Origin of the sequence: Sutterella massiliensis, assembly GCF_016899755.1 — a bacterium.
In the GTDB taxonomy this organism is placed as follows: domain Bacteria; phylum Pseudomonadota; class Gammaproteobacteria; order Burkholderiales; family Burkholderiaceae_F; genus Sutterella; species Sutterella massiliensis.
Genome location: NZ_JACJJC010000015.1, coordinates 1 through 57671, shown reverse-complemented (window position 1 = coordinate 57671; position 57671 = coordinate 1). Strand labels below are relative to the sequence as shown.

40 protein-coding genes (1 of these 40 running past the window's edge) are annotated in these 57671 nt (G+C 61.1%); 22 read left to right on the top strand and 18 right to left on the bottom strand.

Annotation, left to right across the window (positions count from 1 at the left end):
• The 5 genes from H6A60_RS09300 to H6A60_RS09280 form a co-directional block, all read left to right on the top strand.
• A protein-coding gene (locus H6A60_RS09300; RefSeq protein ID WP_205103827.1) for a TatD family hydrolase crosses the window boundary here: on the top strand, window positions 1-495 show its 3' portion. It extends 285 nt beyond the left edge of the window; only the last 495 of its 780 coding nucleotides appear in the window; its start codon lies off the left edge, out of view; the stop codon is at window positions 493-495.
• A gap of 193 nt (window positions 496-688) precedes the next feature.
• Window positions 689-1504, top strand: a complete 816-nt coding sequence (locus tag H6A60_RS09295) for an ankyrin repeat domain-containing protein (protein WP_205103825.1) — start codon at window positions 689-691, stop codon at window positions 1502-1504.
• 179 nt (window positions 1505-1683) lie between these two features.
• Window positions 1684-3651: a peptidase U32 family protein gene (locus H6A60_RS09290; protein WP_205103823.1), complete on the top strand. Its 1968-nt coding sequence runs from the start codon at window positions 1684-1686 to the stop codon at window positions 3649-3651.
• Window positions 3652-3695: 44 nt separating this feature from the next.
• On the top strand, window positions 3696-4526 hold the full coding sequence (locus tag H6A60_RS09285; protein ID WP_205103809.1) for a DUF1266 domain-containing protein: 831 nt from the start codon (window positions 3696-3698) through the stop codon (window positions 4524-4526).
• A gap of 299 nt (window positions 4527-4825) precedes the next feature.
• A complete protein-coding gene (locus H6A60_RS09280) occupies window positions 4826-6397 on the top strand; it encodes an FAD-dependent oxidoreductase (RefSeq protein WP_205103807.1) in 1572 nt (523 codons plus the stop codon).
• A gap of 438 nt (window positions 6398-6835) precedes the next feature.
• Here H6A60_RS09280 and H6A60_RS09275 read toward each other — a convergent pair whose 3' ends face one another.
• From H6A60_RS09275 to H6A60_RS09260, 4 genes are all read right to left on the bottom strand, one after another.
• Entirely contained in the window at window positions 6836-7750 is a 915-nt protein-coding gene (locus H6A60_RS09275) for a tetratricopeptide repeat protein (RefSeq protein ID WP_205103805.1), read from the bottom strand.
• A 215-nt stretch (window positions 7751-7965) separates the two neighbouring features.
• Window positions 7966-9585, bottom strand: a complete 1620-nt coding sequence (locus H6A60_RS09270) for an ammonia-forming cytochrome c nitrite reductase subunit c552 (protein ID WP_205103803.1) — start codon at window positions 9583-9585, stop codon at window positions 7966-7968.
• Between the two features lie 487 nt (window positions 9586-10072).
• Complete coding sequence (locus H6A60_RS09265) at window positions 10073-11503, bottom strand: alanine/glycine:cation symporter family protein (protein WP_205103801.1); 1431 nt, start codon at window positions 11501-11503, stop codon at window positions 10073-10075.
• 174 nt (window positions 11504-11677) lie between these two features.
• Window positions 11678-12013 (bottom strand): RnfH family protein, encoded by a 336-nt coding sequence (locus H6A60_RS09260; RefSeq protein WP_205103798.1) that lies wholly within the window; start codon window positions 12011-12013, stop codon window positions 11678-11680.
• A 341-nt stretch (window positions 12014-12354) separates the two neighbouring features.
• On the opposite strand from H6A60_RS09260, the gene smpB reads away from it, so the two are divergent.
• The 7 genes from smpB to leuD all read left to right on the top strand — a co-directional run bounded on the left by smpB (window position 12355) and on the right by leuD (window position 20222).
• Complete coding sequence (smpB, locus tag H6A60_RS09255; RefSeq protein WP_205103872.1) at window positions 12355-12816, top strand: SsrA-binding protein SmpB; 462 nt, start codon at window positions 12355-12357, stop codon at window positions 12814-12816.
• Window positions 12817-12924: 108 nt separating this feature from the next.
• A complete protein-coding gene (locus H6A60_RS09250) occupies window positions 12925-13989 on the top strand; it encodes a FecCD family ABC transporter permease (protein ID WP_239477682.1) in 1065 nt (354 codons plus the stop codon).
• A 59-nt stretch (window positions 13990-14048) separates the two neighbouring features.
• Complete coding sequence (locus tag H6A60_RS09245) at window positions 14049-14876, top strand: ABC transporter ATP-binding protein (protein WP_239477681.1); 828 nt, start codon at window positions 14049-14051, stop codon at window positions 14874-14876.
• Window positions 14877-15279: 403 nt separating this feature from the next.
• Window positions 15280-16887, top strand: coding sequence for a 2-isopropylmalate synthase (gene leuA / locus H6A60_RS09240; RefSeq protein ID WP_205103796.1), 1608 nt, complete (start codon window positions 15280-15282; stop codon window positions 16885-16887).
• 199 nt (window positions 16888-17086) lie between these two features.
• Window positions 17087-18190 (top strand): 3-isopropylmalate dehydrogenase, encoded by a 1104-nt coding sequence (leuB, locus tag H6A60_RS09235; protein WP_205103793.1) that lies wholly within the window; start codon window positions 17087-17089, stop codon window positions 18188-18190.
• A 3-nt stretch (window positions 18191-18193) separates the two neighbouring features.
• Complete coding sequence (leuC, locus tag H6A60_RS09230) at window positions 18194-19597, top strand: 3-isopropylmalate dehydratase large subunit (protein WP_205103791.1); 1404 nt, start codon at window positions 18194-18196, stop codon at window positions 19595-19597.
• Window positions 19598-19613: 16 nt separating this feature from the next.
• Window positions 19614-20222, top strand: coding sequence for a 3-isopropylmalate dehydratase small subunit (leuD, locus tag H6A60_RS09225; RefSeq protein ID WP_205103789.1), 609 nt, complete (start codon window positions 19614-19616; stop codon window positions 20220-20222).
• 153 nt (window positions 20223-20375) lie between these two features.
• Here leuD and H6A60_RS09220 read toward each other — a convergent pair whose 3' ends face one another.
• From H6A60_RS09220 to H6A60_RS09190, 7 genes are all read right to left on the bottom strand, one after another.
• Window positions 20376-22172, bottom strand: coding sequence for an FAD-dependent oxidoreductase (locus tag H6A60_RS09220; RefSeq protein ID WP_205103787.1), 1797 nt, complete (start codon window positions 22170-22172; stop codon window positions 20376-20378).
• A 403-nt stretch (window positions 22173-22575) separates the two neighbouring features.
• Window positions 22576-23298, bottom strand: coding sequence for a gamma-glutamyl-gamma-aminobutyrate hydrolase family protein (locus H6A60_RS09215; protein WP_205103785.1), 723 nt, complete (start codon window positions 23296-23298; stop codon window positions 22576-22578).
• A gap of 178 nt (window positions 23299-23476) precedes the next feature.
• The gene (locus H6A60_RS09210) at window positions 23477-25735 is read right to left on the bottom strand and encodes an inorganic phosphate transporter (RefSeq protein ID WP_205103783.1); all 2259 of its coding nucleotides are present in this window, start codon (window positions 25733-25735) and stop codon (window positions 23477-23479) included.
• Between the two features lie 251 nt (window positions 25736-25986).
• Window positions 25987-27255 (bottom strand): C4-dicarboxylate transporter DcuC, encoded by a 1269-nt coding sequence (dcuC, locus tag H6A60_RS09205; RefSeq protein WP_205103781.1) that lies wholly within the window; start codon window positions 27253-27255, stop codon window positions 25987-25989.
• 54 nt (window positions 27256-27309) lie between these two features.
• A complete protein-coding gene (locus H6A60_RS09200; protein WP_239477680.1) occupies window positions 27310-28605 on the bottom strand; it encodes a M20/M25/M40 family metallo-hydrolase in 1296 nt (431 codons plus the stop codon).
• A gap of 169 nt (window positions 28606-28774) precedes the next feature.
• The gene (locus tag H6A60_RS09195) at window positions 28775-30358 is read right to left on the bottom strand and encodes an MFS transporter (RefSeq protein ID WP_338054856.1); all 1584 of its coding nucleotides are present in this window, start codon (window positions 30356-30358) and stop codon (window positions 28775-28777) included.
• Between the two features lie 492 nt (window positions 30359-30850).
• The gene (locus H6A60_RS09190; protein ID WP_205103779.1) at window positions 30851-31426 is read right to left on the bottom strand and encodes a hypothetical protein; all 576 of its coding nucleotides are present in this window, start codon (window positions 31424-31426) and stop codon (window positions 30851-30853) included.
• 191 nt (window positions 31427-31617) lie between these two features.
• On the opposite strand from H6A60_RS09190, the gene H6A60_RS09185 reads away from it, so the two are divergent.
• Together H6A60_RS09185 and H6A60_RS09180 are read left to right on the top strand one after the other, a co-directional pair.
• Entirely contained in the window at window positions 31618-32199 is a 582-nt protein-coding gene (locus H6A60_RS09185; protein WP_205103777.1) for a hypothetical protein, read from the top strand.
• A 26-nt stretch (window positions 32200-32225) separates the two neighbouring features.
• Entirely contained in the window at window positions 32226-33308 is a 1083-nt protein-coding gene (locus tag H6A60_RS09180; protein WP_205103775.1) for a tetratricopeptide repeat protein, read from the top strand.
• 45 nt (window positions 33309-33353) lie between these two features.
• Here the strand turns inward: H6A60_RS09180 and H6A60_RS13940 are convergent, their stop codons facing one another.
• The gene (locus tag H6A60_RS13940; protein ID WP_338054858.1) at window positions 33354-33587 is read right to left on the bottom strand and encodes an FAD-binding protein; all 234 of its coding nucleotides are present in this window, start codon (window positions 33585-33587) and stop codon (window positions 33354-33356) included.
• A gap of 906 nt (window positions 33588-34493) precedes the next feature.
• Between H6A60_RS13940 and H6A60_RS09170 the strand changes: the two genes are divergently transcribed.
• Complete coding sequence (locus tag H6A60_RS09170; protein ID WP_205103771.1) at window positions 34494-34769, top strand: HU family DNA-binding protein; 276 nt, start codon at window positions 34494-34496, stop codon at window positions 34767-34769.
• A 159-nt stretch (window positions 34770-34928) separates the two neighbouring features.
• On the opposite strand, the gene H6A60_RS09165 is transcribed toward H6A60_RS09170, so the two are convergent.
• From H6A60_RS09165 to H6A60_RS09155, 3 genes are all read right to left on the bottom strand, one after another.
• Window positions 34929-35747 carry an anaerobic ribonucleoside-triphosphate reductase activating protein gene (locus H6A60_RS09165; protein ID WP_239477679.1) on the bottom strand — a complete coding sequence of 273 codons (819 nt, stop codon included), beginning with the start codon at window positions 35745-35747 and terminating at the stop codon, window positions 34929-34931.
• Window positions 35716-35916 (bottom strand): anaerobic ribonucleoside-triphosphate reductase, encoded by a 201-nt coding sequence (gene nrdD, locus H6A60_RS09160; protein ID WP_205103770.1) that lies wholly within the window; start codon window positions 35914-35916, stop codon window positions 35716-35718. The genes H6A60_RS09165 and nrdD overlap by 32 nt, the downstream gene beginning before the upstream one ends.
• A gap of 260 nt (window positions 35917-36176) precedes the next feature.
• The gene (locus tag H6A60_RS09155) at window positions 36177-38213 is read right to left on the bottom strand and encodes a ribonucleoside triphosphate reductase (RefSeq protein WP_205103768.1); all 2037 of its coding nucleotides are present in this window, start codon (window positions 38211-38213) and stop codon (window positions 36177-36179) included.
• Between the two features lie 2099 nt (window positions 38214-40312).
• On the opposite strand from H6A60_RS09155, the gene H6A60_RS09150 reads away from it, so the two are divergent.
• A complete protein-coding gene (locus H6A60_RS09150) occupies window positions 40313-42169 on the top strand; it encodes an AMP-dependent synthetase/ligase (RefSeq protein ID WP_205103766.1) in 1857 nt (618 codons plus the stop codon).
• Window positions 42170-42279: 110 nt separating this feature from the next.
• Window positions 42280-44160: an AMP-dependent synthetase/ligase gene (locus H6A60_RS09145; protein ID WP_205103764.1), complete on the top strand. Its 1881-nt coding sequence runs from the start codon at window positions 42280-42282 to the stop codon at window positions 44158-44160.
• 123 nt (window positions 44161-44283) lie between these two features.
• Here the strand turns inward: H6A60_RS09145 and H6A60_RS09140 are convergent, their stop codons facing one another.
• The gene (locus H6A60_RS09140; RefSeq protein WP_205103762.1) at window positions 44284-45258 is read right to left on the bottom strand and encodes a radical SAM protein; all 975 of its coding nucleotides are present in this window, start codon (window positions 45256-45258) and stop codon (window positions 44284-44286) included.
• Window positions 45259-45770: 512 nt separating this feature from the next.
• Here H6A60_RS09140 and guaB point away from each other — a divergent pair.
• From guaB to H6A60_RS09115, 5 genes are all read left to right on the top strand, one after another.
• Window positions 45771-47240 carry an IMP dehydrogenase gene (guaB, locus tag H6A60_RS09135; protein ID WP_205103760.1) on the top strand — a complete coding sequence of 490 codons (1470 nt, stop codon included), beginning with the start codon at window positions 45771-45773 and terminating at the stop codon, window positions 47238-47240.
• Window positions 47241-47509: 269 nt separating this feature from the next.
• Window positions 47510-49081: a glutamine-hydrolyzing GMP synthase gene (gene guaA, locus H6A60_RS09130; RefSeq protein WP_205103758.1), complete on the top strand. Its 1572-nt coding sequence runs from the start codon at window positions 47510-47512 to the stop codon at window positions 49079-49081.
• A gap of 169 nt (window positions 49082-49250) precedes the next feature.
• Entirely contained in the window at window positions 49251-50369 is a 1119-nt protein-coding gene (locus H6A60_RS09125) for a homoserine dehydrogenase (protein WP_205103756.1), read from the top strand.
• A gap of 176 nt (window positions 50370-50545) precedes the next feature.
• Window positions 50546-51259 (top strand): TetR/AcrR family transcriptional regulator, encoded by a 714-nt coding sequence (locus tag H6A60_RS09120; protein ID WP_205103754.1) that lies wholly within the window; start codon window positions 50546-50548, stop codon window positions 51257-51259.
• A gap of 11 nt (window positions 51260-51270) precedes the next feature.
• The gene (locus tag H6A60_RS09115) at window positions 51271-55560 is read left to right on the top strand and encodes an acyl-CoA dehydratase activase-related protein (RefSeq protein WP_205103752.1); all 4290 of its coding nucleotides are present in this window, start codon (window positions 51271-51273) and stop codon (window positions 55558-55560) included.
• A gap of 116 nt (window positions 55561-55676) precedes the next feature.
• Here the strand turns inward: H6A60_RS09115 and H6A60_RS09110 are convergent, their stop codons facing one another.
• The gene (locus H6A60_RS09110) at window positions 55677-56825 is read right to left on the bottom strand and encodes an ATP-binding protein (RefSeq protein ID WP_205103750.1); all 1149 of its coding nucleotides are present in this window, start codon (window positions 56823-56825) and stop codon (window positions 55677-55679) included.
• Window positions 56826-56881: 56 nt separating this feature from the next.
• Entirely contained in the window at window positions 56882-57577 is a 696-nt protein-coding gene (locus tag H6A60_RS09105) for a PhnD/SsuA/transferrin family substrate-binding protein (protein ID WP_205103748.1), read from the bottom strand.
• Window positions 57578-57671: the final 94 nt, after the last annotated feature.

Genomic DNA, 57671 nt, shown 5'->3' with positions numbered 1-57671 from the left:
CTTGACTTTTACTGGTGCAAGGAGCCGCTCGACTGGCAGCGCGACCGGTTTCGCACGCACATTGCGGCTGCGAAGAAAGCCGGTAAGCCCCTCATCGTGCACGCGCGCGACGCCGAAGCCGCCGCGCTTGAAATCCTGCGTGAAGAGAAAGCGGCCGACGTCGGGTTCGTGATGCACTGCTACTGCGCGGATCTCATGACAGCGGTCGGCGTCGTCGACGCGGGCGGCCACATTTCTTTCACGGGGAATCTCACGTTTAAGCGCAACGATCTTCTTCGAGAAGTCGCGCGGCACCTGCCGCTCGATCGCCTCATGCTTGAAACGGACGCGCCCTATATGGCTCCGGTGCCGTTTCGCGGCAAGCGCTGCGAGCCGCAGTACGTCAAGGAGGTCGCGCAGACGATTGCCGACGTGAAGGGGCTGCCGCTTGAGGCCGTGACGGAAGCGACGACCGAAAACGCAATCCGCTTTTTCCGGCTGCCGGGCTTTGAGTGAGCGGTCCCGCGCCAAGCGCTCGCGCAAGAAACAAAGTGAACCAAATGTGCGGGCGCAGTCTTCTTCGCCATGCACCGAACGCGTGCTAATGTGACGGTTTCTCGATCGATCTTCCTTCGAAATCGATCGAAGCCCCGTTTGCGAGCAACGCTCAGAACGCCGCTGCCACCCACCGCTTGAGTCCGACAGAATCATGAAATCGATTTCCTCCGGTGCGCTTGCCGCCTTTGCGCTCGGCATCGCCCTTTTTGCCGGCGCGCCCGCTCATGCGGACGAGGCCGAATCGTACGAATCTCTTTCGAACGAAACCATCTCGCTCCTTTTGCAGCCTTCGAGCACCAAGCATCAGGGCCCCGAGCGCGTCCCGCTCACGGACGCGGGCGCCGAACACGTCACGGACAATCCGGTGCTCGCCGCGAAAGTTGAAGAATTCCGCAGCGCCATTCGCACCGGCAACGTCTCGACGATCCGCAGCATGCTCAAAGACGGTCTCACGCCCAACGTAATGATGGGTAACGGCGACACCGCCTTCACCTATGCGATGCGCGCCGATCAGCCGCGCGTAGCGACGGTGCTTCTCGAATCGGGCGAACTCAACGTCAACAAGCCCAACCGCTTCGGTGAAACGCCTCTCATGCTCGCGGTCTTCAAGGGCGACAAGAAGATTTTCGAGCGCCTGCTCGAACTTGGCGCCGATCCGAACGGCTCGAGCAACTGGACGGCGCTTCACTACGCAGCTTCTTCGGGGCAGAACGCCTTCGTCAAGAAGCTTCTTGAACTCGGCGCCAATCCCAATGCACAAACGAAGGCCGGCGTGACGCCCCTCATCATGGCCGCGCGCATGCCTTCGCGCGAAACCGTGATGACGCTTCTGCGCGCGGGCGCCTATCGCGACTACTGCACCGACCGAGGGCTTTCGCCCGCAGACTTCGCCAAGAAGGCGGGCGACGAAGAGCTCGCCAAGTACCTCGCGGTCGAAACCTGTGCGGTTAAAGGCCCGAAGAAATAATCGGACCCGAAGCGCACGCCGTTGGCGCCGCGCTAAAAAAAAGAACACGGAAGCCGCTCGGATCCTCGGGCGGCTTCGTTGCTAAGATAGCCGCCCGACGCAAGGTAACGCACCGATCCTCTCAGGTTGGACTTGAATCGGCGTTCGTACTTTTCGATCATCTCGCTTTCGTCTTCGACATGAATCAGCAGCTTCCGCTCAACGCGCTCGAACTTCTCTCGCCCGCCCGCGATGCCGACGTCGGCATCGCCGCTATCGACCACGGCGCGGACGCCGTCTATATCGGCGGCCCGAGCTTCGGTGCGCGCGCGGCAGCAGGCAACACGCTCGAAGACATCGCGCGGCTCGCCGATTACGCGCACCGCTACAACGCCAAAGTGTTCGCCGCGCTCAACACGCTCTTTACGAACGAGGAACTCCCGCAGGCGCGCCGCCTCGCTTTCGAGCTCGCCGCAGCCGGGGCCGACGTTCTCATCGTGCAGGACATGGGGCTCCTCATGGGAGAGCTCCCCGCGATTGAAATTCACGCCTCGACGCAGTGCGACATTCGAACACCCGAAAAGGCCGCGTTTCTCGAAGCCGTGGGCTTCTCGCAGATCGTGCTCGCGCGGGAGCTCTCTTTTGAAGAGATTGCCGCCGTGCGTGCGCGGCTACGGTCCGCCCGCATCGAATTCTTCGTGCACGGCGCGCTCTGCGTGAGTTACTCCGGCCGCTGCTTCATGAGCGAAGCGATGACCAGGCGCTCGGCCAACCGCGGCGCCTGCTCGCAGCTCTGCCGCCTGCCCTATGATGTCGAAACGCTCGCGGGCGAAGCGCTCGCGCGCCGCAGTCACGTCCTTTCGCTGAAGGACAACGACCAGAGCGCGCACCTTGAAGCGCTTATCGACGCGGGCGTCTCTTCCTTCAAGATCGAAGGGCGCCTCAAAGACGCCGCCTACGTGAAGAACGTGACGGCCTTCTACCGCAAGAAACTTGACGCCATCCTCGCCCGCCGCAAGGACCTCGTTCGCGCCTCCGACGGCCGAAGCGAATTCACTTTTGAGCCCGCACCCGAAAAAGTCTTCAACCGCGGCGCCACCGATTACTTTGTGCGCGGCAAACACTTTGAGGAACCCTACGAGGCGGCAGCGCTCGAAAGCCCGAAGCACACGGGTGCGCGCATAGCGCGTGTCGTCGCCAAAGACGCCAAGACCGTGACGGTGGAACTCTTCGATGGCGTCGAACTCGCGAACGGCGACGGCCTCACGTACCTTGACGACCATGACGAAGTCCGCGGGCTCGCCGTGAACGGCGTTGAAGCCGTACCTTTGAGCCGCACGCGCGCACGCGGGACATCTTCGAACCGTGCGTCGCACCGTCCGCTCGTTCGCATCACGCCCTCGGAACCGGTTTTCCGACTCGAGGGCCTCAGCGTCGGCACGATCCTCAGCCGCAACCGCGACCACGCGTTTTTAAAGCAGCTCGCCGGCAAGAGCGCACGGCGGCGTGTTCCCGTCACCGTCGTCTTCACGCATCACGAGGACGGGCTTGACCTCGTCATCACGGACGGCGTCGCCTGCGGCTCAGCCTCTGTCGCGATGGCGCTTGAAAAGCCTTCGGACCCCGAAAAGAACCGCAAAACGCTCGCAACGAACCTCCAAAAACTCGGCGATACGATCTTTGAGGCCGAGAGCGTCTCTGTGCCCGAGAACCTCGAGGTCTTCGTGCCCGCGAGCGTCGCCAACGCACTTCGCCGCGCTGCAGTCGCAGATCTCGCGGCCGCACGCGAAGCCGCCCGTCCGAAGCCCGTCGTCCCCGTCATCGACCGAACGGTCCCGTACCCGGAAAAAGTGCTCGGCTTTACCGCGAATGTCGCCAACGATGAAGCCCGGCGTTTTTACGAAGCACACGGCGCACGCGTCACCGCCCCGGCTTTTGAGATCCGTCCGGTTCGCAGCGCCGATCTCATGACGTGCCGCCACTGCGTGCGCGCCGCCCTTTCGCTTTGTCCGAAAATGCTGCGCTACCACCCCGAGTGGCTTGAGAAGCACCCGCGCGAATACTTCCGACCGGAACCTCTCATCCTTCGCAACTCTGCGGGCGAGCGCTTTGAGGCACAATTCCATTGCAGACGCTCGCCCTGTGAGATGACAATCAAGAAGTGCTGATTCGCATCGGCACAGTCTCCCATCCACCGCATCCCAGTAACGACATGCAGACGGACGCAACCGACAACGAGGTCCTTATCGAAAGCCTGGCCCCGAGCGCCGCGATGCTGCCGCTCCTCGGCGCGCTTTCCGAAGCGCTCGAACGCTTGAAGCGCGGAGACAAAACGCTCGCGCGAGCCTACGACTGGGACGACGTCCCGGTACGGGCCTTTACGGGCATGCTCGCGCGCTTTCCGCTTGCGCTCCAGGGCTGGCCATTGGGCGAACTCGACCCCATGGGCACGGCAAGCGGCGAGCGCGACCTGCTGCACCATCTCTTGGCCGACCTCGACATCATGAGCGAGGAGGACTTTGAGGAGCGCTTTCGCTCGCTCATGGAAGGCAGCCGCACAGCCGCGGCCTACCGCAAAATCGCGGCTGCGCCTGCCGTTGCGGAATTGCTTCGCAACGAAATCGCGCTCGGCTGGGGCGGCTTTTCCATGTCGGCGGTCGACCCGCAGATCGAAGACCGGATCCGTCGCCGTCGCATGTACGCCGACCGCCATCGCGGCGTTTTCGATTGGACGCACGTGCGCGCCTGGGACGCTGCAGAGGGCGCCGTGCTTCTTCTCGAAGCCCAGGCGGGCGACGTACTGATGGGGCGCGATCCCACGGGCTACTACGCACGCGTGGCGGGCGAGATGCTCGCGCGCTTCTCCTCTTGGCACGAATACGCGCGTGCACTCCTCTTTGCCTACGTTTGGCTTGAACTCGAAGACGGCATTCGACAGGCTGAAGAAGCGCTCGAGCGCGGCGAGAAGGTGCTCATCAAGCTCCTTGAAGGTCCCTGGGGCGACTTCCCCTGGCCTCGCATCCGAAAGTCCGACGCCGACTGAGGCTCTAGGCGAGCTTCAGTTAGCGAGCACTCGCTCTCTTTGCGCCGTTTCTCTCTCGGGAAAGCGGCGCTTTCTTTTACCGCGAGGTGGTGTTACGCAGAGAAGGCACGGATGCTCCTCGTTCGATCGCATGGGAAAAACCCGCCTTCGTGCGAAATGTCACAGACAAGACGCGGGCACATTGAAAAGAATGTTCTCCGTCGGCAGTTCGCGGCGACGGGAAGAAGCGCCACGCTTATTCGAGGCTTCTCGATCGAGCCGCACTGCCCGCTTATCGACCAATCAAAGGAGAGAACACCATGAAGCTCAATCGTCGTCAGCTTCTCGGCTCGGCCGCTGCCGTTGCCGCCACCGCCGCCGCGCCTGCCGCGATGGCTGCTGTGAAGGAAGAAAAGACCGACCTCGTGATCGTGGGCGGCGGCCTCGGCGGCCTCTGCGCCGCGTACGCGGCCGTTCGCAAGGGCGTGAAGCCCATCGTTCTGGAAAAGCTCCAGTTCCTGGGCGGCGCGGGCCTCTTCCCCGAAGGGTCGCTCGGCGTCAACACGCGCTACACGAAGGAGCATGGCATCAAGACGACCGTTCAGCAGGTGCTTGATGCGGCGCTGCAGTACCACCACTATCGTGCCGACCCGGCCGTTCTGCGCGTGCTGATCGAAGGCTCGACCCGTACGATCGACGAAGTCCAGGATCTCGGCATCGAATTCCGCGGCATGCGCACGATGTACCCGAAGGAAGAGTCGCTCATGTGCTGGCACCTCTTCAAGGGCGGTTGCGCTGCGGTCATTCAGAAGTTCATCGAACAGGTGAAGGCCCGCGGCGGCGTGCTGCGCACGCAGACGCGCGCCGAAAAGCTCATCGTTGAAAACGGCCGCGTCGCGGGCGTTGAAGCCGTTGACGCCAAGGGCGACAAGTACATCATTCACGCCAAGAAGGTGATCATCGCTACGGGCGGCTTTGCGGCGAACAAGGAAATGCTCGCGCAGTACGTCTTCGACTCGTCCGACCTCGGCATGATCGAGCCGATCCGTCTGCGCGGCCCGGTCGTCGACGGCCGCACGGGCGACGGCATCAACATGGCGCGCCTCGTCGGTGCGGGCGTCACGGGCATGCACACGGTCGCGGGCAACGCGCCGTACCTCCCGGACGATCCTCCCATCAACCAGTTCTCCGGTCCCGATGAATTGAAGCAGGGCCGCTGCGCTCTCGCGCAGCCCTGGCTCTGGGTCGACCACAACGGCAAGCGCTTCTTCAACGAATCGCGCGGCTCGGTCTTCGTCGACGTCTATAACGCCATGACGACCGCTGGCGGCGTCTCCTACACGATCTTTGACCAGCACATGATGGACAAGATGATCAATGAGGGCGCCGTGCTTCCCTTCAACGCCATCGTGCTCGCGGGCGTGCCCCTCAAGGCGCTCCCGAAGACCTGGGAAATCGGCATGCAGCGCGGCTGGGCCTTCAAGGCCGACACGGTCGAAGAGCTCGCGCAGCAGCTCGGCATGCCGCCCGAAAATCTCGTCGACACGATGAAGCGCGTCAACAAGTACGCCGAAGAAAAGCACGACCCGGAATTCGGGCGCCTGCCCGAACACCTCGTGAAGTTCGATATGCAGAAGGGCCCCTACTACGCCCTGAAGGCGATCCGCTGCTTCTTCCTCACGTTGGGCGGCGTCAAGGTCACGACGAACTTCGAAGCCCGCACCCCGCAGGGCGACGTGATTCCGGGGCTTTACGTGATCGGCCAGGACATCGGCGGTCTCTTCGACTCGACCTATGACCTGCGCTGCGAAGGCTCGGCCTCGTCGTTCGCGATGACCTCGGGCCGCATCGCTGCCGAACACGCCATCAAGATGATTGAAGAAGGCAAATAACCTTCTCGCCTTTGTCCGCAGGCACTAAAGTGCGGGCAAGGTGGAATGAATGCGAAGGACGCTGACCGCGTGCAGGGAGGCGTCTGACGCATCCTTCTCCGTTTGTTGAATTTTTTAGGCTCGAGGCGCCCCCGCGGCTCGAGCCTTTTTTCGTCTTGACCGAAGCGCCTCGTTCAAACGATCGATTTAAGGCGCAAGCGGATCGACTCAACGAACATCGATCGCAGCCACTCGACGCTCGGATCGTAATCGAGTCGCTTGTGCCAAATGAGAAGCGTCGAAAAGCCGCCCGCATCTCCTGCCTGATAGGCCTCGTCGAGCTCTGCTGCAACTCTTCCTTCACAAGAGGTGACAAAAAGCACGCAGCAACAAAAAACCGGGACGGAAAAGTCTTCCTCCCGGTTTGTCGAACTATGTACGAACCGCTCTTCAAGACGACTATTGAGTCTTTTGCGATTTGGCAGCCGCACGCGCTTCGTTCGCCTTGATACGCTCGTCGAGCACGCGGATCGTCTGCTCGAATCGAATGTACTCGGCGCGATCGGGCGACATACCTTCGAGCATGCGCTCGAGCTGGCGCTTGGCGAGCACCCAGTCCTGCGTGGCAAAGGCCGCCATGCCGACGAGTTCGATCGCCTTGGGATTGTCGGGCTCGATCGACTGCGCCTTTAGGAGCGCCGCCTTGGCGTCGCCCAAAAATTCTTCATCGTTCGCAGTGAGCACGGCCGCACCGTATTCGAGCAGGATGTCCGGATCCGATGCGATCTTCTTTTCGACGCGCATGGCTTCGCGGTACGCCGCGCCCGCGCCCTTAAAGTCTTCGGCGTCGATGCGGCGGTGTGCAAGAAGCACCCAAGCGCGCCCGTCGCGAGCGTTGTCCTTCAAGTACGTTTCAATCGCTTCTGCCGACGCCGTCCCCTGGAGAACTTTCTGGTCTTCGGTAAGGCGCATGATTTCGGGCGCCCCCAAGAACCCGTAGCAGGCGGCCGAGAGGAGCACCATGAGGCTCGTGACGCCTGCGGCGAGTTTGAAGCGCATCGACTTCGTCACGGGTTCTTGGTCGAGCGAAGGCACTTCGCCCGAGTCAAGCGCGCGCGTTTCTTCAAGCGCACGGGTGCGCAGGTCCGCGAGAAGCGACTCGTAGAGCGTCTTGGAAATCGCGCCGCGCGTAAGCTCGTCGTCCAGGCGCGACTTTTCGCTTCGAAGCGCCGCTTCGAGCGTTGCTCGTGCGTCGTTCGTGCCGAGAGACTCCCCGCTGCGCTTGCCCGCCCGAAGAATCGTCGGCATAAGCGCCGCTATGGCGACGGCAAGCATCACAAATTCGATCGCATAAAGAATGGCGCGGTCCGTCATGAAGATTCGTATTCCTTCGAGGCGCCCGCCCAGATGCCGACCCGCTTGTGTTGCGGCCGGTTGCAGGAACGATTCGCCGATTGTTGGAAAAGCCAGGGAGCCCGCCCGAAAGCGGCGGGTCAAGTTTTCGCACTATACAACAGCAAAGCGGCCTCCTTCGATGAAAGAGACCGCTTCGCGTTTGCACATTCGTGCCCGTGGTTATCGAACGCTGGTTACTTCTTGGCGTTCTTTTCGGCCACGGCCTTCTTCAGGAGCGCCGTTGCATCCTGAGCGGCCTTGCAGCTCTTGGCGAGGCTGCGCACGGCCTGGTCGGGATTGTGGAACCAGGCGCCGTTCACGGCAGTCCAGTATTCCCAATTGACGTGAGCCGACGAGTGGAGCTTGCGGGCTTCGTCCAGGGTCTTCTGGTCGACGCCGGCGGCGATAGCGGCTTCAAAGGCGTCGAACATGTCGTTCATGCGGGATTCGGCTTCACGGACCTTGCCGTCGTAGTAGCCCTTCATCGCGTCGATCGAAGCGACCATCTGCTTTTCCGTCTTGTCCTTGTGGCAGGTCAAGCAGGTTTCCTTCACGTAGTGACGCGGCGAAGTCGACCAGTGGAGCGTATAGGTCTTGCCCGATTCGTCCTTCACCTTGGGCATGTGGCAGGTCGCGCAATCGGCGCCGGCCTTGTCGTGCTTCGAGCCAAAGAACGTTTCGGCGTCCGGGTGCTGCATCTTGATGAGGAGCGCGCCCGTCATGCTGTGCTTGAAATCGCGGTAGCCGATCTTTTCGTAATAGGCTTCGATCTGGTCGGCGTTGACGAACGGGAAGTGGTTCGTGAGACGATTGTCCATGCCGATCGGCTTGCCCGTCTTGGCGTCAACGCCCGGGTTGCAGATGTATTCGACGTGGCACTGCGCGCACATCAGGTTCGCATCGGGCTTTTCAAGGTAGGCAACCTTGCGGGTGAAGCCGCGCATGCCGAAGTCCTTCACGTCGACCTTGGTCTTGTTGGCGGCCGCTTCGGTCCAGACGGAAGGCGCGCCCTGGTTGTCGCGGGTGAGCGCATCAATGAGGCCGTCTCGGATGACGCGCGGCTTGGCATTGTGCGGATCGTGACAGAAGTTGCAGTTGAGAGCGTGGTTCACGGCGCGAACGCTGTCGACGGCGTTCGAAGCACGGTTGAACTTGGCACCCTCAACCTTGTCGCCCATGTAGGCCCAGTCGAGCATAAGGTCGGCGGACTTGCACGACCAGCAGACGCCGTTGCCGGCAGCAGCGGTACCCGGCTTAAAGGGCTTGTGTTCGTTCGTGTCGGGGTAGTTGTCCTTGAGGACATCCCAGACCTTGTAGTGCTTGCCGCCCTCGAGCGTCGTGTAGAGCCAGCCTTCCTTCGGTTCGAAGCGGCCGCCGAAAGCACGGTCGACGATGAACTGGTCGATCGCCATCCAGGTGTGCGAACGCGGCAGGTCGTGTTCCTTCGTGAAGCCGTGGCCGCCCAAGGCCCGATCGAAGAACGGGTCGGGCGCGGGGCCCGTCGCAGCCTTCTTCGACTGGCGGGCGGGACGTTCACTCGTCTTGTAGAGCGACGTGTACTGAGCGGTGTGGCAGCTGCCGCAGTTCGCGGGGTCCATGTTCGTGCCCGGACGAGCGGTGGCCTTCTTCAGGTGTTCGTCAAGCCCCGTGTGGCAGGACGTGCAGGCGACGTCCTTGTGGGCGGCGCCGGCGTGTTCGGTCGCGATATTGCTGTGGCAGGTCGTGCAGGCTTTGAGATCGGCCGCGCTCACGGAAAACGAGGCGCCGAGCGCAACAAGAAGAGCGGCAGCAGCAGTCAGATGATGAACTTTCATGGTGGTCTCCTGTGAGAGCGATTCGCTGGCGAGGGCCGCGCCGGTCGGACGTCGGTTTCGTAACGACACACGGTTTGGCTGCGGGCGGCGTTTGCGCCTCGCGCGGAGGGGGACATCGCTCACTCTAAACGAAAGTTTATTGGACCTTAACCGTTTCTTAAAGAAGCCTCATGGGAGGGGGCGAATCGAAGCACAACTTTCGCTCGGCCGCCTTTCTCCTTTTGCGGGAGAGGGAAAAGCAGGATATAAGGCGTTGGAGATATTGCTTAAGTAGTATTAAGATCCCCTCCCCGGCTCCCCACCGACTCCCTAAGTCTGCAGATAATCGGGCATCAAAATCCGTCGATTTAAACCGCTTTGAGACAACAAACACTTGACGCCCGGGAATGCAAAAAGGCCGCCGAAAAGACAGCTTTCGTCCTTTCGAGCGGCCTTTCGCTGCAATCGAACGCGAAGTCCCTAGGGCCGGCAGCGCGCAAAGCAAGCGTTAGGACTGCGTGAGCTCCTCTTCCGGATGACGAGGCCACGCGAGAATGCCGCGCTGCGACGGCAGAATCTTCGGATCGAACTCGGGGTTCGCGATCCCGCGGCTCTTCTGATCGAAGTAGTCGCGAAGCGCGATAAAGGCGAAGCGACCGAGGAGCGTGATCGCCACAAGGTTCAGAATCGCCATGAGCGCCATGAAGAGGTCGGCGAGGTTCCAGACGAGCCCGAGGTTCGCCACGGCGCCGAAGTACACCATGATGACGACGAAGGCGCGGAAGATGTTGAGCGCCACAGGACGGCGGCTGATGAAGTCCATGTTCACTTCGCCGTAGAAATAGTTGCCGATGATCGACGAGAAAGCGAAGAAGAGAATGATCACGGACATAAAGGTGTTGGTCCAGCTGCCGAGCTGCCCCGTGAGCGTGCGCTGCACGAGCTCGATCCCGGTGACGCCTGCCGTACTCCAGTCGTTCGAAAAGAGCACGATCATCGCCGAGGCCGTGCAGACCAAAAGCGTGTCAACGAAAACGCCGATCGCCTGAACGAGCCCCTGCTTGACGGGATGCGTCGCGTCAGCGGTCGCCGCTGCGTTCGGCACCGAGCCCATGCCGGCTTCGTTCGAGAAGAGGCCGCGCTTGATGCCCGTCATGAGCGCGAGCGCGAAGCCCGCGCCCCCGAGCGCCTCAAAGTCGAAGGCCGAGCGCACGATGGTCGCGAGCACCGTCGGAATCTTTTCGACATTCATGACGGTGATGACGGCGGCAATGAGGAGATAGGCGCCCGCCATGAAGGGCACCATGACGCCCACGACCTTGGCGATGCGGGTAACGCCGCCAAAGATCACGAGAGCCGTCACGGCTGCAACAACAAGTCCCGTCGCCTGCGGCGAAATGTCGTAGGACGTCTGCACGGAAAGCGCAATCGTATTGGCCTGAACGGAATTGAAGATGAGCCCGTAGGTAACGGAGATGAGAACGGCAAAGAGCGTCGCGAAAAAGGGCGAACCCAAAACGTTGCCGATGTAGTAGGCAGGCCCCCCCACAAAGCCGCCCGTTTTCTTCGGGGCCTTGTAGATCTGCGCGAGCGTAGATTCGACAAAGCCCGTCGCCGAGCCGAGCGTTGCGATCACCCACATCCAGAAGACGGCACCCGGCCCCCCGGTCACGACGGCGATTGCAATGCCCGCAATGTTGCCTACGCCCACACGCGAAGCGGTTGAAACGCAAAAAGCCTGGAAGGTGGAAATGTGGCCCTTTTTGGGCTTGGCGGTAGCGCCCTCGGTAATGAGGCGGAACATTTCGCCGATGCGGCGAATCTGCACGAAGCCCGTCGCGAACGTGAACCAGATGCCCAAACCGACGAGCATCACGATGAGGACATACGACCAGAGAACGTCGTTGACGCTCCCGACGACATTAGTAAGCCATTCCAATTTTTATAGTCTCCGAACTGAGATCGGACTTGCCGAGGGAACGGCCCGGCTGGATTTTTGTCAGTATTTATGCTCGAAGCGCTCAGCACTTCGCATCGGGCCGTCAGCGAAAGGGAGGTATTGTAAGAAAATCATCGCACGCGCGCCAATTGCAACATTTTTTTGAAGTGCCGGTTACTCGGCGACCGTCTGCGCGCGGCGTCTGCCGCCGTGGCGCCCGCGCGTGACGTAGCGCACGTCGCCCTGTGCTTCGGCGTGGCGGCGGCGCGCTTCCTTCGGGTCGCAAAGGAGCGGCCCCGTAATTTCGAGACGGTCGCCTTCTCGCAGCAGCTCTTCGGGACGGATCCGCTTGGCAAAAACCGAGAGGCCGTCGCGGGGACCGATCGCAATGCCGAGCTTTTCGAGCGCGGCAATCGCATCCTTTAAAAGCAGCCCTTCGGCAGGCGCGTCAATCTCGCACTCGCGCGCACGCGTCGCGTCCGCACGCACTTCGACCACGGTGATTTTCATAGGATTCTTTTTGAAAACGAATTCGGAACAAACGTTTGGCGCACCCGAGATAGGATGTTCGCTCGAGGACGAAGCGGCAGTGTAGCGGATTTGTCGGCACGAGCCGCGCACCGAAGAACGTCGACTGATATCATCTCGTCTCGTTGGTCTCGACGCGTGCCGTGCACGCCGCTTTTGCGGCACAAAAACGCGCTCAAAACGGCGGCGGACGAGCGACACCGTTTACGCCAAAACAGCCGCCGATGCACTTTCGCAATGCGGGCGCCGCCCAAGCCGAACGAGCGCCCGTCCTGCAATCGGAACAGAAGAACAACAAAACGATTTATTGGATTCAACGAGCTATGGCCATTCTCAACAAACGCGCTCACCACGACTATGCGATCGAAGACCGCTTTGAGTGCGGCATCGTTCTGCGCGGCTGGGAAGTCAAGAGCGTTCGCGCCGGCCGCGCACAAATCAACCAGGCGCACATCTACATTCGCGACGGCGAAGTCTTCCTTTGCAACGCGCACATGACGCCCGCCGACCAGGTCTGCACGCACGAGACGCTCGAAACGAACCGCACGCGCAAACTCCTGATGCACCGCAAGGAGATCATGAAGCTGATCGGCCGTGTCGAACGTCAGGGCTACGCGCTCGTGCCGCTCGATCTGCACTTCACCCGCGGCCGCGTCAAGTGCGAGATGGCGCTCGCGCGCGGCAAGCGCGAATACGAAAAGCGCGCCGACGAGAGCAAGAAGGAATGGAAGCGCGAACAGGAGCGCATCATGAAGAAGGACGCCAAGGGCCGCCATATCCTTTAATGGCGACGCCCGTCGACCGCTCGACGCCGGTGCCCGGCCCCAGCTGCGGCGGCCGGGCTTCTTCTTTTCTCAAGTACATCCCACGGGGCCTGCGGGCCCGTCACGCTCATGACCGAACTCTCTCAAGGCACGCCCGATCGCCCCGGCTCCCAAGCCGACGAGCGAACCCGCACGCGTCGCTTTGCCGCTGCGATGGCCGCTCTCACCGTTTTTGCGCTCCTATTCGGAGCGATCGCCATCGGCCTCGGCCGCTACTCGCTCTCGCTCTCGGACGTGCTCTCGGTCTTTTTCCCGAGCTTCTTTGACGAGCCCGCTTCGCGTACGGTTGAGAACATCGTCTTGAGCGTACGCCTGCCGCGCATCCTCCTCGCGCTCGCCGCAGGCGCTGGCCTCGCCGTTTCGGGCGCAGCCTTTCAGGCACTTTTTTCAAATCCCCTCGCCTCGCCCGACACGCTCGGAGTCGCCACCGGAGCCTCGTTCGGCGCCGTGCTCGCCATTCTCTGGGAAATGGGCGGCCTCGGCGTGCAGCTCATGTCACTTGCGAGCGGGCTCGCTGCCGTTTTCTTCGTGCTCGCGATCAGCCGCGTTCGCGGCGGAGGCAGCCCCATTCTCATGATCATTCTCGCGGGCATGGTTGTCGGCGCCTTTTTTACGGCGCTCGTCAGCCTCGTGAAATTCGTCGCCGACCCGCAGGACGTACTCCCTTCGATCACCTTCTGGATGATGGGCTCGCTCACGGGCGCCTCGAAAACGAGTCTTTTGGCCGGGATGCCCATGATTCTTTTGGGCGCGGGACTTCTTTGGCTTCTTCGCTGGCGACTCAACGCCGCGGCGCTCCCGCCTGACGAAGCCGCGAGCCTCGGCATCCCCGTCAAGCGCCTGCGCGCCGCGGTAATCATCGCCGCGACCATGATCACGGCCTCCGTCGTCTCGATGTGCGGCCTGATCGGTTGGGTCGGGCTGCTTGTGCCGCACGCGGCACGCATGCTTTTCGGCGCCAACAACCGCTACGTCATTCCCGCCTCGATTGTTCTGGGCGCGATATTCATGCTCGCCGTCGACACCGCCGCGCGCACGATGGGTCAGAGCGAAGTGCCGGTCTCGATTCTGACGGCCGTCGTCGGCGCTCCGTTCTTCATTTACCTCCTTCGCCGCACGGGCGGCCTCTCCTGAGGCACACGAAAACCGCGGCCGCAACCGCACGGCGACATGGCAATCAAGGAAACAGCAGCATGACGATGGCCCTTGAAGTCGAAAACGGCGCCTACACCTACCCGAACGGCGCCGACGTTCTGAGCGACGTAAACTTCCGCTTTTCCGGGCGTGAAGTGATGTGCATCCTCGGGCCGAACGGCGCGGGGAAGACGACGCTTCTGCGCGCAATTCTCGGTCTGGCCCCCTTTACCAGGGGCGTGGCGCGCTGGAACGGCAAGCCCGTCGCCGACTGGCAGCCCAAGGCCTTTTGGCAGCGCATCGGCTACGTCCCGCAGGCCAAGCGCATGAACTTTGCCGCGATGACGATCGGCGAACTCGTCGCGCTCGGCCGCAGCGCGCGCCTCGGCCCCTTCTCGCTGCCGGGCAGGGACGACTGGGCCAAAGTCGACCGTGCGATGGAAGAGGTCGGTATCACGCACCTGAGAAAGCGCCTCGCGAGCGAAGTCTCGGGCGGACAGCTGCAGCTCGCGCTTATTGCCCGGGCGCTCGCGGTCGAGCCAGAACTTCTCGTCCTCGACGAGCCGGAAAGCAACCTCGACTTCCGCAACCAGCGCATCGTGCTCGAAGTGATCGAGCGCCTCGCCGAGCGCGGCCTCGGCGCGATTCTCAACACACACTTCCCCGCGCACGCCGTCGAGCTCTCTGAGTCCGTCCTTCTCGTGCCGCGAGGAAAACCGCCTGTCTGCGGGCGCGTAGCGGACGTCATGACCGAGTCGATCCTCACCGATGTTTTCGAAATCGGCGTTCGCATCCGCGACCTCGACCTGCCCGAACGCACCGTGACGACCGTGACGGCCGTGGGCCGCGCGCTCGACGCGAGCGGCCGCGCCATCCGAGAAGACTGACCGCCTCACGCGTTCGCATTCGCGCGTGCGAACTCGCTCGGCCAAGAGAGAAATGCCGCGATAGGCCTGCCGGCCCGGAGATTCCTGCGGCTCCTGCTTCGGGCCGATGTTTTTTTGTAGCTTTGCTTCTGCCGAGCGCCTAGCCCGAGTCGCCTGACGCCCGATGGCGGCCATTTGCAAAAACACGTCCAATTGCAAATCCTTTATTTCGCAAAAACTATCTAAGTAATTTATCTTATTTCTTATTAATCAATTACTTATAAATTCTATAAGGACTCTTTTGCGAAATATCTTGACAGTAAACGTTCTGCGAGAGTACCGTTCAAGCATCCGCGGCGAAACGCCGCATCAGCGAACAAAAACCGAAAACAAAGAAGGGGCCGAGCCCCCAAGGAGCATCCGCATGTCCGACGTAGATCCCGTCATTATTTTCGATACAACGCTGCGCGACGGAGAACAGGCACTGCCTCAGAGCCTTTCAATGCGGCAAAAACTCCAGATCGCGCTCGCGCTCGAAGATCTCGGGGTCGACGTCATCGAAACGGGGTTTCCGATTTCATCCAAAGGTGACTTTGAAAGCGTAAGCACCATTGCCGGTGCGCTGAAGCGGGCGACTCCCTGCGCGCTTGCCCGCTGCGTCGAAAAGGACATTCGTGCCGCTGGCGAAGCGCTTGCAGCAGCAAAGAACTTCCGCATCCACACCTTCATTGCCACGAGCACGATTCACGTCAAGGACAAGCTTCGCAAGCCCTTCGAAGAAGTGATGGAAATGGCCGTGCGCTCCGTGAAGCTCGCGCGCAATTACACCGACGACGTCGAATTCTCCTGCGAAGACGCCGGCCGCACGCCGATCGACGAACTCTGCCGCATGGTGGAAGCGGCGATCGCCGCTGGCGCCACGACGATCAACATTCCCGACACCGTCGGCTACACGCTCCCAGTCGAATTCGGCGGCATCATCACGGCGCTCAGAAACCGCGTGCCCAACATCGACAAGGCGGTGCTTTCCGTTCACTGCCACAACGACCTCGGCATGGCGACCGCGAACTCCCTCACGGCCGTGCAGATGGGTGCGCGCCAGATCGAGTGCTGCATGAACGGCTTGGGCGAGCGCGCCGGCAACACTGCGCTCGAAGAAGTGGCTGCGGCGCTCGCGCTCAGAAGCAACTACTTCGGCGGCCTCAAGACCGGGATCAAGCTTGAAAACATTGCGCGCACCTCCGCACTCGTCTCGAAGATCTGCCACGAACCCGTTCCGGCACATAAGGCGATCGTGGGCTCGAACGCCTTCTCGCACAGCTCCGGCATCCATCAGGACGGCGTCCTCAAGAACCGCGAGACCTACGAAATCCTCACGCCCGAGAGTGTGGGCTTCAAGGGCAACAACATGCACATGACGGCGCGCTCGGGCCGCCACATGATCCGCTCGTGCCTGCAGAACTTGGGCTACGCGGACAACGACTACGACCTCAACGACATCTACGCGCGCTTCCTGAAGCTTGCCGACCGCAAGGGTCAGGTCTTCGACTACGACCTTGAAGCGCTTGTCTTCTTTACGAAGCTCGACGAAGCCGACGACATGTACCACCTCGACCGAATGAACGTGATGAGCGGCACAGGGGACATGATGGCGACAGCGACCGTGCGGCTTCGCGTCGGCAAGCGCACCCGCACCGAATCGAGCATCGGCAACGGCCCTGTCGACGCGGTCTACAACTGCATCACGCGCCTAACGGGTGTGCGCTGCAAGTTGACGAGCTTTGAAATTGCCGCCAACGGCGCCGGCATGGATGCGCTCGGTCAAGTCGACGTCACGGTCGAGCACGAAGGGCGCATCTTCCACGGCATGGGACTTTCGACCGACGTTGTCGAGTCGTCCGCGCTTGCGCTCCTTAACGCCATCAACAACATCGAGCGCTCAAAGCGCATTCACGAGTCGCGCAAACGCCCGAAGAAGTCCGCCGAACTCGCCGCCGAAAAGCACGACGAAAGCGGCGAAAACGCCGAATAAGGCAGACCGCCCGAACGACGGATCGCCCCCCACCCGAATACGCCTTTTTCCCATCGGCGTGCGGCCGAGGCGCTCGGCCGCACTCGATCGGGCGAGGGCCCCTCTGAAACAAAACTTCCCGAACAACCACCCGCATGAATTGAAAGGCGCCTCCGCCTGAGTTTCCCCAGGAAGAAAGAGGCGCCAATGAGGTTACATCATGACGAAATCCCATCACATCGCAGTTCTCGCCGGCGACGGCATCGGCCCCGAAGTCATGCGCGAAGCGCTCAAGGTGCTTGACGCCGCGGCCGAGCGCTTCGGCTTTGAAGTGACGAAGACCGAAGCGCTCGTCGGGGGCGCGGCGATCGATGCGTGCGGCACGCCGCTCCCAGCCGAGACGCTTGAAGCCTGCGACAAGGCCGAAGCCATTCTCTTTGGCTCCGTCGGCGGCCCCAAGTGGGACCATCTCCCGCACAAGGACCGTCCGGAAGCGGGCGCACTCCTGCCGCTTCGCAAGCGCTATGCGCTCTTCTCGAACCTGCGCCCGGCGCGCATCTTCCCCGGCCTCGAAGCGCTTTGCCCGCTGCGCGCGGACATTGCCGCCAAAGGCTTTGACATGATCGTCGTGCGCGAGCTCACGGGCGGCATCTACTTCGGCACACCGAAGGGCCGCACGGGCGAAGGCGCCGAAACGCGTGCTTTCGACACGGAAACGTATTCGCGCGCCGAGGTTGAGCGCATTGCGCGCGTCGCCTTTGAAACCGCACGCGGGCGCCGCGGCAAGGTCACCTCGGTCGACAAAGCGAACGTGCTCGCGACGTCGGTTCTCTGGCGCGAAACGGTGGAAGAGGTCGCCAAGGCTTACCCGGACGTTGTGCTCGAACATCTTTACATCGACAACGCCACGATGCAGCTCATCAAGGCGCCCTCGAACTTCGATGTGGTTCTCTGCTCGAACATGTTCGGCGACATTCTCTCGGACGAGTGCGCGATGATCACGGGCTCCATGGGGATGCTCCCCTCGGCTTCGGTCGGCGAAACCGGCTTCGGCCTCTATGAACCCGCGGGCGGCTCCGCGCCCGACATTGCGGGCAAGGGCATCGCCAACCCGATCGCGCAGATTCTCTCGATGTCGATGATGCTTCGCTTCTCGCTCGGCGAATCGGCTGCGGCCGACGCTGTAGAAGCAGCCGTTGCCAAGACCCTGAGCGAAAAGTGCCTCACGGCCGACCTGGCGGGTGCAGCGGGCGTTGCTCCCGTTTCGACCGCCGAAATGGGCGAGCGCATCGCCAAGCACGTGCGCGAAGACGCGGAGGACTGAGAGATGGGTAAGACGCTATACGAAAAGGTCTACGACGCACACGTCGTTTCCGAAAAGCCCGGCGAGCTGCCGCTCCTTTATGTCGACCGCCACCTCATTCACGAAGTGACGAGTCCGCAGGCCTTCGCGGGACTGCGTGATGCGGGCCGCAAACTGCGCCGCCCCGAACTCATGCTCGGCACGGTCGACCATGACATCTCCACACGCGAAGCGACGCTCGACGTCTGCTCGCCCATGGCGAAAACGCAGGTGACGACCCTCATGAAGAACTGCGCCGACTTCGGCGTCACGCTCTTCGGACTCGGCCACGCCAACCAGGGGATCGTGCACATCATCGGGCCCCAAACGGGCTTCACGCTCCCCGGGACGACGCTCGTCTGCGGCGACTCGCACACGGCTACGCACGGCGCTTTCGGCGCGCTTGCCTTCGGGATCGGCACTTCTGAAGTCGAACACGTGATGGCGACCCAAACCATCAAGCAGCAACGCCTCAAAACGATGCGCATCAACTGCCGCGGCCGTCTGCGTCCCGGCGTCTACGCCAAGGACCTGATTCTCGCGATTGCGGGCAAAATCACGACGGCGGGCGGCACGGGGCACGCCATCGAGTTTGCGGGCGAAGCCGTCCGCGCGCTCTCGATGGAAAGCCGCATGACGCTTTGCAACATGGCGATCGAAGTGGGCGCCAAAGTGGGCATGATCGCCCCGGACGAAACGACGTTCGAGTACCTCAAGGGCCGCCTTTACGCCCCGAAGGGTGAAGCGTGGGACGAAGCGGTTGCGCGCTGGAAGACGCTTGCGAGCGACCCCGACGCGGTTTTCTCGCGCGAAATCGATATCGACGCCGCCGCGATCGAGCCGCAGACGACCTGGGGCACGAACCCGGGCCAGACCTGCGCGATCACAGGCAGCGTGCCGACGCTCGATTCGTTTGACGACCCTGTCGAGCGCGAAGGCGCAGAACGCGCGCTCGCGTACATTGGTCTCGAACCGGGCAGCCGCATTGCGGACGCAAAGATCGATGTCGTCTTCATCGGCTCCTGCACGAACGGGCGTCTTGAAGACTTCCGCGAAGCCGCGCGCGTGCTGCGCGGCCGCCGCGTCGCACCGGGCGTCACCGCACTTGCCGTGCCGGGCTCCATGGCCGTTCGCGAAGCGGCCGAGCGCGAAGGCATTGCGGACGTGTTCCGCGCCGCGGGGTTCGAGTGGCGCCTGCCCGGGTGCTCGATGTGCCTCGCGATGAATGACGACCGTGCTCCCGAAGGTTCGCGCGTCGCCTCTACGTCAAACCGCAACTTCGTCGGCCGCCAGGGCCGCGGCAGCCGCACCCACCTGATGAGTCCGGCCGCAGCAGCAGCGAGCGCCGTCCTCGGCCGCATTGCCGATCCGCGGCAGTTCCTCGAATAAGCCGGAGACGAGAACCATGGAAAAATTTACGCAATTCACTGCCGTCGCCGCGCCCTTGAACCGCGCCAACGTCGACACGGACCAGATCATTCCGAAGCAATTCCTGCTCGCCGTCGACCGCAAGGGCTTCGGCAAGCACCTCTTTCACGATCACCGCTACCTTGATCCGGCCGAAACCGAGGAGAACCCCGACTTCGTGCTCAATCGCGCGCCCTACCGCAACGCCGGGATCCTGGTCGCGCAGGAAAACTTCGGCAACGGTTCGAGCCGTGAACACGCACCGTGGGCGCTCCTCGACTATGGGCTTCGCTGCGTCATCGCGCCGAGCTTTGCAGACATTTTCAAGAACAACGCGCTCGGCAACGGACTTCTCACGGTCGAACTTCAGAAGCCCGAAATTGACGCACTCATGCGAATTCTGGAGGAGACTCCCGGTACGCATGTCACTGTCGACCTCGAAGCCATGACGGTGAAGGCACCGGGATTCGAGGCGAGCTTCACGCTCGACCCCTTCCGCCGCTACATGCTCTTGAACGGGCTCGATGCGATCGGCCTCACGCTGCAGAATGAAGCACAGGCAATCGACGAGTTTGAGGCGAAGATGCCCGCCTGGGTTCGCCTCTGAGGATTGAGTCCGCCCAGAGCGCAACCGATCGCCCGGGCAATAGCCTCAAAGAAAGCGCCTGCAGAAACACATTCCGCAGGCGCTTCTTTTTCGAACAATCGAGTTCACGAGCGGTCCGCCCGCAACGGGCGAACCGCGTCGCGTTCGCGACCGTTACTTGATATCGGCGGCTGCCGATTCCGCAGAAACAACACCCGAGACGATCGCCCAGGAGTTCATCATGGCGGTCATCGAGTCGGCGCCGTTCGCGCCGCCCACAACGCAGCCCGCACCGTAGAGACCCGGGATGGGCTTGCCGGCCTTGTCCAGAATGCGCAGGCCCGCATCGGCCTTAAGGCCGCCCAGGGTCGTCTGATAGCGCACCTTCTGCTCGACGATGTAGTACGGGCCTTCACCGAGGCCGCCCGAAAGCTTGCGGTTGAAGTCGGCGTCCTTGCCTGCCTTCACCATATCGTTCCAGTGCTTGACGGTTTTCGTGAGCCCGGCGGGATCGATCCCCATCGTCTTGGCGGCATCCTCAAGCTTGTCGGAAACAGCCATCACGGGACGACCCTTATTGACGATCTTCGTCCAAGCCATGAGAGATTCAGCCGTCGGCACAAGCTTGTCTTCAAGGGACTTGTCGGTGTAGACCTGCCAAGCGGCCTTGTCCATCACGATGTACATGATGGAGTCGGGCTGCTCGATCGTCTTGTCGGTCAGCACGCCGAGGCCGGCGTTTTCATCGACAAAGCGTTCGCCCTTGTTGTTGACGTAGATGGCGCCCGACTTCTTCATCGTATCGGTCGAGGAAGCGGTCGCGGCAAGGCCATGATGCGGACGGGTTTCAACCCCCTGCGGATACATCTTCACGAGATCGAGGTTGATCGTGTCGGCGCCGATCGATGTGGCCATCTTGTAGCCGTCCCCGGTTTCGCCATCAACGCCGTAGAAGAGGTAGCCCTTCATTTTTTCGGGGAGCATCGACTGGTCGGCACCGTAGCCGCCCGATGCGAGAATGACGGCCTTCGACGTAAGCTCGACCGTGTTGCCGTTCGCGTCGACCGCCTTCACGCCCGTAACGCGCCCGTTCTGGTCGCGGATGAATTCCTGCGCGCGCGTTTCAAGCATGAGCTTGCCGCCCATGTCGAGGAACTTGCCGCGCATGAGGTTGAGGTAGTTGATCGAGCGGCCTTCGACGCCGAGCTGACGGTTCGCCGAGTGGTCCGGATACTGCGTAGCGGCCGGCCCGTACGGAATCTTCATGTCGTAGATGAGCCAGTCGACGACGCTGCCCACCTTTTCGGTCACCATCTTCACGAGCACGGGATCGTTGCGGTCCTTGCCGACGCGGAAGATGTCCTTATAGGCGAGCTCGGGACTGTCCTTCGTTTCCTTCATCACTTCGCGCTGGTATTTCGATCCCGTCGCGATGAGCGTACCGGCATTCAAAACCGTCGCGCCGCCGATCGTCGGCATCTTTTCGATGAGGATGACGGACTTGCCGAGCGTTTCGGCCTTCACGGCCGCGGAAATGCCGGCGCCGCCCGCACCGACCACAACGATGTCGGCGTTTTCGCGGATGAGCTTCGGCGCGGCCTTCTTCTTCACGACGGCAACGGCGTACTCTGCCGGATCGCCGCCCGCGGCCTTAATGGCGGCAGCAACCGCCGCCTTGATGCCGTCGGTCGTCATCGTGGCGCCCGTCACGGCGTCAACGCCCGTCGACTGTGCCTCAACGATAGCCTTCGGCACCGTTGCGATCGCCGCGTCGGAAATACCGACGGTTTCGGCGTGCTTGACGATCTTGACGTCGGCGATCTTGCCCGCCTTCACCGTCATCTGAACGACGATGTCGCCGTTGCGGCCCGCGCCCACGCCTTCGTACGTACCGTCAGCCATGGCGGCAAATGCACCCGTGCAAAGGCCGGACATAGCAAGAACTAGCGCCGCTTTCTTGAACGTATTCATGGTTTCTCTCCTTGGTGGCCCGAGTCCGACCGCGTGCGTTCCGAGGCAACCTTCTCCCGCAGACTGAAGCTTCTGCGGACGGCGCCCTGCGCGCTCGTCGTCTTCGCGCAATTGGTCCGATGCACGCGAAGATTTTCGTTCGGCCTCAAGCCGTTTTTCGGTGGTTTTGCATGCCTCTCACGCTCAGCGCCCGAAGGCACCGGCGTACAAAGACTGCCAAGAGAAACTTTATGCTCGAGCGCGCGTTTTGGGCATCCTGCCGGAAGCCGATCTCGCAGTTTTCATCGCGGCTCTTTGCTCGAAAACAAATCCGCCTCGTCGTTTGACGCAGGCGGATTATCAAATGCGAAAGCGCGAGCACGCTCGGCATCCTCGCTATCGCGGGTTTACAGAAGAAAAAGTCTCAGAGTCTTTCGCTCGCAGCGAGCACGAACGCCTCAAAGAGCGCGAGCGCTTCGGCATGCGCTTCGGCGAGCATCTCGGGGTGCCACTGCACGCCGAAAAAGAAGCGTTTTTTCGGATCGTCGAAAGCTTCGACAATCCCGTCCTCGCTCGAGCGAGCGTTCAGAACGAGTCCTTCGCCCAAGGCCTTCACGCACTGATGGTGCATCGTATTGACGCGGCAAACGCAAGCGCCTTTCAAAATGCGGGAAAGCCGAGTATCGGGCTCGACCGTGACATCGTGCGTCATGACTTCGTAGGGAAGCGCCTGGCGATGACGCTCGAGCGCAATGCCGAGCTCTTCGGGAATGTCCTGCACGAGCGTGCCGCCGCGCGAAACGTTCATGACCTGAGCACCGCGACAAATACCGAAAACGGGCAAATCGGCGCGGTCGGCGAGCTCGACGAGCCGAAGTTCGACTTCGTCTCGTGCAGGCAAAATCGAGCCGCAGGCACTCGTACGCTTCTCGCCGTAACGCGACGGGTCGACGTCGACGCCCCCAGTTACCAGCAGACCGTCAAGCTTCCCGAAAAGCGCATCGATATCGGCAAGCGGCGCATGAAGCGGCAGCAGCACGGGAATGCCGCCCGCCAACGTCACTGCGCGCAGGTACTGGTCGCGAACGCCGAGAATGCCTTCGGGCATCTTGAGGGTGGCCGTTACGCCGATCAAAGGCTTCATCATGATTGATAACTCTCCGTTGGATTGCTGCCGATAGCGGCGCGCCACAGGCCGTTTCGTCTTTTTTCTCTTGTCTGCGGCGCTGCCCGAAGCTTCCAACGATACAGCAACGGTCTCGAGCGCGCATCCACGGATGGCACATCGAGACCGTTCGGCAAGCCGCAAACGCTCGGCGTCTCGGCTAGCCGTCCGTCTGCGTCGAGTCGACCGACCCAACCGACTGCGGCGTTTTTTTTTCGGCATCGGCTTTGGGCTTGGCCTCGAGTTCGGCCTGCAGCAGCTTCACCATCATGTAGCGGTTAAGCATCTCGCGCGAGAAAAGCAGGTAGCCGAGGTAAAGCTCGGACTTGCGAAGCGAAATGCGCTCGGCGCCGATCTGCTCGAGAAAGTCCTTCTGCGCCTCTTCGATGAGTTCGAGAATGTGGGCGCACTTGGCGGGCGTAAAGTGTTCTCGCAGCGCAAGCAGATCGCGCGCGAGATGCAGCGTGTTCTCGCGCATCTTCCCCGTAAAGGGCGAGTGACTGTTGGCGACGTAGTTTTCCGAAACGCCCAGCTGATCGCGCAGCGAGTGGCTCACCTCCTTCATGTTCGTGAAGGCGCGGTAGTAGAAATTGCGCGCATCGCGGTCGGCCTTGGTGCCGCCGCCTTCGAGCGCCATCTGGTAGTACTCGCCTCGGCGGGCCGTCGTCTCGTCGTAAAGCGAAACGGCATCGGCCTTGAGACGCTTCAATTCATTGTGATCCTCAGCAACGAACGCATTGAGGCCGCCCGCAAAGAGACGGATTGTGAGGTTGAGATAGCGGTCGACGCTCGTCGTGAGAAGTTCGCCGATCGACTCGCGGTCGCCACGGTCGAGCTGCTTGGCTTCTTCGCCTTCGGTTTCGTCGCTCTTCGTGAAGAAGTTCGACTTCACGATCACAAAGAGCGCAAGGAGCATACCGATCAGTACGGCGGGCTTGCCCCAGAAGATGAAGATCGTGCAGACGATTGCACAGGCGCTTGCTGCGCTGAAGGCGGTGACGAACCACCCCGAAATTACGGTGAGAACGCCCGAAATGCGGTAGACGGCGCTTTCGCGGTCCCAGGCGCCGTCGGCGAGGGACGAACCCATCGCCACCATGAAGGTGACGTACGTGGTCGAGAGCGGCAGCTTCAGACTCGTTGCCGAGGCGATGAGCGCGGCGGCGAGCACGAGGTTGATTGAAGCACGCACTTCGTCAAAGGGAAGCTCCACTTCACCAGGACGCAGCCGGGGCTTATTGAAGCGCAGCTCGAGCCAACGGAGTACCGAGGTCGGCACGAATTGCATCGCGAGCTTATGAAAGCGCAACGAGCTTCGCACGATGACGCGAGCCGGCAGCGACGAACCGAACTGCTCCTTGCCGCCGCGCGCAGAACTCGCCAGATTCACCGAGGTGCGGATGACGCGGTGCGCCTTCTTCGAGAACCAGAGCGTGAGGCACATCACAAAGCCCGAGAGCGCGAGGAAGACGGTGGGCGTACGCACGGATTCGCGAAGCCCCTCCATCGTAAAGACGCTCGGATCGGCCCCTTCGGCCGCGGTAAAGAGGTGGTAGCTGTCGAGCGCCGCAAGGGGAACGCCCACGAAGTTGACGAGGTCGTTGCCGGCAAACGCAAACGCGAGTGCGAAGGTGCCGGACAAAATGACGATGGGAAAGATGTTGGCCTTGAAGAGCAGAATCGCCGCTTCAAAGAGAAGGAAGAAGCCCGCAAAGACCGCGAGGAGGATCGCCTGCGTGTTGGTCTCGATCCACTCGATCCAAGCCGGTTCCATGAAAGAAGCGCCGCGCGCGCCCTTCATGACGAGGAAGTAGAGAATGGCCGTAATGGCTGCGCCCCCGAAAAGGGCGCCGAAATAGCGATAGGTTTTCCAGTAGCGGAACGTAAAGAGCGTTCGCAGCAGATATTGAACGATGAGCCCGGCAAAAAAGGCGACGACAACCGAAACAAGAATACCCATGATCATCGCGAGGGCCTTGCCGGAATTGACGTAAAGGCCCAGATCCGTAAACGGCGCCCCCGTATTCCAGACCTTCCAGCATGCCATGGCGACGGCGCCGCCCAAGAGCTCGAAGATGATTGAGACCGTTGTCGAGGTCGGGAGTCCGAGCGAATTGAAGGTATTGAGCAGCAGGACGTCGGTCACGATCACTGCGCAGTAAACGAACATCACCTGCTCGAACGTGAGCTGCTCGGGAACGATGACGCCCGTTTTGGCGATTTCCATCATGCCGGAACTGAACGTTGCGCCGAGAAGAACCCCGGCACTTGCCACCGCCATGATGATCCAGAAGGGTGCGGCCTTGGAACCCACCGCCGCATTGAGGAAGTTGACGGCGTCATTGCTCACGCCGACGAAGAGGTCGCAAACGGCCAATGCTGCGAGGAGAGCCAGCACGGCTAATAGAAAAACATCCACTTTTTTCTTGTCTGCGGCCGAGGAGCCGCTTTTCCATTTGGTTGAGACAGCGGCATTTTATAGGTACTTGTCCCTAGAGGAGGCTCCGGGCCCGACAAAAAAATGGCCGCCAATACGACTATTTTCTCGTACGGGCGGCCGATGCGGTATCCGCCGCTCGACGTATTTTTCGCAGAATGTCGCCTCGAAAATGCGTCTGCGTGGCCGATGTCGAGCGGCTGCCTAGCGTGTCGAACTTTGCTTGAGCCGGATCAGCTGAAGGCGTAGACGCCGATCAGGAGAATGAGCATCACGGGCGCGGTGCGCTTGGCAATCTCAAAGGGCGAAACGCCTGCGATACCCGCGGCGATGATCATGCCGCCCGCAAGCGGAGAGCTCAAGCGCCCGAAGTTCCCGGAAATGGCGGCAAGGTAGCCGAGCGAGTCGACCGAAAGACCGAACTGCGCGGCGTGCGGCGTCACGGCTTCGTTGAAGGCGAACGCGGCAGCGTCGCCCGACCCCGTCACGAGCGCCATCAGGTAGGGCCCGAGCGCAGCGCCGAGCTTGGCGACTTCATTGGCGTGCGTCAGATAGTCGACAAAGGCCGAGATCACGCCGCAGGCCTGCAGGCCCGCGGCAAAGACGCCCGCCGCAATGATGATGCCCATAATCTTGGCGTAGCCCGAACCCATACCGTCGAAGAACTTCTTCGTGACGTCGGCCGGGTTTGTGCGCGTCACGGCGATCGCGTAGATCGCGCCGATCAGCATGGCGGTTGCGACCGACATCTTGAGCTGCGGCGCCCAGAGACTCGCGCAGACGAGAATGATCACGGGAAGCATCGGCGCGAACGCAAAAAGAACGTTCGGCTTTTCGGGCAGTTCCGTCGAAACGTTCATGTTCTTGGCGAGGTCCGCAAAGCCCTCCTTTCGGAAATCGCGGTAAACGAGGCAGACGATCACCATGAGCACGATCGCGGCGACGGAAGCGCCGACCGTAAAGCCCGAGAAGCGCGTGATGAAGTCCATGACTTCAAGGTTCGCAAGCTTGGCGATAAAGGCGTTGTGCGAAACGCCCGGGCTAAGGTATGCCGTCGTGATGGAGCCCACAACGGTCGCCGCGGCAATCGCCGGATGAAAGCCCGCGCGCACCATGAGCGGAATCACCGTGGGCCCGACCGCCGCTACAAGCCCCGAAGTCGACGGAATCGCGATCGAGATGAGCGACACCACAAACATGCAGGCGGGCAAAAGCAGAATGCCGAGCTTCTTTAAGGGCTTCGTCAAAAGCGCCACGAGATGCACGTCGCACTTCGTGAGCGAGACGACCGCTGCAAAACCCATCGCCGAGCAGATGGCGATGATGAGCGAGCCGTTCGTCATCGACTTGTCGAACTGCTTGAAGGCGATCATCGGCTCAAACGAGATGAAGGCCATCAGGAGACCGGCCGTGATGAGGACGAGACGCGTTTCGTAGCGCTTGATGAGCGCGACGACGGCCCCGATCGTGACGACGAGCGCCACCCACATGGTCCAAGACATTTTTCTTTTCTCCGGATAAATAAAGTTAAGTTATTTTTGTATTCTTTTTTATATTTACACCCCGTTCTTCTTGAGAAGCGGCGCCGTGCCGTGCTCGCCCGCCAGACCGACAAGCGCAACGGCCGCGAGCATCGCGAGCTGCGGGCCCTTTTCGATGTCGAAGCACTCGTAGTACTCGTCGATCGTGTGCGTGCGCACCTGGCGGCCGCCTGCCGAGAGACACGTGGCGGGAATCCCGAGGCTCACGGGCATGTTGGCGTCGGTCGACGAATCCGTGTACGACGTGAGTTCGATGCCGAGCGCGGCCTGTGCGGCGCGCGAAGCCTGCAGCACGGGGCATTCGTCGGGTCGCGTGCCGCCCGGGCGGTTCCCGATCGGCTCGGTCTTGAGGTGAACCTGCTTCTTAGGGTCGGTCACGCCCCAAATCGCGTTTTCTTCGGCGACTGCGTCTTCAAAGGCCTTGAAGATGAAATCCTCGGCCTTCTTGAGTTCGCCGTCGTCGAGACTGCGGATGTCGATATCGACCGAGCAGCTTGCCGCGATCGAGTTGACGGTCGTGCCGCCCTTGATCGTACCGATCGTGAAGGTGGTCTTCGGGTCGGCGGGCACCTTCAGGTGCGCGACTTTGGCGCCTGCGAGACACACGGCGTGAATGGCGCTCGGCGTCGTGCCGAAGCCCGAGTAGCTGTGCCCGCCTGGGCCTTCGACCGTAAAGCGCCAGCGGTGCGAACCGATCGCCGAGCAAAGGATGCGACCGAGATCGGTGTTGTCGATCGCAAGAAACCCGTCGATACGGTTGACCGTGTTGTTTTCACGGAAGAGATACTTGCTGCCGCGGATGTCGCCCAAGCCCTCTTCGCCCACCGTGCCGCAGAACCAAATGTCGCCTTCGGTTTCAACGCCTGCTTCGTTCATGCAGCGCACCGTCTCGAGCAGACAGCGAAGTCCCGAGCAGTTGTCGCCGATCCCGGGGCCGTAGTAGACGTTGCCTTCGCGGCGCACCTTAATCTCGGTCCCGGCAGGGAACACAGTATCCATATGTGCGCCGATCACGAGGAGCGGCCCCTCGGGGTTTTTGCCCGGACGGCGGCCGACCACGTTGCCGATGCCGTCGATCGTGACGTCTTTAAGGCCGTTCGCCTTCATGAGGCGCACCATTTCTTCGGCGCGAACCTGTTCCTCAAAAGTGGGCGCCGGGATTTCGCAGAGGTGAACCTGAAGCGCCATCGCCGCTTCTGCGCCCGCTTGGGCAAGCTCGAGCGCCTTCGCCACTTCGGGCGCCTTCACGATCGCGTCCATCGTTTTAAGAACATCCGCTTCGATAGGACCGGGGATTCGGGACATGGCCATTTTTAAAGCTCCTCAAATCTCAAAGTGTCAATTCCGTCGGGTTCGCGCCTGAGGCGAACGCGAAGAATCGGCAATTTTGAAACGGTTCGCAGCCGAACGCCAATAAAAAGAGAGGAATGCATCTGAATACATTCCTCTCTTGAGCTTGTTTTACCTTCGGTTTTCGCGTTTAGCGTCTGTCAAACTTCACCTCGACGCCCTTCATCGACGTTTCAACCGCCGGACGCTTGAGGTAGAGGAAGGCGACGAGCGGTATGAGCACGAAGCCCGAAACGAAAATCACGACCTTGATGCTCATGAACATAGCAAGCGCACCGCCCAAGATCGGACCGAGCACGCTGCCCGCCTGCTGCGCAGCAAAGGAAAGGCCGAAGATGCGACCGCGGTCTTCCGGCCCGGTGCTGTTTGTCAAAAGCGCATTGATCGCAGGGAAAATGCCCGCAAAGGCGAGGCCGCCCACGAATCGCCAGGCACCAAAAGGCACGAGCGTATCGGGAATCGCCTGAACCATCCCGAAGATGCCCGAACCCAAGAGCGCCGCATAAAGGGCCGGTCGAAAGCCGATGCGCTGACCGACGATGCCCCAGACGGGCGACGCAATCACGCCCGAAATGCCGACGATCGAGAATAGAAGCCCCGTCACAAAGACGATGCGGTCCATGCTCCCCTGCAGTTCCGCCACGTAAAGCGGCATCACGGGCTGCTGGAGCAGAATCGTGAGCTGCACGACGCCTGCAGTAAAGAGCATGCGCTGCACGACCGGAATCTTGAGAAGGTTCGTCTTGGGCTTGGCGGGATCGGCCGCCTTCTTTTCGACCTTTTTCTTTTTGGGTTCTTTAATGCAGAAGATGATGAGAAGCGTGATGATGCCGAGCGCAGCCGAGCCGAGATAGAACGTCATGCGCATCCCGAACGCTTCGGCAAGGAAGCCGCCGCATAGCGGCCCCAAAACGCCGCCCGCCGTCATGGCGCCCTGCATCGTGCCGAGCGAAATACCGAGTTTTTCCTTCGGCACCGAACTCGAGAGAATCGCCAGGCATGCCGGCCACAGCCCAGCAGCAAAGCCTTGGAAGCAGCGGACCCCCAAAAGCTGCCACTCGTCCTGCACAACGCCCGAAAGCCCGTAGCTGATCGCGAGAAGAAATGCCGAGCGAACCGCCATCAGTTTCCGCGAGCCCTTGTCGGCCATGGACCCCCAAATCGGCGCCATGATGCCCGACACAAGGAAGGAGACCGAGAAGATCAGCCCAGACCAAAGATTGACGTCGTCCTTAGCCACATGAAGTTCCTGGATGAGATACATCGGCAGGAACGGAATGAGCATCGTGTAGCTGAGGGACATCAGCACGGACGACGCCGACAGAATAACGAGCGTGATCTTCCAGGACTGCGCCTGGGGCTCGGCCGCAATTTCGAGGGGCGGCAGCGTCGCGTCGTCTGTGGACTTCTTGTCGCCCGAAGCCCTCTGTGCCGCTTCTGCGGGCGCACTCTCGCACTTGGCGTCGGGCGAACCGTCGCGTTTTTTCTCAAGCTTCGAGAAGTCGAGCTCGTGATAGTCGTCCTCGGGCTCCTCGGGCGCAGCCTCGGACTTCGCCTCGGCGGGCGTTTCTCGAGGCGCAGCAGCGGCCCCAACCTTCATCTCGGGCGCTGCGCCCGTGCGCATCTCAAGCGCATCGTCTTCGCGAGCGCTCGAACGGACCTCCTGCGCCGCGGCAGCGGCGTCGCGCGTTTCTTTGTTGTCTTTTTCCGTCACTTTGCACCTGCTCAACACTCACACAACCGTTGCGGCGTCCGTTCTTGTCGGAGACGCGAAATACGCAGTGAGCGGCCGGTGGTCGCGAGCGTTTCGTGCTCGGCCGTCCGAAAGGATGGCGGCACCGATGCGAAAAAAGGCTCCGAGACTCGCGTCAACGGAGTCGAAGAAACATTTCGGCAACGGGTGCGGCTTTTGCTTCTCGCGGACGAAAAGACGAACGGGCGTCGAAGTGCCTGCGCGAAACGAACGCGAAAACACTTCAAAAAAGTGTTTTCACGACGCGCAGATTTACCTTTCAAATAATACGCCTCGGCACAAATCCGACATGGGTTTGTGCGACAGCAGACGCGAAATCACAGTCGATCGACTTCGCGTCGAAGGTCCGAGATTCTACAGAAAAGAGGCACGCCCGATGCAAGAACCCGACCTAGCGGTTGGTATGGTGCAGGACCACAGTAAGCGACGGACATGCGGGCGCCAAGAAGTCGATCACTTTTTGGCGGCTGTCGGCGTCGGAAAAAGCTGATCGACGAGGTTGGTCACGATCATGGCAGGGTCTCCGTAAGGACCGGCGATGAGGGCGCTCCCGTCCGAAGGCGACAAAGCCGAATGCGTACGGATGAAGGCGGGCCGCACCTCCGAGCGTCGCCAGTCGGCGTGCTGCGTCTCGCCCGTATAAAGGTCCCGGAAGTCAAGACTCATCCACTGCGGCAGCTCGCCGGGGTTGGCGCCGGCACGCGCGGTCATCAGCACCTGAAAGCGGCACACGCCCGAGCGCGGCGCTTCCATGACGACGCGATAGCCGCGATCGGTCAGCGCACGGCGCAAAAACACGTCGAGCGCGGCGGGGTAGCCGCCCGCGGATGCGAGACACACGGTCGAGCCCGGTTCGGGCAGTCCCGAAGCGGTCGCCGCCGGCAGTGCGTCGTCGCGCGAATAGTAGGAGAACGTCTGCGGATCACCGGCACAGCCCGAAAGCGAGAGCAGCGTCGCGAGCGCACAAAGCGCCGCAGCGCGAACTCGAGTCGAGCACTTCAACGTCCGGTGACAAAAGTCGTGATCCATGCTTTCCTATCCTTGTGGCCCAATCAACTAAGATTAGCGCAAACGCAACAAAACGACACGGCGGCTGCGAGCGTCTTTGAGGCATTTTGACAGCGCTTTGCGGGATTTTCCCGAAGCACTTTTGCGCTCGCCTCCGAGGATCCCATTTCTTCGCCGCTCGCCGTCCGTCGACCCGAAACCGCAAACAATCAATGGCTAAGAAAACTCCGCGCCAGCCGGCGCTCTTCAACCCGAAACTCGTCTGTGCGCTCTCGCTTCTTTTTACGCCGATCTTCGGCGCTGCGCTTCAGGCGCGCAACTGGACCGAACTCGGCAAGACGCACGAAGCGGCCGCAAGCCGCTTCTGGGTGCGCTCAACCGTCTGGCTTCTCATTCTTTTTGTGGTTGTGCAGACGCTCTTTCGAAATGAAGAGATCATGAGCTGGTTCGGCCCCTACTTCCTCGTCGTGCTTTGGGGCGCGTGGATGCTCACGAGCGGCTGGAAGCAGCTCAACTACGTCGCCAAGAACGTCGGCAAGTTCTATGAACCGCGCCCGATCGGCAAGGCCATCACGATTGGCGTGGCGGGCTGGCTCTTTTACGGGCTTATTTCGACGACAATTGCGCTCGCACTTCACTTAACGGGAATCGAACCGATTGAAGCGGCGAAAAAGGACGTTGAAGAAAGCCCAGGCGTCGTGATCCGTGTGCCGAAGGGCAGTACCGAAGCGATCGTCGAGCCGCTGCCGCCCGAAGCTGCCCAAACCGACGACGCAGAAAAGAACACGCCCTGAGTCATCCACAAGCGCAGAGACGCCGCATGCCCAAGAAGCCCGACGAGCGCTTTGCCATTGCGTGCGCGCCGACCGAAAGCGCCGACGTGCTCGACCTCCTCGGCGGCTTCGCACGGCGCAGACCGCTTTCGGGCGAAGAGCTGCTGCGTCAGGCCGAAGAGACGGAGGCGCGCGCCAAGTCGGGCGACCCGAAGGCGCAGGCGGCGCTCGCGCGTACGCTGCTCACGGACGAGCCGAACTTTCGCAAAAACCGCCGCGCACTTGTGCTCCTCAAGCAAGCCGCCCAAAAACGCGAACCCGAAGCCCTCTATCTTTTGGGACTCGTTCACCTGCGCGGCCAGGGCGTTGCGCGCGACGACGCGCTCGGCATGCGCTATCTCGAAGAGGCGGCCTATCTCGGACACCTCGCCGCACAGATCGACCTCGCAAAAGCCTATCGGCTGGGACTGCCCGAAGGGGCAGAACGGCAGACGGCAGCCGAACGAGCCCGAGCGGCCGAAAAAGCGCTCTATTGGACGCGACTTGCAGCCGCCCGAGGCGACGGTCTTTCGAGCTACATCGCGGGCTGCGCCTACCGCGACGGCACGGGGACACCGAGAAACTACGAAGAAGCGAAGAAGTGGCTCCTCGCCGCCGCCAAGCGGGCCGTGCCGGAAGCGGCAGCCGCGCTCGCCAAACTCCACCTGCGGCGCGACTACGAAGCGCGCGACCCGCAAGAGGCGCGCCGCTGGATGATCGAAGCCGCACTCGCGGGCGACGCCCAGGCGCAGCTTCGCGTCGGCATTTTCTTCTGGTCCGGACTCGGGGGCGGGGTCGACCAGCGCGAAGCCCTTCGGTGGCTCTGCCGCGCAGCCGAAAACGGTTCGGGCAGTGCTGCATCAATGCTCGCGGGCTTTTTCCTCACGGGGACCGTGCTTGACCTCGACCGTCTGCGCGCTTGGGTGCTTTACCGCTTGGCCGAACGGCTCGGCGACGCAACGGCCCGCACAAACGCCGAAAGCGTCAATGCACTGCTTTCGCCCGAAGAGCGTCGCTACGGGCGAGACGTCTTAAAGCTCGATTCACCGAAACGCATACTCGAAGCGCTCATTCCGAGGAAAACGCGCTGAAGCAGCCTTTTGCTTTGCCGATTACTTGCCGTAGTCGGCCGCCATCTAGCCGGCCAGACGCCCGAAGTTGAGCGCATCGGGGATGGCATTCGCGCCGATCTTTTCGGCCACGATCATGCCGTCGCCCGTCGCGAGCACGAGGCCGTTCTTCGCGCGGATTTCATACGTGTTGCCGTTGTCGCCCTTGGCCTTGATGCCGACGACGCGGCCGTTCTCGACGATGAAGTCCGTCGCGTGCGTCTGCATGAGGTACTTGATCGGATAGTTCTTGGTCTTGATGAGGTCGATGTACGTATCGACGAACCCAACGCACGACTTGCAGTTGCTTGCCTTGTGCGAACGCGGCCAGCGAGAAGACGTCGATGCAAAGAAAGAAGGAAAGCCAAGCTGAGAAAGACGCGAAGGCGGCGCGCGCAGACGAAAAAAGAGTCACGAAGCACAAACTTCGTGTTCGTCCGGCTGAAAGCTCTGCTTTTCGATCCGCAACGGGCGCGTACGCAACCGCGTCATCGTTACGAAACGTTTGCGAAAGCGCTCCATAGAGGCGCCCGCCGATCGAAAAACGGCTCGCAGCCGCTTTTTTCACCGGCATCGAAAAGGGTTTTTACTCCCTCAACGAATGCGCCGAGACGAAACCGACATTCGTACGTCGTGACTCGAATACCACCAAAGGAGATGTTTTGGGAAGGCCCCTCAACATCATGATCCTCACAGAGGACGATTGCTATTTTGCGCTCTTTTCGCTACATCATTGGCTTTTCGAGCCGATTAAATTTTCTCGAAACGTAACTTTGCACTCACCCGTTTACGATATACGCCTTAGTTTGTTGCTATGGATACCTCTTTTCAGGTATCGCTATAACCCTAGGCACATCGACAAAAGACCTCTTTGTGTCTCAAATTTTCGAATTTGCTAAAAAAAGTGCAGTTCGGGGGGTCGAAATGCCCGCAAAGGCTTATATTCTCTAGGCTCGCGCGGGTTTTTCCGCATTGGGCGCTTACGAGCGGCCTATACAATGGCCTCAGAAGAGGCACGCAAAACTTCCTCGCGGGCGGCGGTCTCCTGCCGAGAGCGAACGGGAAGCTGATTCTCTTCTCCCAGGGCGTCTCTGCCGGAGAACCTGTCCGATAAAACGTTCTCAGAAACGTCTTGGCATAACAAACAAAACAGCTAATGGAGTCACCATGAATCGTCTCGAACTCGTTGACCGCGTTGCGGCGTGCAACACCGCCTCGAAGGCGGAGGTTGACCGCATCATCGTGAGCGCTCTCGAAGAAATCATCAACGCCGTGCGCAACGGCGAATCCGTCACCCTGATCGGTTTCGGCACCTTCAAGGCCGTCGACTGCGCCGCACGCACGGGCCGCAATCCTTCGACGGGCGAAGCCATCCGCATTCCCGCGATGAAGAAGCCGAAGTTCATCCCGGGTACGTCCTTCAAGGAACTCCTGAACAAGTAAGTTCCGCGCGCCTGTTGCGGGCGCGAACTTGGATTTGCCACCGGGCGATGTTCGATTCATCGGCGGCAAACGAGAAGAAAGGCAGCGCGTCTTCGTTGAGAAGCGAATGCGTTGCCTTTTCTTTTGCCGTTTTCTTTTATCGCTTTGCCGAACGCGCGCTCAGTCGCGACGCTCGATGTAGCGGCCGACGGCGCTTTTGAAAGCCGCACGGGTCCGCTCGCTCGGGTAGTCGGCATCGACGCGCGGCAGCGTTGCAAAGAACGTGCCGGGCGGGCGTCTGTAAATCTGAAGAGCGAAGGTTTCGACCGCCTGTCGCTTGAGCCAGTCTGCGAGCTCAAGAAGCTTTTCTTCAGGGAGATACGACGGATGCGCCGTCGTTCTGCACTCAAAGGGAATGCCCGCGGCTCGAACGGCCGCAAAGGATGCGAGAAAGCCCTCGGCCGAATGACGCTTGCCCGTCACCGCGTCGTAGAGCACCGCATCTTCGGGCGGCGCCTTCACGTCGAGCCCGACCCAGTCGATCTCGGGGAGCACTTCCCGGAGGCGGCCCGGATAGGCGCCTCCCGTGTGCAGCCCCACGAGAAAGCCCATGTCTTTGACGGCGCGAATCGCCGCTGGCAACGCCGGGTCGCAGCAGGGTTCTCCCCCAGAGAAGACAACACCGTCCAGAAGCCCCTTGCGGCGCGACAGAAGCGCCTTGAGCGACGCCCAGCTCTCGTGCGCGAGCGACGCATCAAAGGCGCGCGGCTGCATCCACGGATTGTGGCAGTAGGTGCAGCGCCAGGGACAGCCCTGCACGAACGCAACTGCCGAGAGCTTCCCCGGAAAGTCGATCGTCGTAAAGGGCGTGATAGCGGCCACCCGCAAAAGATCGGGGCCGACGTCCGCGGGGGCGTCGGCCCGTTCGTCCCGTTCGGGAATGATGGCGATCATGCCGCAGACCGCGTTACTTCGCGCAGCAGCCGTGGATGTCGCCATGATCGGCCGCACGCTTTTCCGTAAAGCACGTGCGCTCGGCGAATTCGCCCTTCTTGCCGATATTGAAGCTCTGCACGGGGCGGTGATAACCCATCACGCGCGTCCAAACTTCGCAAGGCTGACGTTCGCTGTCCTTGAGAGCGACCGCTTCGTTGATTTTTTCGGACATGTTTCCCTCCAGCAGTGTGTCTTTTCTTCCGGAGCGGACGGGATGTCCGCCCCCTTTTCGAGCGACCGATCAAAACCGACACAAACGCAGCGCGCCGGATGAATGGTCTCGATAGCGGAAGAAATAATAACAAATAACCGTTTTCAATTGCTTCTATCAGATTGATAGCAAACGCAATTGAAAGCGTTCATTTGACTGCCGACACACCATAGATTGTGGTGCATCGGCAGACTTCAGATGTTTATGCGCTTTCGGCGAACTCAGCTCGCAGCCGCGAGCCGTTCGGATTCCTGACGCTTCTTCGCAAGGAGTTCGGCATCGCACTTCGGGCAGAAATCGTGGCGGCCCGACAGATAGCCGTGCTTCGGACAAATCGAGAAGGTCGGCGTAATCGTGATGTAGGGCAGCCGGAAGTTCGTGAGCACGCGGCGCACGAGATCCCGACAGGCTTCGGGCGAGGAAACCGCCTCGTTCATGTAGAGGTGCAGCACCGTGCCGCCCGTGTACTTGCGCTGCAGGTCGTCCTGCATCTCGAGCGCGAGGAACGGATCGTCGGTGAAGTTCACAGGCAGCTGCGAGCTGTTCGTGTAGTAAGGATTCGAGGGCGTGCCCGCCTGAATGATGTCGCTGAAGCGCTTGCGGTCTTCCTTGGCAAAACGGTATGTCGTCCCTTCGGCGGGCGTCGCCTCGAGGTTGTACATGTGGTCCGTCTCTTCCTGGAAAGCCACCAGCTTGGCGCGCACGTGGTCGAGAAACTCGAGCGCAAAGGCGTGACCGGCCGCCGTCGTGATGTCTTCGGCGTCGTCCGTGAAGTTGCGAATCATCTCGTTCATGCCGTTGACGCCGATCGTCGAGAAGTGATTGCGCAGCGTGCCGAGATAGCGCTTCGTGTACGGGAAGAGCCCCTGATCGATATGGCGCTGGATGACCTTGCGCTTGATTTCAAGGCTCGTCTTCGCGAGTTCAAGGAGGTAGTCGAGACGCGCGTAGAGCCTCGTCTTGTCACCCTTAAAGAGGTACCCGAGACGCGCGCAGTTCACCGTCACGACGCCGAGCGAGCCCGTCTGCTCGGCCGAGCCGAAAAGCCCGTTGCCGCGCTTGAGGAGCTCGCGCAGATCGAGCTGCAGACGGCAGCACATCGAGCGGATCATGTTGGGCTTCAGTTCCGAATTGATGAAATTCTGGAAGTACGGCAGCCCGTAGCGCGCCGTCATGTCGAAGAGGCGCAGCGCGTTGGGCGAAGACCAGTCGAAGTCGGGCGTGATGTTGTAGGTCGGAATCGGGAACGTGAAGACGCGCCCCTTGGCATCGCCCTTCATCATCACCTCGATGTAGGCGCGATTGATCATGTCCATCTCGGCCTGGAGTTCGCCGTAGGTAAAGGGCATCTCCTCGCCGCCGATGATCGGACGCTCTTCGCGCAGGTCCTGCGGGCACACCCAATCGAACGTGAGATTCGTAAAGGGCGTCTGCGTGCCCCAGCGAGAGGGCACGTTGAGGTTGTAGATGAGCTCCTGCATGCACTGCAGCACTTCATCGTAGGGCAGGTTGTCCTTGCGGATGAAGGGCGCGAGATACGTATCAAAGGACGAGAACGCCTGCGCGCCCGCCCATTCGTTTTGCATCGTGCCGAGGAAGTTGACGATCTGGCCCGTCGCCGAAGAGAGGTGCTTCGGGGGATTGGCTTCAACCTTGCCCGCAACGCCGTTCAAGCCCTCCTGAAGGAGGGTGCGCAGCGACCAGCCCGCACAGTAGCCCGAGAGCATGTCGAGGTCGTGCACGTGGAAGTCCGCCTCGCGGTGCGCTCGGCCGACTTCGGGCGGATAGATGTAGTTGAGCCAATAGTTGGCGACAACCTTCCCGGAAACGTTGAGAATGAGCCCGCCGAGCGAATAGCCCTGATTGGCGTTGGCGTTGACGCGCCAGTCGACCTGCTCGAGGTACTCGTTGATGGAGCTTTCGACATTCACCCAGCTCTTCTTGGCGTCGCGCGCCTTCGCGCGCGATTCACGGTAGACGATGTAGGCGCGCAGCGTCGTGAAGTAGCCTGCGTCGAAAAGCGAGTGCTCGACAGCGTCCTGCACCTCCTCGATGTGAAGCGTGATGCCCGGGCGATCCGTGCAAAGCTTCGGCAGCACGCGCTCTTCCACGATCGCACGCGCGGTCGCTTCATCGAACTCCTGCGTCGCCTTGCCGGCCTTAGCAACGGCTCTCACAATCTTTTCGCTGTCGAAATCCTTCACGGATCCGTCGCGCTTCAACAGGTGCTTCGGCTTTGCCGGCGAGGTCATTTCCATCGTTGTTCCCAAATCTCAAGAAAATCAAAGAGCTTACTACCTATAGTGTTTTGAGTTCGATAAACACACTATAGGTAGTGAGCCCTTTCCAAGTGACGGCTTTGAATATATCAGAGGGCGGCGCTGCCGTCGCCCCCTCCAAAGGAGTAAGGTCACCCTAGACGATTTGAGCAACCGTCGCCCTTTCCTCGCGTCCATCGCAGTTGACGCGCCTTATGTTTTTTGTTCACCGAGTTATTAGGTAGTTACCCTATTACCATGAAATCGGGACGCCACCGACGAATCAGGTTCCTTTCCTCGTTCGGCCGTTCGCCGTATCGACCTTATTCGATTGAACTAGGTGTTACCTCCAATATGCCGAGATAAATCATCTGCCTAGAATCCACCTCGATCCGATTCCTCCTTTTCGGTCGGTCGAAATGACTACCCGAAAAGGCGTGCGTCGACATCGGATGCTTCCGAGGGGCTGCATTGACTATGCCTGCTGTGCTCAGCGGTCTGATCAATGCAAGCATGCCGCATCCGAATGTTGTTTAAGCTCGCGACTTCCGAGTTCGCGAGCTTCTTTTTTCGTGCCTTCTTGGTGCTTTCTTGGCGCATTCGACACACCTTTCGGTGTCCTCTCGGTCGTCTGTCTTCTCGACCGGACATGCGCTTCGCATTTGCCGCTCCCTCAAGACGCCCGACGGATAACCGAAACGAGCGTCGGTCTGATAAGCGCCGCCGCTCTATGTGTGCTTTTCGTGCCGTGCGCTTCCTTGCGTTCTTCCCGCCTTCTCGATCCCGGCACCGATTCGTCGATCGCCCCCGAGCCCCCGAGCCCCCGAACCGAATCTGAAATCGAGGCTTGCGGTGCCCTTCTCGTCCCTCAAGCCTCGGTTCGATGTTTCCTGACTTTCTGCTAACCGCCTGAAAACATGCGTAATTTTACGCATAGTAAATCGTTCAATTTAATCAAACATTTGTTCGGTTTATGCACCAAATAGAGACACGCTTAACTCCGAATACAAAGAATCTCTGAACTTGCAACCTTTTGTTTCATTGATTCTTATCAAACGCGTTAATCCGCTCACCCCTGCGCGTTAACCCGCATTCGCCGGTTTTCGGAGCTTTCGTTAGGCGGGCAGGCGTTCTCCGCGCATGCGAACGCGTGTTCTCCAAGACCTCGGCAAGCGCTCGCCGCTTGTATGGCAAACCAATCTGTGAATCGTGCCGGAGAGTCGCTCATCGATCACGCGAATGGGGTTGTGCAACCACTCAAGCGCCTTCAGCCAAACGGTTTGCTAGAGACGCCTTTCCGGGGGCGTTTTGAAGGGGCATTAGCGCGCAGGCGGCCCCTTTATGCGACCTCATTGCCGTCCGACACGAGTGTACGGGCAGAAAATAGTCGTTTACAGCTTCAAAACCGCACGGCATCCGCAAGGATAGCGGCCAAGACATGAACGGAAGGGTTTAAACAGGCGGCCCCGCTTTTCTCTTCGGGCGTCCCTCTGCAGGCAATGCGGACCGACTGTGTACGGCAGCCGCACGCGGACACTCATTTTCGACACCCGAAAATGAGTGCGGGTCGACGACGTCCCTTTTCGTCATCGACCCGCGCAAATGCAGCAGTTATTGTGAAGGATGCAGGACCAACCACATCGTTCGAAAGCGTTTGAGGAGCAACGCATGGAGCTTTGTTTTCGCTGCAGGAAGAAAGTTACTCCTACCTCGAAGGGTATGCAAACGAGGCTGTGCACGCCTCCTTGATGCACTATATTGGTGCATTTTAAGGGTTTTCTCCCAAACTAATGATCACTCCGCAGGAAACATTAATGCCCCACAACTAAATGCAAATAATTCCTATTTAAGAGAATTTTTCACGGAACAGCGATTGACCATACGTATTTCAGCGTATGGTTCACACACCACCTCAAAAAGCGGTTCAACGAGAAGCGTCTACGCGGTATGTTCACCTCAACCGCGCAGATGATTCGCCTCTGGGAGCACATGCGAGTCTCATCTAAAATTTCGTATTCGTCCCGTTCGTGCGCGGCCCCGACACACAGCCGGAAAGTACACGACGGAACTGCTGCACAACAAACAACGAGTCCAGACATATGACCGAATATCTCGATAACGGCGGCCGCGAACACATCAAGGCGCTCGACGTGCTCACCACGCTGCCCGAGCTCTTGACGCACCACCTTGAAAAGCGCCCCGATGCCATCGCCTACAAGGCTTGGGACGCCAAGGCCAAAGCCTGGCGGGATTATTCGTTCCGCTTTGTCTGCGAAGAGGTCGAGCGCTGGCGTCACGCTTGGGCCGGGCTCGGACTCTCGCGCGGCGACCGCGTGGCGATGCTGCTCCCCAACTGCATGGAAGCGGTCTATTTCGACCAGTCCGTGCTCGCCAATGCGCTCGTGCCGGTGCCGCTGCACGCGATCGACACGCCCCGCTCTTCGGCCTATATTCTTCGCGACTCGGGCGCAACGGTGCTCGTCACGAATAAGAAGCTCAAGTGGCGCCAGATTCGCGATGCAGCCCCCGATTTGAAGCTTAAGCTCGTCGTCATCACCGACGATGAAGACGCTGACGACCCCGAGGCGCCCGTGCCTGTTCTGAGTCTCGAGCGGTTTCTTGCAGCGACGCCCGCTGCGCCCCTACCCTCGGGCCCGCACCCGACGGACCTCGCCGCGCTCGTCTATACCTCGGGGACAACCGGCAACCCCAAGGGGGTGATGCTCACGCACCGCAACATTCTCTCGAACATCCGCGGGGTGCTGCGCAGCCTCAATCCGAACGAAAACGAAGTGCTGCTCTCGTTCCTGCCGCTCTCGCACACGTTCGAGCGCACGACCTCCTACTATCTTTCGCTCGGCCTCGGCTGCACCACGGCCTTCAACCGCTCGATCGCGAATCTCGCCGAAGACTTGAAGACCATTCGCCCGACCGTTCTCATGTCGGTGCCGCGCGTTTACGAAATGATTTACGGGAAGCTGCGCGACGGTCTTGCCAAGAAGCCCGCCTTCGTGCGCTGGCTTTTCGACTGGGCCGTTGAAGTGGGCTGGCGTCGCTTCTGCCGGGAAAACAATCTTCCCGTCGAGCCCTCGGGCCGCGCCTGGCTCGATCCGCTTGTGGCGGGCTTCCTCGACCGCAAGATCGGCCGCGAGCTGCGCAAGGTGTTCGGCGACCGCATCCACCTCTACATCTCGGGCGGCGCCGCGCTGAGTCCGGCCGTCGCCAAGGTTTTCCTCGGTCTCGGCATCCCCATCTTTCAGGGCTACGGCATGACTGAAGCGAGCCCCATCATTGCCGTCAACCAGGAAGGCTGCAACCACCCCAATACCGTGGGTCCGGCGCTCGCAAACCTCGAAGTGCGCCTCACCGAACAGGGTGAACTTCAGGTGCGCGGCCCCTCCGTCATGAAGGGCTACTGGAACCGCGAAGACGCTACGCGCGCGGTGCTGAGCGACGACGGCTGGCTTTCGACGGGCGACGTCGCCGAAATTTACAGCGACGGCTGCATTCGAATCACGGGCCGCATCAAGGAAATCATCGTCACCTCGACGGGTGAAAAAGTGCCGCCCGCCGACCTTGAAGCGGCGATGGAAACGGACCGCCTCTTCGCGCAGACGCTCGCCGTCGGCGACGACCGTCCCTATATCGGCGCGCTTGCGGTCGTCAATCCCGACGAGTGGAAGAACCTCTGTGCGCAGCTCGGTCTCGACCCGGACGACGACGCATCGCTCTCGAGCCGCGACGCCGAACAGGCGGCCGTGCGCCGCATCAAGAAGGCTTGCGCCGGGTTCCCCAACTACGGCATTCCGCGCCAGGTGAAGCTGCTGCGCGAACCGTGGACGATCGAGAACGGCCTCCTCACGCCGACGCTCAAACTGAAGCGCAATGTCATTCAGCAGCGCTACGTCGACGAAATCGAACAGCTCTTCTCCGCGCTCGTAAAGAAGTCAGCCTAACGTCCGACAAGACCGACGGCGCGCCGACAGCGCGGCGTGCCGTCGAGTACGCGAGCAGCTCAAAAACAAACAAAGCAACAGCAACACCGGCCTTGCTGCCGGCTCAAGCAATGACCTATACGAACCCACTTCACGCCGAATCGATTCACAATCCCGAAAACGTTCGGCGCCATCCGCTCTTTGCGATTGAAACGGTGCCCGCGATGCTCGAGCGCACGGTCGCCGCGCTCCCCGATCGCGAAGCGTTCCGACAGTTCGACTACCAGGAAAACGCTTGGATTTCCACTACCTGGCAGCAGTTTCATCAGGGCGTCATGCGCTGGCGCCGTGCCTTCACGGCGATGGGCCTCAAACCGGGCGACCGCGTCGCGATGCTTCTCACGAACTCGGTCGACGCCGTCACGTTCGACCAGGCCGCGCTCGCCTGCGGCCTCGTGCCGGTGCCGCTTCACGCGATCGACACGCCCTGGTCTTCGGCCTACATCCTCAAGGACTCCGAGAGCCGATGCCTCGTGACGACGTCTCGTGCGCGCTGGAATGCCATTCACAGCGCCGAACCGAATCTACCCGATCTTCTTGAAGTCGTCTTCACGAACGAAATCGTCAACGACGTGCAGTCCGAGATCCGCCTCACGGGCGTTGAGGACTGGCTCGCGCGCGGCAACGGCATTCCCGACGAGGCACTGCCGCCGCTGCCCAGCCCCGACGACCTCGCGGGCTTTATCTACACGTCGGGAACAACGGGCCGTCCCAAGGGCGTGATGATCACGCACCGCAACATCGCTTCGAACGTCAAGCAGATTCTGCTTGCCACGCGCATCACCGAAGAGGACGTCTACCTCTCGTTCCTGCCTTTCTCGCACACGTTCGAGCGCACGGTTGCGCACTATGTGAGCGTGGCCACGGGCGCCGCCATGGCATTTGCGCGCTCCGTGCAGCATATCGAAAACGACCTTGCCGACGTCAAGCCCACCGTCATGTGCTCAGTGCCGCGCGTTTTCGAGCGCATCTATCAGAAGATCCAGGTGGGTCTGCACGACGCGCCCGAGCGCGAGCGCTACCTCTACGACTGGGCGCTTGAAGCGGGCTGGCGGCGCTTCTGCCGCGAGAACGACCTCCCTGTCGAACCGAGCGAGCGCGCAAACCTTGACGAAACGGTGCTCGCGATGCTCGACGAAGAAGTGGGCGAGAAGGTGCGCGCCGTCTTCGGCGGCCGCCTCTCGAAGGTCTTCGCGGGCGGCGCCTCCCTCAACTACACGGTCGCGAAGTTCTTCTGCTCGATGGGCATTTCGATGCGCCAGGTCTACGGCCTCACCGAAACGACGCCGATCGTGAGCTTCACGCCCCGCGCCCTCAATCACCCGGACTGCGTTGGCTGGGCCGTGGCGGATACGGAAGTGCGCTTGGGAGACAACGATGAACTGCAGGTAAAGGGCCCGCAGGTGATGAAGGGCTACTGGAAGAAACCCAAGGAAACGGCCGCCGCCTTTACCGAAGACGGCTGGTTCCGCACGGGCGACCAGGCAGACCTCTCCGACGGCGGTCGCGTTCGCATCAAGGGTCGCCTCAAAGAAATCATCGTCACCTCCACGGGCGAAAAAATTTCGCCCGTGGACCTCGAATTCGCCATTCAGGAAGACCACCTCTTCGAACAGGTTCTCGCCATCGGCGAAAACCGTCCCTTCATCAGCGCGATCGTCGTAGTTAACGACGCGCTCTGGCGCAAGCTCTGCGACGAAATGCAGCTCGATGCCGACGATCCGGCCACGCTCACCGCCCGCGCGATGACGCGTCTGCTCGTCAAGCGCGTGCGCGCCGCCGCCAAGGACTTCCCCTCCTACGGCATCCCGCGCGCCGTGGCCGTGGTGCGCGAGCCCTTTACCGTTGAAGAGGGGCTCCTCACGCCCACGATGAAGCCAAAGCGCAAGAACATTGCGCAAAAGTATGCGCACCTCATTGAGGCGCTCTACGCGGGCCACAAGTCCGCCTGATCGTCTGTACGCAGTCGGCCCCGCCGACTGCCCGATACATAAAGGTGCTTGAAGGGCGTCCGCCTCCTTTCAGTGGCGGACGCCCTTCTTTTTCCTGCCGCGCCGCCGCGGCAAGCGCGCGCGTCATTGCCCGGCAGCGAGCACGTTCGAGCCGTCAAAATGCGGGATGAATGCCGCAGAATTGGTGCGGCCGACCTGTCGAAAGCCCTTCTTCACGCCGATCGCTTCGGCGTGGCGAAGCACCTTCTGATATTCGAGCGTCGTGAGCGGCCGATTGATTTCCGGGTGCCGGCACGCCTTCCAAACGGGCATGTACTGATTCATGAGCGAAATGTAGATATCGTCGCCGAAGCGCCCGTGGAGCCAGTCGAGAAGCCGGCAGCTGTCGCGCCACTGCCAAGGGAGCACGAGGTGGCGCACGATCATGCCGCGCGTCATGATCCCGGCCTCGTTGAAGACGGGCGCGCCCGTCATCTCGAACATCGTTTCGATCGCGCGCGAGGCATACGTGAAGTACTGCGGCACACCCGAATAGAGTTCGCCCAGACGATTGTCGAAGTACTTGAGGTCGGGCAGAAACACGTCGACGAGCCCGTCGAGAAGATGCAGGCTCTCGGGAAGCTCGTAAGCGTTGGAGTTGTAGACAACGGGAACGCGCAAGCCCCGGCGCCTGGCTTCTTGGAGTGGCTCGACGAGTCGGTCGACGTACTGCGTCGGGCTCACGAACTCGATGCACTCGGCGCCGCGCTCGACCTCTTCGAACATGATCTCGACGAGCCGTTCGGCATCGATATCGTAGCCGCGGCCCTCGGCGCTGATTTCATGGTTCTGACAGAAGCAGCAGCGCAGGTTGCAGTGCGAAAAGAAGATCGTCCCCGCGCCGTGCTTGCCTGAAATACAGGGCTCCTCCCAGGCGTGAAGATTGACGAGCGCTACCTGCATGCGTTCGCCCCCGTGGCAGAGGCTTCTCTTGTTGCCGAGCGGCGTCGAGCGGTCGGCATTGCAGCGGCGCGGACAGAGATTGCAGGGCCCCGAGCAGTGACGGCTGACGACCTTTGCATCGGCCTGCACACCCGCCAAAGAGCGCGTTGCGATCATGGTTTCGGTTTGCATGAACGTGAAGAATGTGACCGATGCGCCTGCCGCGCGCGGTGTGAAGACGCCTTCTTAAACATCTTCCCGCTCCTTGAAACGCGTCCGGCGCACGCGAAAACGAAAGCGGCAAAAATTGTACGCCTCGCGCAAGTGCCTGCGTGACGGGCATTTTCCAATGCTCGAGCAGGGTGCTCAAAAAAATTTCCAAACCGATAGCATTCCGTGAAGAAAAAAATTCGGAAAAAAGTTTCTCCGCGCAGCACAGTCGGTTCGAAAAAGCGATACACTGCGTCCGCAAATCAATCTCCGATTTAGGCAGCCAAGGTTTCCACTCTCTCGACAAGGATGAAAACCCGCAGGACTGCCGAGGGCGCAGCAGCCCGTTTCGGCCCCCGAAGCGAAACGCTGCCGCGCTTGGATAAGTCGAATTCACAAATGTGCCGAACGCCCAATTCCGCCTGAGAGTCCTCTCGGCTGAATCGCACGGTGTTTTTTTTTTGCACTTAGAGGTTGTTATGCGACTCCTTCAGACGGCCCTCACCTTCGACGACGTTCTGCTCGTCCCCGCCTACTCCGAAATCCTCCCCCGCGACACGCAGCTTCAGACGCAGCTCACGCGCGATCTTCGCATCAACATTCCGATGGTTTCCGCCTGCATGGACACCGTCACGGAAGCGCGTCTTGCCATCACGCTCGCTCAGGAAGGCGGCATCGGCTTCATTCACAAGAACATGACTGCCGACCAGCAGGCCGCTGAAGTCGCCAAGGTGAAGCGTCATGAATCGGGCGTCGTTTCCGAACCGATCACGATCGGCCCGGACATGCTCGTGGGCGACGTGATTGCCCTCGCTCGCGAACACCGCATCTCGGGTCTGCCCGTCGTTGCGGAAGACGGCACGGTGCTCGGCATGGTGACGAACCGCGATCTGCGCTTTGAAACGCGCATGAGCATCCCGGTTCGCGAAGTGATGACGCCGCGCGAACGTCTCGTCACGGTTCACGAAGGCGCCTCGCTCGAAGAAGCCAAGGGCCTCATGCACCGTCACCGCCTCGAACGCGTGCTCGTCGTCGACAAGAATTTCCACCTTGCCGGCCTCATGACCGTCAAGGACATCACCAAGGCGACGGACCATCCGTTTGCCGCCAAGGACGGCAAGGGCAAGCTCCTCGCTGGCGCCGCCGTCTCGGTGGGCGCCGGCACGGAAGAACGCGTCGAGAAGCTCGTTGACGCGGGCGTCGACGTTCTCGTCGTCGACACCGCCCACGGCCACTCCAAGGGCGTGCTCGACCGCGTCACCTGGGTGAAGAAGCACTATCCGCAGGTTCAGGTGATCGGCGGCAACATCGCGACGGCCGCAGCCGCGCTCGCCCTCGTCGACCACGGCGCCGACGGCGTCAAGGTCGGTATCGGCCCGGGCTCGATCTGCACGACCCGCATCGTCGCCGGTGTCGGCGTTCCGCAGATCACGGCCATCAACAACGTTGCCGAAGCCCTCGAAGGCACGGGCGTGCCCTGCATCGCCGACGGCGGCATCCGCTTCTCGGGCGACATTGCCAAGGCGATCGCCGCCGGTGCTTCCGCCGTCATGATGGGCGGCATGTTCGCCGGTACCGAAGAAGCCCCGGGTGAAGTCATCCTCTACCAGGGCCGCTCCTACAAGTCCTACCGCGGCATGGGCTCGCTCGGCGCCATGGGCAAGGGCTCGGCCGACCGCTACTTCCAGGACAACAACCAGGGCAACCTCGACAAGTTCGTGCCGGAAGGCATTGAAGGCATGGTGCCCTTCAAGGGCCCGCTCGCCGCGATCATCTATCAGCTGATCGGCGGCCTGCGCTCCTCGATGGGCTACTGCGGCTGCGCCACGATCGACGAAATGCGCCACCGCGCTCAGTTCGTCCAGATCACCGCGGGCGGCCTGCGCGAATCGCACGTTCACGACGTCAAGATCACGAAGGAAGCGCCGAACTACCGCCTCGAACACTAATAGAGGCACCCGTTCGGGCGGACGCTTTTTCAGGTCCGCCCGACGCTCTCCTTCCAAGAAGCGCCCGCCGAGCCCGCTGCGGCTCTCGGGCGCGTCTTTTTTGACACCACACCGCTTCGGCCGACGGGGCGTTTCTGTTAAAGTAACGCCCGACAAAACGGCGCCGCTTCAACGCAAGCGAAGCCCCGGCCGAAAAAACCGGCCGACCGCCGCACTCGTAGCGAGTTCGTCGGCACGACCGTTCTCTTTTCCACCATCGAGTCCATCCAATGACCGCGTCTCACGATCGCATTCTCATTCTCGACTTCGGCAGCCAGGTGACCCAGCTCATCGCCCGCCGCGTGCGCGAAGCCCACGTCTACTGCGAAGTTCATCCCAACGACGTTTCCGCCGAATTCATCCGCGAATTCGCGCCCAAGGGCATCATTCTTTCCGGCTCTCACATGAGCGCGTACGAAGAAAGCACCGACAAGGCGAGCGAAGCCGTTTTTGAAGCGGGCGTTCCCGTTCTCGGCATCTGCTACGGCATGCAGACCATGGCTCAGCAGCTCGGCGGCAAGGTCGAAGGCGGCGGCAAGCGTGAATTCGGCTACGCCGAAGTGCGCGCGCACAACCACACGAAGCTCCTCGAAGGCATCGAAGACTTCAAGGGTGAAAACGGCGAAGGCATGCTCAAGGTCTGGATGTCGCACGGCGACAAGGTGACTGAGCTTCCCCCGGGCTTTAAGGTGATGGCCTCGACGCCCTCGTGCCCGATCGCGGCCATGGCCGACGAAGAACGCCGCTTCTACGGCGTGCAGTTCCACCCGGAAGTTACGCACACCGTTCAGGGCCGCGCGCTCCTCAACCGCTTCGTGCTCGACATCTGCAAATGCTCGCCCGACTGGATCATGGGCAACTACGCCGAAGAAGCCGTCGCCAAGATCCGCGAACAGGTTGGCGACGAAGAAGTGATCCTCGGCCTCTCGGGCGGCGTTGACAGCTCGGTTGCTGCGGCGCTCATCCATCGCGCCATCGGCACGCGTCTTACCTGCGTCTTCGTCGACAACGGTCTGCTTCGCAAGAACGAACGCGAACAGGTTCGCGAAACGTTCGAAAAGAACATGGGCCTGCGCCTTGTCGTCGTCGACGCCGTCGACCGCTTCATGAACGCGCTCGCGGGTGTCACCGACCCCGAACAGAAGCGCAAGATCATCGGCCGCGAATTCGTCGAAGTCTTCCAGGAAGAAGCCGCCAAGATCACGAACGCGAAGTGGCTCGCCCAGGGCACGATCTATCCGGACGTCATCGAATCGGCGGGCGCCAAGACGAAGAAGGCAAAGACCATCAAGTCGCACCACAACGTCGGCGGCCTCCCCGAAACGCTGCACCTCAAGCTCCTCGAACCGCTGCGCGACCTCTTCAAGGACGAAGTCCGCGAACTCGGCATTGAGCTTGGCCTCCCGGCCGAAATGGTCTACCGTCACCCGTTCCCGGGCCCGGGCCTCGGCGTTCGCATTCTGGGCGAAGTGAAGCGCGAATACGCCGACCTTCTGCGCGAAGCCGATGCGATCTTCATCGAAGAACTGCGCAATGCCGGTCTCTACGACAAGGTGAGCCAGGCGTTCGTCGTGTTCCTCCCGGTGAAGTCGGTGGGCGTCATGGGCGACGGCCGCACCTACGAATGGGTCGTGAGCCTGCGCTCTGTGCAGACGACCGACTTCATGACGGCCCACTGGAGCCACCTGCCGTACGAACTCCTCGGCAAAGTCTCCAACCGCATCATCAATGAGGTCCGCGGCATTAACCGCGTCGTTTATGACGTGAGCGGCAAGCCCCCTGCCACGATCGAATGGGAGTAATCCTGATTGGTAACTTAAAACGTTACTAGCGGACGCTCGTGTCCCCTGCAGCCAATCGAGTTGCAGGGGATTTTTTTATCTTTGACTCTCCACAAATGCAAGGCGGTATCTCCCCATTTGCCCATTAAGATAGAGAGCTGTTATTCGCGCATCGCTTTCTTTTCAGACCATGAACATCGCTCTTCTCGGCTACGGCACCGTCGGACGCAGTCTTGACGAACTTCTGGGCGAACGTCCCGTCGGGATCGTCGTTTCGCGCATTCTGCGCCGCTCCGGCAAGACGCAGGGCGACCCGCGCATGACGGACGACATCGCGTCGATTCTTTCGGACGAATCGATTGAAGTCGTCGCTGAAGCGATGAGCGGCGAAGAACCGGCAGCTGCCTACATCGAAAGCGCGCTTTTGGCAGGTAAGCACGTCGTGACGGCCAACAAGGCCGCGATTGCGCCGATGCTGCCGAAGCTTCTTTCGATAGCACGCGAGCGCGGCGTCGTACTCGCCTTTGAAGCAAGTGCCGGCGGCGTTATTCCCTGGATCGCCAACCTGCGCCGAGCTGCGCGGTTCGACCGAATCGACCGCTTTTGCGGCATTCTGAACGGCACAGGCAACTACCTCATCGACCGCATGACCTGCGGCCTTTCCTTCGGGGAGGCACTCGCCGAAGCGCAGGCGCTCGGCTTTGCCGAAGCCGATCCAACGGCTGACGTTGGAGGCTTCGACCTTGTCAACAAATCGATCGTCACGGCAGCCGCCGCCTTCGGGTGCGTACCGGGCGTCGAAACGCCCGTTCCCGTCGTGGGCCTGGAAAAGCTCAGCGTCGACTTCATGCACTTAGCCGCTCGAGAAGGCAAAACGGTCCGCTTCATGGCCTTCGGCCGATGCGCCGCGAACCGCCCAAACGCGCAGGCGCCTGCACTCGCGCTCGGCGTCGCGCCCGTTCTTCTTTCCTCAACCTCGCTCGAAGCGGGCGTCGGGCGCAACTACAACCTCGCTTCGTTCTACGGTGACGTCGCCGGCCCCATGAGCTTCTTCGGCCAGGGCGCGGGCGGACGCCCGACCGCCGACGCCATGATCGCCGACATGCTCGACATTGCTCGGGGCGCCGTGCCCGCAACACCGCCGGTCACGGCAGCACCCGACGACAGCCTTCTTTTCGGCACAGGGCTCTTTGAAGACGGCACGCGGATTGCGGGCACGTTCGTCGAGATCGCTGCGGCGGCACGGCGCGAAGGCGAGCGCCGAGGCTTTCTCGCGTTCGAACCTGACGCTTCGCTCTTTTCGCGCTGATTGCACCGCTCGAGAACGACGTCAGCCCAACGCCAAAGAAACGCTTGATTACAGGAATCAATCGTCCCGAAAGGATAGGCGAATCAAATCAGTATAAACACCAATCGAAGCTGCGCGCCCCCTTCAATTTAACAGGTGCAAAATTACTTTTATCCTGTTTTTACGCATCGCTTCGAATGGCTTCGAAATTTCCCCACCACGCGACAGACGCTCATGCGCGCCGCTCTCGCGAGCGGCTCGCTCCGCAGGACCGCCGCGCGCAGATCGTGCGCGCCGCGCTTGAGCTTTTGGTCGAGTCGCACGCGCTCGAGCCTTCTTTTTCGGTGCTCGCCGAGCGACTCGGCATCTCCCGCAATTTGATCTACCACTACTTCGCAAGTCCTGCAGCGCTTCTCACTGCCGTCGTTGAGAGCGAATGCGAAGCCGTGACTTCGTCGATCGAAGCGGCCGAGCGAGCGAGCGCGAACGCGCCGCAGCGCGAAAAGCTCGAAGCCGTTCTGCTTGCATACATCCGCTCGATTTCCGTGCGGCTCGATTTTGTACAGCTCGTTTCCTGCTCGTCGGAGGCAGCAAAAATTTTCAATGAGCTCGTTGCAAAAAACACCCCGACTTTCACCGAAGTGCTCCTCGGCATTCTGCCGCTCGACGAGGTCAAAGGCCCGATCTGTGAAGACTGCATAAAAGCGGCGCTGCGTGCCTGGATGGAATTCATGCGGCTCTTCATTCACGGACTCGTCAAGCGCGGTTCACCGTACGATGAAGAGGCGGTCGCGCGTTATGCGGCCGACGTCCTTTACGCGGCTGCGCTCGGCGCAGCCAAGCTCAAGCCGAGTGCAACACTTGAGCAGCCCGCCGACGGCGAAAGCTGCCCGAACAACCTCATTCGCTGATTCGACTCCATATGTACGCCTTAGGCATCGACCTCGGTTCCACCACCATCAAATATGTGCTTCTCAATGAAGCCGGTGATGCAATCGCACGCAACTATGTCCGGCATAAGAGTGCCGTGAGCGAGACGCTTATCGGCGCGCTGCGCGATCTCGACCGCAGCTGCCCGCAGGCGGCGAATTCGCCCGTTCGCGTGCTCTTTTCGGGCTCGGGCGCGCTGCGCCTTGCGCAGGCGCTCGGCACGCCTTTCGTACAGGAAGTGCTCGCCGCTTCGACCTATCTGCGCGCCCATGCCCCCGAACTCGACGTCGCGATTGAGCTCGGCGGCGAAGACGCCAAGCTTCTTTATCTCTCGAACGGCGTCGAACTGCGCATGAACGAAGCGTGCGCCGGCGGCACGGGCGCCTTTATCGACCAAATGGCGAGCCTCCTCGACACGGACGCATCTGGACTCAACACGCTCGCAGCGGACGCGACGCTCTCGCACCCGATCGCTTCGCGCTGCGGCGTCTTTGCCAAAACCGACGTCGTGTCGCTTTTGAATGCCGGTATTCCTAAAGCAGAAATCGCGCGCTCGGTTTTCGACGCCGTCGCCGAACAGACGATCGGCGGTCTTGCCTGCGGGCGCGCCGTGCGCGGCCGCATCGGGTTCCTCGGCGGTCCGCTTTCATTCTTGTCTGAATTGCGCGAAGCCTTCAAGCGCAAACTCGCGCGCGAAGGGAACACGTTCCTGCAGTTCGACGACGCACATTTTGCCGTCGCCTGGGGCACCGCCAAGGCAGGTTTTGACGAGCGGCGCGCGGACGTTGCGGCCGCCAAGCCCTTTGAGACGCTCGCAGGCTTTGTCGATACGCTCGAAAAAACGAAACTGCCGCCCGAAGACGACGCGAATCTCCCTGCGCTCTTTGCGACGGCCGCCGAACGTGCCGAATTCGAAACGCGCCATGCAGCCGAAAAGGCCGAGCGCATCGCGCTCGAGGACACGCAGGGGCCGCTCTTTCTCGGGATCGACTTGGGCTCAACCACCGTTAAGGGGGCAGTCGTCGACGGCGAAGGGCGCCTTGCCTACAGCTGGTACGAATTGAATGAAGGCAATCCGCTTGAGCGCCTCTACGCGCAGGTGAAAAAGCTCATCGAGCTCATCCCCGAAGGTGCCTCGCTTCGCGCGATCTGCTCGACGGGCTACGGCGCAGACCTTGCCAAAGCCGCCCTCGGCGGGCAGTTCGCCGAAGTCGAGACGCTCGCGCACCAGCGCGCGGCTGTCGCCTTCGAGCCCGACGTGAGCTATGTGATCGACATCGGCGGCCAGGACATGAAGTGTCTTGAGGTGAAGCAAGGTCTCATCGCAAGCGTGAAGCTCAACGAAGCTTGCTCTTCGGGCTGCGGCTCGTTTCTGCAGACCTTCGCGCAGCAGCTTCATCTGCCGCTCTCGGACTTCGTTGAAGCCGCGCTCAATGCCAAACACCCGTGCGACCTCGGCACGCGCTGCACGGTCTTCATGAATTCGAAGGTGCGTCAGTCACAGCGCGACGGCGCGCCGATCGAAGACATCGCCGCGGGCCTTTGCCGCTCGATTGTCCGCAACGCACTCTACAAGGTCCTTCGCATTCACGACCCGAAGTCCTTGGGCGAACACGTCGTCGTTCAGGGCGGGACGTTCCTCAACGACGCGGTGCTTCGCGCCTTTGAGCAGCAGATCGGCCGCAACGTCGTTCGCCCCGACATCGCGGGCCTCATGGGTGCCTACGGCGCGGCGCTTCTCGCGCTCGAGCGCACGACGAACGATACGGCACCGCTAGAAATCCGCACCGAGATGCTCGACGCCGCGCGCGTGCTGCAGCGGCGCTTCCGCTGCAAGGGCTGCGGCAACCACTGCGAGCTGCAGATGAACCGCTTCCCGTCGGGGCAGAAGTTCTTTAGCGGCAACCGCTGCGAATTCGCGATGAAGTCGGGCGGCGCACGCAAGAAGACAACCGAAACCTTTGTCGACTGGAAGCTCAACCGCCTCTTCGGCCAGACGCCGCTCGACGAAAAGGACGCCCCCATGGGCGCCGTCGGTATTCCGCGCGTCCTCAATCTTTACGAACACTATCCGTACTGGTTCGAAATCTTCACGACGCTCGGCTTTCGCGTCGTGCTCTCGCGCGCCTCGGACCATGCTATGGCGCAGCTCGGCACCGACACGATTCCGTCGCAAACGCTCTGCTTCCCGGCGAAACTCGCGCACGGACACCTCGCAGAACTCGCGCATGCGGGGCTCTCGGAAATCTGGTTCCCGTGCGTGCCGCGCGAAGGGACGCCCTACCGCGAAGCCGACGGACGATTCGCCTGTCCCGTTGTGGGCGGCTACCCGGAAGCATTGAAGCTCAACGCCTCGGAGAGCTTCCCGGCGGTCGCGATCCACACGCCCTTTGTCGACCTTGCCAACGCCAAGAGCGTCGAGCGTGCGCTTCTCGAAGCGTTTCCGAAGCTCGACGCCAAGCGTGTGCGCGAGGCGATCAAGGCGGGCGAAGCGGCGCTAGCCGCCTACCGCGCCGACGTGCGTGCCAAGGGCGAAGCGCTCTGGCGCGCGCATGAAGCCTCGCAGGAGCCGCTCATCGTGCTCGCGGGCCATCCCTATCACCTGGACCCGCTCGTCAACCACGGCATCCCCTCGCTCATCGAATCGATGGGGGCGGCAGTCGTCACCGAAGATGCGGTGGCGCATCTCGCCCCGCAGCCCGAAGGGATCGAAGTCGTCAATCAGTGGACTTTCCACAGCCGCCTTTACCGCGCAGCTTCTCTCGTGCTCCGAACACCGCACGCCGAGCTCGTGCAACTCGTGAGCTTCGGCTGCGGGCTCGACGCCATCACCTCCGAGCAGATCAAGCGTCTTCTCGAGCCCGCGGGCAAGCTCTTCACGATGCTCAAGATCGACGAAGGCGACACGCTTGGTGCCGCTCGCATTCGACTGCGCTCGCTCCTCGCGGCCGTTGAAGACCGCCGCACGACGCACCGGACCATTCCGATCGAGCTTCTCAACGCCGCGACGCAAAAGCGCAAGCCCCAAGCGCAAAACACGCCGATCGCGCGGCGCACGCTCTACGCGCCGCAGATGGCGCCGATCCACTTCCCGATCATCGCGGGCGCGCTGCGCTCGCTCGGCTGGGACGTTCGGATCCTCCCGGAAGTTCGTCCGCAGGCGATCGAGCTCGGACTCGCACACGTCAACAACGACGCCTGTTACCCTGCGATCGTCGTGATCGGGCAGCTCCTTGATGCGCTCCAAAGCGAAGAGATCGATCACGCGCACTCGGCGCTTCTTTTGGCGCAGACGTGCGGTCCCTGCCGCGCAACGAACTACCCGAATCTGCTGAAGTGGGCGCTCGAAGAGGTGGGCTGCGACGACATTCCGGTCGTTTCACTCTCGGCAGGACGCATCGAAGGTGCCGAACAGCTCAATATCGGCCTCAAGGGTCTGCATCGCCTCATGGTCGCGCTCGTTTACGGCGACCTCATGCAGCGACTCTCCTTCTTTGTGCGCGCCTACGAGCTTGAGAAAGGCAGCACCGAACCTCTCATGCGCAAATGGACGGCGCGCGCCATTGCGGCCGCGCAGCGCGGCGACGGGCGCGCCTTCTCGCGCGACGCCGTCGAAATGGTACGCGACTTCATGGCGCTGCCGCGCAGCACGACGCCGAAGCCCCGCGTCGGGATCGTCGGCGAAATTCTGCTCAAGTACCACCCGAGAGCGAACCTCGAAATCGTCGAAGAGATCATTGCCGAAGGGGCCGAACCCGTGCTTGGGGACCTCTCGAGCTTCTTCCTCTACTGCCTCAACGACGACATCTTCCAGGCGCAGGCTTTCGGCGCATCAAAGCTTAAAGCGGGTTTCGCGTGGCTCGCCGCACGTCACCTCGAGTCGCTGCGCCGCCCGATGGCCGAGGCCTTGAAGGGGACGCCGCTCGAAGGCGTCACGACGCTCAAGGACGGGCTCGAACTCATCAAGGGGTTCGTTTCACCCGGCCAGGAGGCGGGCGAAGGCTGGCTTCTCACGGCCGAAATGCTCGACTTCATCAATACGGGCGCAGAGAACGTCGTCTGCCTGCAGCCCTTCGGGTGCCTGCCGAACCACATCACGGGCAAGGGCGTCATGCGGCGCCTTCGCACCGACTTCCCGCAGGCAAACCTCTGCGCGATCGACTTCGAAGCGGGCACCTCGCGCTCGAACGTCGCCAACCGCCTCAAGCTCTTCCTCGCACAGGCGCGCGAGAACTTCAAGCGCCGGCACGAAGAAGCTCACCGCGGCGCGGCTTCACACTGATGCAAAGAATCGCCTCCGTCCGAATTTTCACGAATTCGGACGGAGAGCCGCCCAAAAGCGAACGGCCGTCAACTTCGGGAAGCCGCCGTGCTCGAAGCTCTTCCCAGGTGCCTTGATCAATCCGTCAAACGCTCGTCGTTCGCAATCACGTCGATATTGTTCGGCGTTGCGATAGCGACCTTTGTTTCAGGGTACGCGCGCTCAAACGCTTTAATCGAAGTCGTTTTCGATTTGGCGCTCGATTTGCACTCAAAGGCCCTTACTTTTCCGTTTAGAACCTCAAGGAAATCGACTTCGTGCTTCGCGCGCGTGCGCCAGAAATAAATTTCAGCGCCGTCGCAGCGGAAGGCATGGTGTTTCAAGCGCTCCGTAAAGAACAAATTTTCCCAAAGCGCACCTGCATCCGTTCTAACTGGCAGAGGCGAAAAATCGCGGATTAGGGCATTGCGTATGCCGTTGTCGTAGAAATAAATCTTTTTGCCGAGCTTAATTTCGGATTGCGGATTGCATGAGAGTGACGGCACCGTCTTGATGATGAAGCAGGCTTCAAGCAGGTCGACGTAGCGTTCAATCGTCTTATTTTGAATGCCGAGCTCTCTCGCCACCGTTGCGTATTTCACTTCGGAGCCGACGTTGTAAGCCAAATACTTCACCAACTTTACGAGCTCAGTCGGCTTTCGCATTTCGGCGAGCTTGAAAAGGTCCTTGTAGAGGACGGCATCCGCGAAATCGAGCAGATACTGCTTCGCATGCTGTGGTTCGTTCACGACAGCCGGACAACAGCCGTAAATCATGCGATCTTGAATCTGGCGTTTGACTTCGATCCAGGACGTGTGCGCAGCGAGTTCTTCCAGAGAGAACGGCCACAGATTGTAGGTATTGAAACGCCCAGCCGCCGATTCCTTCATGCCGCCGGCCAGTTCCAGCGAACTCGATCCGGTCACAAAAAGTCGGCACCCGGCATGGTTCGAATCCACCATGCGCTTGATGACACGGCCTATACCCGGAACGAACTGCGCTTCGTCAATGATGATGTACGGAAACTGCTCCAGAAGCGGCAGATACGACTTCGGATCGGCGAGAACGGCCAAATCGTCCTCATCTTCACCGGTGAGCACAAGGTGACGCTTTCCTTGCGCGAGCTTATTGAGGAGCGTGCTCTTGCCGACTTGTCTTGGCCCAAGAATGATTTCAGCGCGGCCGGCAAGACCCGGCGTTACAAGCTGCTTCTCCAGGGCTCGAGGTATGTATGGAAAATCGAACATTTTGGCATCGTAATCCCAAATTATTTAACTTTTTAAGGATTGTAATCCTAAAATGTTTAACTTTTCGCCAAACGAAACCTCTTCCCAGAAAAAAGCAGAAGGGGTCGGAAGACGTTGTCGACGTCCCGAAAATCCGTCGCACCCCCCCAAATCGGCGCTTCATGCTCATCCTTCATTGTGAAGACGGTTCGAGCGATGATGGCACCCTTGTCAGGGGAAACGGCGTTGGTGACGGCAAGCGTCATGCCCGGGACGCTCTTCGTGGAATGACGGCACGCTAGGCTGTCTTCAAAAGGCTCAAGCACGCGCCATTTCCCTTCGATTTGCACGTTGTTTTCCTCAAGCCAGCAAGCGCGGAGGAAGACGGCATCAACTCGACCGACATCGAGAAGCCAGAGCAGCGCTGTGCCGCCCGTCTTATGCACATACGTCCATTGAATCCCGCTCTCGTCGGGAAGCAACCCCGTCTCGGCAGCTAAGGCGGCAAGCGGCAACGCCCGCGTCGTGAAAGCATTGGGGCGGCTTGCGCCGATACGCTTGCCTTTTAGATCCGAAAATTCTTCGATTCCGCTTCCTTCGGGAACGAGCACAACGGCTGCGGCACTGGCGTTCGGGTTGACGGCATAAGGCGTCGAGCGCGTAGCGATCGCGCGGACGCCGCTGCCGTGCAGCATCTGCCAATAAAAGCCCGAGCTCGAGATGAAGGCATCGATGTGCCGTTCCCCGAAACCGGTTAAATCTACCGGTTCCATTTCCATTCTTTAGGGCGGTTCAACCCCGGAATGGAGGGCATTTATTCGCACTCTTGGCAAGAGCCTGGCGCCGTACGGTTGTTTCCATTCCACG

Coding starts and splice junctions, on each gene's coding strand:
- H6A60_RS09295 (WP_205103825.1), top strand. CDS start 689: ATGAAATCGATTTCCTCCGGTGCGCTTGCCGCCTTTGCGCTCGGCATC.
- H6A60_RS09290 (WP_205103823.1), top strand. CDS start 1,684: ATGAATCAGCAGCTTCCGCTCAACGCGCTCGAACTTCTCTCGCCCGCC.
- H6A60_RS09285 (WP_205103809.1), top strand. CDS start 3,696: ATGCAGACGGACGCAACCGACAACGAGGTCCTTATCGAAAGCCTGGCC.
- H6A60_RS09280 (WP_205103807.1), top strand. CDS start 4,826: ATGAAGCTCAATCGTCGTCAGCTTCTCGGCTCGGCCGCTGCCGTTGCC.
- H6A60_RS09275 (WP_205103805.1), bottom strand. CDS start 7,750: ATGACGGACCGCGCCATTCTTTATGCGATCGAATTTGTGATGCTTGCC.
- H6A60_RS09270 (WP_205103803.1), bottom strand. CDS start 9,585: ATGAAAGTTCATCATCTGACTGCTGCTGCCGCTCTTCTTGTTGCGCTC.
- H6A60_RS09260 (WP_205103798.1), bottom strand. CDS start 12,013: ATGAAAATCACCGTGGTCGAAGTGCGTGCGGACGCGACGCGTGCGCGC.
- smpB (WP_205103872.1), top strand. CDS start 12,355: ATGGCCATTCTCAACAAACGCGCTCACCACGACTATGCGATCGAAGAC.
- H6A60_RS09250 (WP_239477682.1), top strand. CDS start 12,925: ATGACCGAACTCTCTCAAGGCACGCCCGATCGCCCCGGCTCCCAAGCC.
- H6A60_RS09245 (WP_239477681.1), top strand. CDS start 14,049: ATGACGATGGCCCTTGAAGTCGAAAACGGCGCCTACACCTACCCGAAC.
- leuA (WP_205103796.1), top strand. CDS start 15,280: ATGTCCGACGTAGATCCCGTCATTATTTTCGATACAACGCTGCGCGAC.
- leuB (WP_205103793.1), top strand. CDS start 17,087: ATGACGAAATCCCATCACATCGCAGTTCTCGCCGGCGACGGCATCGGC.
- leuC (WP_205103791.1), top strand. CDS start 18,194: ATGGGTAAGACGCTATACGAAAAGGTCTACGACGCACACGTCGTTTCC.
- leuD (WP_205103789.1), top strand. CDS start 19,614: ATGGAAAAATTTACGCAATTCACTGCCGTCGCCGCGCCCTTGAACCGC.
- H6A60_RS09220 (WP_205103787.1), bottom strand. CDS start 22,172: ATGAATACGTTCAAGAAAGCGGCGCTAGTTCTTGCTATGTCCGGCCTT.
- H6A60_RS09215 (WP_205103785.1), bottom strand. CDS start 23,298: ATGATGAAGCCTTTGATCGGCGTAACGGCCACCCTCAAGATGCCCGAA.
- dcuC (WP_205103781.1), bottom strand. CDS start 27,255: ATGTCTTGGACCATGTGGGTGGCGCTCGTCGTCACGATCGGGGCCGTC.
- H6A60_RS09200 (WP_239477680.1), bottom strand. CDS start 28,605: ATGGCCATGTCCCGAATCCCCGGTCCTATCGAAGCGGATGTTCTTAAA.
- H6A60_RS09190 (WP_205103779.1), bottom strand. CDS start 31,426: ATGGATCACGACTTTTGTCACCGGACGTTGAAGTGCTCGACTCGAGTT.
- H6A60_RS09185 (WP_205103777.1), top strand. CDS start 31,618: ATGGCTAAGAAAACTCCGCGCCAGCCGGCGCTCTTCAACCCGAAACTC.
- H6A60_RS09180 (WP_205103775.1), top strand. CDS start 32,226: ATGCCCAAGAAGCCCGACGAGCGCTTTGCCATTGCGTGCGCGCCGACC.
- H6A60_RS09170 (WP_205103771.1), top strand. CDS start 34,494: ATGAATCGTCTCGAACTCGTTGACCGCGTTGCGGCGTGCAACACCGCC.
- H6A60_RS09165 (WP_239477679.1), bottom strand. CDS start 35,747: ATGGCGACATCCACGGCTGCTGCGCGAAGTAACGCGGTCTGCGGCATG.
- nrdD (WP_205103770.1), bottom strand. CDS start 35,916: ATGTCCGAAAAAATCAACGAAGCGGTCGCTCTCAAGGACAGCGAACGT.
- H6A60_RS09155 (WP_205103768.1), bottom strand. CDS start 38,213: ATGGAAATGACCTCGCCGGCAAAGCCGAAGCACCTGTTGAAGCGCGAC.
- H6A60_RS09150 (WP_205103766.1), top strand. CDS start 40,313: ATGACCGAATATCTCGATAACGGCGGCCGCGAACACATCAAGGCGCTC.
- H6A60_RS09145 (WP_205103764.1), top strand. CDS start 42,280: ATGACCTATACGAACCCACTTCACGCCGAATCGATTCACAATCCCGAA.
- H6A60_RS09140 (WP_205103762.1), bottom strand. CDS start 45,258: ATGATCGCAACGCGCTCTTTGGCGGGTGTGCAGGCCGATGCAAAGGTC.
- guaB (WP_205103760.1), top strand. CDS start 45,771: ATGCGACTCCTTCAGACGGCCCTCACCTTCGACGACGTTCTGCTCGTC.
- guaA (WP_205103758.1), top strand. CDS start 47,510: ATGACCGCGTCTCACGATCGCATTCTCATTCTCGACTTCGGCAGCCAG.
- H6A60_RS09125 (WP_205103756.1), top strand. CDS start 49,251: ATGAACATCGCTCTTCTCGGCTACGGCACCGTCGGACGCAGTCTTGAC.
- H6A60_RS09120 (WP_205103754.1), top strand. CDS start 50,546: ATGGCTTCGAAATTTCCCCACCACGCGACAGACGCTCATGCGCGCCGC.
- H6A60_RS09115 (WP_205103752.1), top strand. CDS start 51,271: ATGTACGCCTTAGGCATCGACCTCGGTTCCACCACCATCAAATATGTG.
- H6A60_RS09110 (WP_205103750.1), bottom strand. CDS start 56,825: ATGTTCGATTTTCCATACATACCTCGAGCCCTGGAGAAGCAGCTTGTA.
- H6A60_RS09105 (WP_205103748.1), bottom strand. CDS start 57,577: ATGGAACCGGTAGATTTAACCGGTTTCGGGGAACGGCACATCGATGCC.